Origin of the sequence: Candidatus Clostridium eludens, from assembly GCF_045310515.1 — a bacterium.
Lineage (GTDB): Bacteria > Bacillota > Clostridia > Clostridiales > Clostridiaceae > Clostridium_B > Clostridium_B eludens.
In genome coordinates this window covers 1-57,671 of record NZ_JBJHZX010000007.1, presented here as the reverse complement: position 1 = coordinate 57,671, position 57,671 = coordinate 1, and the positions used below count along the sequence as shown (strand labels likewise).

At 31.9% G+C, this 57,671-nt stretch carries 55 protein-coding genes and 1 pseudogene (1 of these 56 running past the window's edge); 38 read left to right on the top strand and 18 right to left on the bottom strand.

The window, feature by feature from the left end; translation table 11 throughout:
• A protein-coding gene (locus ACJDU8_RS06505) for a multidrug effflux MFS transporter (RefSeq protein WP_406791341.1) crosses the window boundary here: on the bottom strand, positions 1-1,090 show its 5' portion. It extends 137 nt beyond the left edge of the window; only the first 1,090 of its 1,227 coding nucleotides appear in the window; it begins with the start codon at positions 1,088-1,090; the stop codon falls past the left edge of the window.
• A 479-nt stretch (positions 1,091-1,569) separates the two neighbouring features.
• Between ACJDU8_RS06505 and ACJDU8_RS06500 the strand changes: the two genes are divergently transcribed.
• The 5 genes from ACJDU8_RS06500 (at position 1,570) to anfO (ending at position 5,718) form a co-directional block, all read left to right on the top strand.
• Positions 1,570-2,028, top strand: coding sequence for a GNAT family N-acetyltransferase (locus ACJDU8_RS06500; RefSeq protein ID WP_406791340.1), 459 nt, complete (start codon positions 1,570-1,572; stop codon positions 2,026-2,028).
• Between the two features lie 189 nt (positions 2,029-2,217).
• Positions 2,218-3,279, top strand: a complete 1,062-nt coding sequence (locus ACJDU8_RS06495; protein ID WP_406791339.1) for a homocitrate synthase/isopropylmalate synthase family protein — start codon at positions 2,218-2,220, stop codon at positions 3,277-3,279.
• Positions 3,280-3,422: 143 nt separating this feature from the next.
• Positions 3,423-4,232: a beta/alpha barrel domain-containing protein gene (locus ACJDU8_RS06490; RefSeq protein ID WP_406791338.1), complete on the top strand. Its 810-nt coding sequence runs from the start codon at positions 3,423-3,425 to the stop codon at positions 4,230-4,232.
• 130 nt (positions 4,233-4,362) lie between these two features.
• Positions 4,363-5,004, top strand: coding sequence for a NifB/NifX family molybdenum-iron cluster-binding protein (locus tag ACJDU8_RS06485; RefSeq protein WP_406791337.1), 642 nt, complete (start codon positions 4,363-4,365; stop codon positions 5,002-5,004).
• Positions 5,005-5,079: 75 nt separating this feature from the next.
• Positions 5,080-5,718 carry a Fe-only nitrogenase accessory protein AnfO gene (gene anfO, locus ACJDU8_RS06480; protein WP_406791336.1) on the top strand — a complete coding sequence of 213 codons (639 nt, stop codon included), beginning with the start codon at positions 5,080-5,082 and terminating at the stop codon, positions 5,716-5,718.
• A 103-nt stretch (positions 5,719-5,821) separates the two neighbouring features.
• Here the strand turns inward: anfO and ACJDU8_RS06475 are convergent, their stop codons facing one another.
• The 5 genes from ACJDU8_RS06475 to ACJDU8_RS06455 all read right to left on the bottom strand — a co-directional run bounded on the left by ACJDU8_RS06475 (position 5,822) and on the right by ACJDU8_RS06455 (position 8,395).
• Positions 5,822-6,193 (bottom strand): P-II family nitrogen regulator, encoded by a 372-nt coding sequence (locus ACJDU8_RS06475; protein WP_406791335.1) that lies wholly within the window; start codon positions 6,191-6,193, stop codon positions 5,822-5,824.
• A gap of 17 nt (positions 6,194-6,210) precedes the next feature.
• A complete protein-coding gene (locus tag ACJDU8_RS06470; RefSeq protein ID WP_406791334.1) occupies positions 6,211-6,537 on the bottom strand; it encodes a P-II family nitrogen regulator in 327 nt (108 codons plus the stop codon).
• Positions 6,538-6,617: 80 nt separating this feature from the next.
• On the bottom strand, positions 6,618-7,214 hold the full coding sequence (locus ACJDU8_RS06465; protein ID WP_406791333.1) for a hypothetical protein: 597 nt from the start codon (positions 7,212-7,214) through the stop codon (positions 6,618-6,620).
• Complete coding sequence (locus ACJDU8_RS06460) at positions 7,204-8,067, bottom strand: ImmA/IrrE family metallo-endopeptidase (RefSeq protein ID WP_406791332.1); 864 nt, start codon at positions 8,065-8,067, stop codon at positions 7,204-7,206. Before ACJDU8_RS06460 ends, ACJDU8_RS06465 begins: the two co-directional genes overlap by 11 nt.
• A complete protein-coding gene (locus ACJDU8_RS06455; protein ID WP_406791331.1) occupies positions 8,027-8,395 on the bottom strand; it encodes a helix-turn-helix domain-containing protein in 369 nt (122 codons plus the stop codon). The genes ACJDU8_RS06460 and ACJDU8_RS06455 overlap by 41 nt, the downstream gene beginning before the upstream one ends.
• 1,041 nt (positions 8,396-9,436) lie before the next feature.
• Here ACJDU8_RS06455 and nifB point away from each other — a divergent pair.
• From nifB to ACJDU8_RS06420, 7 genes and pseudogenes are all read left to right on the top strand, one after another.
• Positions 9,437-10,714 (top strand): annotated as a pseudogene (gene nifB / locus ACJDU8_RS06450) (nitrogenase cofactor biosynthesis protein NifB); the annotation flags it as partial.
• A 181-nt stretch (positions 10,715-10,895) separates the two neighbouring features.
• Positions 10,896-11,723 carry a nitrogenase iron protein gene (gene nifH, locus ACJDU8_RS06445; protein WP_406791330.1) on the top strand — a complete coding sequence of 276 codons (828 nt, stop codon included), beginning with the start codon at positions 10,896-10,898 and terminating at the stop codon, positions 11,721-11,723.
• Positions 11,724-11,895: 172 nt separating this feature from the next.
• The gene (vnfD, locus tag ACJDU8_RS06440; protein ID WP_406791329.1) at positions 11,896-13,284 is read left to right on the top strand and encodes a nitrogenase vanadium-iron protein, alpha chain; all 1,389 of its coding nucleotides are present in this window, start codon (positions 11,896-11,898) and stop codon (positions 13,282-13,284) included.
• Positions 13,285-13,291: 7 nt separating this feature from the next.
• A complete protein-coding gene (locus ACJDU8_RS06435) occupies positions 13,292-13,630 on the top strand; it encodes a Fe-only/vanadium nitrogenase subunit delta (RefSeq protein WP_406791328.1) in 339 nt (112 codons plus the stop codon).
• 23 nt (positions 13,631-13,653) lie between these two features.
• Positions 13,654-15,039: a nitrogenase component 1 gene (locus ACJDU8_RS06430; protein ID WP_406791327.1), complete on the top strand. Its 1,386-nt coding sequence runs from the start codon at positions 13,654-13,656 to the stop codon at positions 15,037-15,039.
• Between the two features lie 112 nt (positions 15,040-15,151).
• Complete coding sequence (locus ACJDU8_RS06425; protein ID WP_406791326.1) at positions 15,152-16,678, top strand: nitrogenase component 1; 1,527 nt, start codon at positions 15,152-15,154, stop codon at positions 16,676-16,678.
• Positions 16,663-18,003, top strand: coding sequence for a nitrogenase component 1 (locus ACJDU8_RS06420; RefSeq protein WP_406791325.1), 1,341 nt, complete (start codon positions 16,663-16,665; stop codon positions 18,001-18,003). Before ACJDU8_RS06425 ends, ACJDU8_RS06420 begins: the two co-directional genes overlap by 16 nt.
• A 6-nt stretch (positions 18,004-18,009) precedes the next feature.
• Here the strand turns inward: ACJDU8_RS06420 and ACJDU8_RS06415 are convergent, their stop codons facing one another.
• Positions 18,010-18,957: a substrate-binding domain-containing protein gene (locus tag ACJDU8_RS06415; protein WP_406791324.1), complete on the bottom strand. Its 948-nt coding sequence runs from the start codon at positions 18,955-18,957 to the stop codon at positions 18,010-18,012.
• Between the two features lie 298 nt (positions 18,958-19,255).
• On the opposite strand from ACJDU8_RS06415, the gene ACJDU8_RS06410 reads away from it, so the two are divergent.
• Entirely contained in the window at positions 19,256-20,365 is a 1,110-nt protein-coding gene (locus ACJDU8_RS06410; RefSeq protein WP_406791323.1) for a diguanylate cyclase, read from the top strand.
• A gap of 171 nt (positions 20,366-20,536) precedes the next feature.
• On the opposite strand, the gene ACJDU8_RS06405 is transcribed toward ACJDU8_RS06410, so the two are convergent.
• The 7 genes from ACJDU8_RS06405 to ACJDU8_RS06375 form a co-directional block, all read right to left on the bottom strand.
• The gene (locus ACJDU8_RS06405) at positions 20,537-21,619 is read right to left on the bottom strand and encodes an ABC transporter substrate-binding protein (RefSeq protein WP_406791322.1); all 1,083 of its coding nucleotides are present in this window, start codon (positions 21,617-21,619) and stop codon (positions 20,537-20,539) included.
• A 38-nt stretch (positions 21,620-21,657) separates the two neighbouring features.
• Positions 21,658-22,443, bottom strand: coding sequence for an ABC transporter ATP-binding protein (locus tag ACJDU8_RS06400; RefSeq protein ID WP_406791321.1), 786 nt, complete (start codon positions 22,441-22,443; stop codon positions 21,658-21,660).
• Positions 22,440-23,507: a FecCD family ABC transporter permease gene (locus tag ACJDU8_RS06395; RefSeq protein WP_406791320.1), complete on the bottom strand. Its 1,068-nt coding sequence runs from the start codon at positions 23,505-23,507 to the stop codon at positions 22,440-22,442. The genes ACJDU8_RS06400 and ACJDU8_RS06395 overlap by 4 nt, the downstream gene beginning before the upstream one ends.
• An 83-nt stretch (positions 23,508-23,590) precedes the next feature.
• Entirely contained in the window at positions 23,591-24,682 is a 1,092-nt protein-coding gene (locus tag ACJDU8_RS06390; RefSeq protein ID WP_406791319.1) for an ABC transporter substrate-binding protein, read from the bottom strand.
• 65 nt (positions 24,683-24,747) lie between these two features.
• The gene (locus ACJDU8_RS06385) at positions 24,748-25,839 is read right to left on the bottom strand and encodes an ABC transporter substrate-binding protein (protein WP_406791318.1); all 1,092 of its coding nucleotides are present in this window, start codon (positions 25,837-25,839) and stop codon (positions 24,748-24,750) included.
• Between the two features lie 43 nt (positions 25,840-25,882).
• The gene (locus ACJDU8_RS06380) at positions 25,883-26,944 is read right to left on the bottom strand and encodes a radical SAM protein (RefSeq protein WP_406791317.1); all 1,062 of its coding nucleotides are present in this window, start codon (positions 26,942-26,944) and stop codon (positions 25,883-25,885) included.
• Between the two features lie 21 nt (positions 26,945-26,965).
• Entirely contained in the window at positions 26,966-27,451 is a 486-nt protein-coding gene (locus tag ACJDU8_RS06375; RefSeq protein ID WP_406791316.1) for a hypothetical protein, read from the bottom strand.
• 349 nt (positions 27,452-27,800) lie between these two features.
• On the opposite strand from ACJDU8_RS06375, the gene ACJDU8_RS06370 reads away from it, so the two are divergent.
• Genes ACJDU8_RS06370 through ACJDU8_RS06355 form a run of 4 tightly spaced genes read left to right on the top strand, consistent with a single transcriptional unit; the run spans position 27,801 to position 31,829 of the window.
• Entirely contained in the window at positions 27,801-29,297 is a 1,497-nt protein-coding gene (locus ACJDU8_RS06370) for a spore germination protein (RefSeq protein ID WP_406791315.1), read from the top strand.
• A 20-nt stretch (positions 29,298-29,317) separates the two neighbouring features.
• The gene (locus ACJDU8_RS06365; RefSeq protein ID WP_406791314.1) at positions 29,318-30,412 is read left to right on the top strand and encodes a GerAB/ArcD/ProY family transporter; all 1,095 of its coding nucleotides are present in this window, start codon (positions 29,318-29,320) and stop codon (positions 30,410-30,412) included.
• Positions 30,412-31,659: a Ger(x)C family spore germination protein gene (locus tag ACJDU8_RS06360; RefSeq protein ID WP_406791420.1), complete on the top strand. Its 1,248-nt coding sequence runs from the start codon at positions 30,412-30,414 to the stop codon at positions 31,657-31,659. Before ACJDU8_RS06365 ends, ACJDU8_RS06360 begins: the two co-directional genes overlap by 1 nt.
• Positions 31,660-31,661: 2 nt before the next feature.
• Entirely contained in the window at positions 31,662-31,829 is a 168-nt protein-coding gene (locus ACJDU8_RS06355; RefSeq protein ID WP_406791313.1) for a hypothetical protein, read from the top strand.
• Between the two features lie 59 nt (positions 31,830-31,888).
• Here the strand turns inward: ACJDU8_RS06355 and ACJDU8_RS06350 are convergent, their stop codons facing one another.
• A complete protein-coding gene (locus ACJDU8_RS06350) occupies positions 31,889-34,153 on the bottom strand; it encodes a cell wall-binding repeat-containing protein (protein ID WP_406791312.1) in 2,265 nt (754 codons plus the stop codon).
• 234 nt (positions 34,154-34,387) lie between these two features.
• On the opposite strand from ACJDU8_RS06350, the gene ACJDU8_RS06345 reads away from it, so the two are divergent.
• From ACJDU8_RS06345 to ACJDU8_RS06290, 12 genes are all read left to right on the top strand, one after another.
• On the top strand, positions 34,388-35,557 hold the full coding sequence (locus ACJDU8_RS06345; protein ID WP_406791311.1) for a YibE/F family protein: 1,170 nt from the start codon (positions 34,388-34,390) through the stop codon (positions 35,555-35,557).
• An 85-nt stretch (positions 35,558-35,642) separates the two neighbouring features.
• Positions 35,643-36,647 carry a biotin synthase BioB gene (gene bioB, locus ACJDU8_RS06340; protein WP_406791310.1) on the top strand — a complete coding sequence of 335 codons (1,005 nt, stop codon included), beginning with the start codon at positions 35,643-35,645 and terminating at the stop codon, positions 36,645-36,647.
• Between the two features lie 80 nt (positions 36,648-36,727).
• Positions 36,728-37,546, top strand: a complete 819-nt coding sequence (locus tag ACJDU8_RS06335; protein WP_406791309.1) for a methyl-accepting chemotaxis protein — start codon at positions 36,728-36,730, stop codon at positions 37,544-37,546.
• A 118-nt stretch (positions 37,547-37,664) separates the two neighbouring features.
• Entirely contained in the window at positions 37,665-38,351 is a 687-nt protein-coding gene (locus ACJDU8_RS06330; protein ID WP_406791308.1) for a FadR/GntR family transcriptional regulator, read from the top strand.
• Positions 38,341-38,463 carry a hypothetical protein gene (locus ACJDU8_RS06325; RefSeq protein ID WP_406791307.1) on the top strand — a complete coding sequence of 41 codons (123 nt, stop codon included), beginning with the start codon at positions 38,341-38,343 and terminating at the stop codon, positions 38,461-38,463. Before ACJDU8_RS06330 ends, ACJDU8_RS06325 begins: the two co-directional genes overlap by 11 nt.
• Before the next feature lie 37 nt (positions 38,464-38,500).
• The gene (gene ilvD / locus ACJDU8_RS06320; RefSeq protein ID WP_406791306.1) at positions 38,501-40,171 is read left to right on the top strand and encodes a dihydroxy-acid dehydratase; all 1,671 of its coding nucleotides are present in this window, start codon (positions 38,501-38,503) and stop codon (positions 40,169-40,171) included.
• 270 nt (positions 40,172-40,441) lie between these two features.
• A complete protein-coding gene (locus tag ACJDU8_RS06315) occupies positions 40,442-41,932 on the top strand; it encodes a spore germination protein (protein WP_406791305.1) in 1,491 nt (496 codons plus the stop codon).
• Positions 41,916-43,007: a GerAB/ArcD/ProY family transporter gene (locus ACJDU8_RS06310; RefSeq protein ID WP_406791304.1), complete on the top strand. Its 1,092-nt coding sequence runs from the start codon at positions 41,916-41,918 to the stop codon at positions 43,005-43,007. Before ACJDU8_RS06315 ends, ACJDU8_RS06310 begins: the two co-directional genes overlap by 17 nt.
• Positions 43,000-44,130, top strand: a complete 1,131-nt coding sequence (locus ACJDU8_RS06305) for a Ger(x)C family spore germination protein (protein WP_406791303.1) — start codon at positions 43,000-43,002, stop codon at positions 44,128-44,130. Before ACJDU8_RS06310 ends, ACJDU8_RS06305 begins: the two co-directional genes overlap by 8 nt.
• 102 nt (positions 44,131-44,232) lie before the next feature.
• On the top strand, positions 44,233-45,822 hold the full coding sequence (locus ACJDU8_RS06300; RefSeq protein WP_406791302.1) for an ABC-F family ATP-binding cassette domain-containing protein: 1,590 nt from the start codon (positions 44,233-44,235) through the stop codon (positions 45,820-45,822).
• Between the two features lie 183 nt (positions 45,823-46,005).
• Positions 46,006-46,719: a type 1 glutamine amidotransferase gene (locus ACJDU8_RS06295; RefSeq protein WP_406791301.1), complete on the top strand. Its 714-nt coding sequence runs from the start codon at positions 46,006-46,008 to the stop codon at positions 46,717-46,719.
• Positions 46,720-47,001: 282 nt separating this feature from the next.
• Positions 47,002-47,625 (top strand): C40 family peptidase, encoded by a 624-nt coding sequence (locus tag ACJDU8_RS06290; RefSeq protein ID WP_406791300.1) that lies wholly within the window; start codon positions 47,002-47,004, stop codon positions 47,623-47,625.
• 970 nt (positions 47,626-48,595) lie between these two features.
• Here the strand turns inward: ACJDU8_RS06290 and ACJDU8_RS06285 are convergent.
• The 3 genes from ACJDU8_RS06285 to ACJDU8_RS06275 all read right to left on the bottom strand — a co-directional run bounded on the left by ACJDU8_RS06285 (position 48,596) and on the right by ACJDU8_RS06275 (position 51,328).
• Complete coding sequence (locus ACJDU8_RS06285) at positions 48,596-49,207, bottom strand: transglutaminase-like domain-containing protein (protein WP_406791299.1); 612 nt, start codon at positions 49,205-49,207, stop codon at positions 48,596-48,598.
• Positions 49,208-49,615: 408 nt separating this feature from the next.
• Positions 49,616-50,467, bottom strand: coding sequence for a sialate O-acetylesterase (locus ACJDU8_RS06280; protein WP_406791298.1), 852 nt, complete (start codon positions 50,465-50,467; stop codon positions 49,616-49,618).
• A gap of 300 nt (positions 50,468-50,767) precedes the next feature.
• Positions 50,768-51,328 carry a hypothetical protein gene (locus tag ACJDU8_RS06275; RefSeq protein WP_406791297.1) on the bottom strand — a complete coding sequence of 187 codons (561 nt, stop codon included), beginning with the start codon at positions 51,326-51,328 and terminating at the stop codon, positions 50,768-50,770.
• Between the two features lie 401 nt (positions 51,329-51,729).
• Between ACJDU8_RS06275 and ACJDU8_RS06270 the strand changes: the two genes are divergently transcribed.
• The 9 genes from ACJDU8_RS06270 to ACJDU8_RS06230 all read left to right on the top strand — a co-directional run bounded on the left by ACJDU8_RS06270 (position 51,730) and on the right by ACJDU8_RS06230 (position 57,448).
• The gene (locus ACJDU8_RS06270) at positions 51,730-51,852 is read left to right on the top strand and encodes a hypothetical protein (protein WP_406791296.1); all 123 of its coding nucleotides are present in this window, start codon (positions 51,730-51,732) and stop codon (positions 51,850-51,852) included.
• Positions 51,853-52,113: 261 nt separating this feature from the next.
• On the top strand, positions 52,114-52,284 hold the full coding sequence (locus tag ACJDU8_RS06265; protein WP_406791295.1) for a hypothetical protein: 171 nt from the start codon (positions 52,114-52,116) through the stop codon (positions 52,282-52,284).
• Positions 52,271-52,450, top strand: coding sequence for a hypothetical protein (locus tag ACJDU8_RS06260; protein ID WP_406791294.1), 180 nt, complete (start codon positions 52,271-52,273; stop codon positions 52,448-52,450). Before ACJDU8_RS06265 ends, ACJDU8_RS06260 begins: the two co-directional genes overlap by 14 nt.
• A 708-nt stretch (positions 52,451-53,158) precedes the next feature.
• Entirely contained in the window at positions 53,159-54,316 is a 1,158-nt protein-coding gene (locus ACJDU8_RS06255) for a YkvI family membrane protein (protein ID WP_406791293.1), read from the top strand.
• A 210-nt stretch (positions 54,317-54,526) separates the two neighbouring features.
• Positions 54,527-55,174 (top strand): HAD family hydrolase, encoded by a 648-nt coding sequence (locus tag ACJDU8_RS06250; protein WP_406791292.1) that lies wholly within the window; start codon positions 54,527-54,529, stop codon positions 55,172-55,174.
• 350 nt (positions 55,175-55,524) lie between these two features.
• Entirely contained in the window at positions 55,525-55,803 is a 279-nt protein-coding gene (locus tag ACJDU8_RS06245) for a hypothetical protein (protein WP_406791291.1), read from the top strand.
• Positions 55,804-55,831: 28 nt separating this feature from the next.
• Positions 55,832-55,960 (top strand): hypothetical protein, encoded by a 129-nt coding sequence (locus ACJDU8_RS06240; RefSeq protein WP_406791290.1) that lies wholly within the window; start codon positions 55,832-55,834, stop codon positions 55,958-55,960.
• 231 nt (positions 55,961-56,191) lie between these two features.
• Complete coding sequence (locus tag ACJDU8_RS06235; protein ID WP_406791289.1) at positions 56,192-56,389, top strand: alpha/beta-type small acid-soluble spore protein; 198 nt, start codon at positions 56,192-56,194, stop codon at positions 56,387-56,389.
• 216 nt (positions 56,390-56,605) lie between these two features.
• Positions 56,606-57,448, top strand: a complete 843-nt coding sequence (locus tag ACJDU8_RS06230; RefSeq protein ID WP_406791288.1) for a polysaccharide deacetylase family protein — start codon at positions 56,606-56,608, stop codon at positions 57,446-57,448.
• Positions 57,449-57,671: the final 223 nt, after the last annotated feature.

Sequence of the window (57,671 nt, the reverse complement as noted above, 5' to 3'; positions counted from 1 at the left end):
GGGAAAGCAACCCGCCAATTAGGTTCATGCCCAGTCCCAGTATAGCAGAGGCACTTCCAGCCCATTTTTTTTGATTTTGCATTGCTAAAGAAAAAGCAGAGGTATTTACTATGCCTACCATTGACACTATAAAGAAAAGTGGAATAGTTACAGCTAATAAGTGTTTTGGTAGAAACAGACTTATAAATAGGGCTGTGCTTCCCAGGGCTGCAATGGATATACCTATTTGAAGCAATAGCTTTTCACCTAATTTATAGGCTAATCTACCAGCTGCTTGAGACATCAATACTATACCAAGACCATTAATTGCAAATACTAAGCTGAATCCCTGGGCAGATAGATGAAACATATTTTGCAGTACAAAAGAAGAACCAGAAATGTAACAAAACATGGCGCCTATAACTAGTCCTTGTACCAGAGCATAGCTGATAAATATTTTATCGCTGACCAGAGATTTAATTATGGTGAATGTGCGTTTGTCTCGATTTTCTTGTGAATGATGAATTATTAATGTTTCTTTAAAATATAAAAAGGTTACTAAAAGTAAAATTGAACCGATAACTCCAAGAACTATAAAAATACCTTTCCAGTTGGTAAATTTTAATACCATGCCTCCAAAAATAGGAGATAAAATAGGAAAAACGCCATTTACTGCCATCAGTAGTGAAAAAAACTTTGTAAGTTCACTGCCGTCATATAAATCTCTGGCAATTGCCCTGGAGATTACTAACCCTGCCGCACCAGATAATCCTTGAATAAATCTTAAAAAAATCAACAACCCAATTGAAGTGACAAAGGAACATAAAAATGATGCAATTGTAAAAATAATTAATCCGGCCATAAGAGGCTTTTTTCTCCCATGTTTGTCACTATAAGGACCTATTATAAGCTGGCCCAATGCAAGTCCTATTAGACAGGTAGTGATGCTCATTTGTGTCAGGGAGGCACTTGTTTGCATTTGTCTTTCAATTAATGGCAAAGACGGCAAATACATATCCATTGAAAGAGGACCGAAAGCACTTAAAGTTCCAAGTAATATAATAAGTGCTGCAGGTGATTTTTTTTCTTCATTTTTTATTTTGTACGTCAACTAGTTCTCCTCCTTGTTAAAACTATCAGTTAAATTTTATATGGTAGAGTTTATAATATTCTATAGGTATAGTTAAGAACATATTTATTATACACGTATATTTGATACCGTGAAAGGAGAATTTAATTGAGTAAACTTTAGTGGAAGTGTTAGCTACTTGATGCTTTCAAATAAAAAGATATATGTAAAAAAATATCATAAACTGTAGCACTATTCAGGATGTAAATATTATATTATTATATACGGTATTATATTTTTGATAAATTAATAAAAAAATATTTAAAAAACTTGACTTTTGATAAAATAGAAAATATAATAATACGAAACAAAGTAAAACGTAATAGAGTTATTATTTGAATTGAAAAATTTTATCTTAGCATATCAATTGAAAATTCAATCGTTGAGCATTCTGATGTAAGACAGGCCTGTAGTGTTATATATGGATAATAATTCTTATAGGGATAGGAGGAATTTTCACTATGAAAATGGATTTAACCATAAGGAGAGCTGACCAGGGGGATATTGAAATGATGACTCAGTTGTTAAAAGTCCTTTTTTCCATTGAGGAAGATTTTAATTTCGATGAGGAAAAGCAGAGGAGAGGGCTTGAAATCATGCTTGAAGACAGGGAGAATCGGTGTGTATTTATAGCGGAGTATAATAGTCAAATTGTGGGGATGGTTTCAGGGCAAGTTTTGATTTCAACTGCTGAAGGAGGCATATCTGTATTGGTAGAAGATTTAATTGTTAAAGAGGTTTACAGGAAACGGAGTATTGGAAAAGAACTCCTTTTTAAAATAGAGGAATGGGCAGCTTTTAAGAAGGCAAAAAGACTGCAGCTTTTAGCGGAAAATGACAACTCCCCTGCGTTAAATTTTTATAGGCATTTAAACTGGAATGATACAGGTCTTATATGTTTAAATAAAAAGGATATATAGACATGTTCATTTGATGAAAGAATGGAAATATAGGAGTATACCTTTTAGTTTTGTGAAGGAAATGCAAGAAGTATACTCAAAAAATGAATTAGAATATATTAAATTCTAACCCTATAGAATCTATTATGACTATAGAATGTCATTATTACTGTCTATTTTAAATGTTAATTAAATAAAGGAGGATGCATTATGTCAGTTATAGTAAAGAAGAATAAAAAAATTATTATAGATAGAACTTTACCGGAAATTATGAAAAGATCAGAAAAGATTGATGAAAATATGATAAAAAATTTTTTGATATTATTAAAGGAAATAGGTGTAGATTTAATAGAGATAAATAAGAGTGCTTTAGATAAAATTAAAAATTTTCCGAGAGATTTAGATTATATATACTATGTAGATGATATTTGTGATATATATTTTTTAAATAAGTGTGAATTTAGATTTAAATATATAGCTGTGGATTATAAAAAAGCTGTTACATTTAATGAGGATATTTTAAATAGACTAAAAAATAAGAAAATAATACTTGAGGCGGACATTAAAATTTTAGATAAATTGTTTTCAGGTGAAGGCAATGAAATTTTTAATAAGTTAAACATAAGCTGTTTGAGAATAAAGGGTATTATAAAATACAATTTATCAGGATGGAGCGGATTGATAGAAAATATAAAAACTCATTTTTCTACAGATGTGGACTTTTGTCCGGATAATAGGTTTTATATGGCAACGGCAATAGGCATGGAAGCTTGTTCAGATGGTGCCGATTTTATAACAGCAGCTTTTAATGGACAAATTTACGGATTTGCATCTCTAGAAGAAATTGTTTTAGGACTTAAAGTAATAAAAAAAGGTGAGGTATCGGGAAATTTAAAGTTAATAGGCGAACTGTCAAAAGTATATACACAGCTGACAGGGGAAAAAGTCTACTGTATGAAAGCTGTAATTGGAGAAGATATCTTTAAATATGAATCTGGTATTCATGTAGATGGAATAGCAAAAAATCCATATACCTATGAACCTTATAATCCCTATGATATTGGAGAAAAGAGGACTATGTATATAGGAAAACACTCAGGAAAAAAAGCGGTAATGCTGCGGCTTAAAGAGCTAAATATGGACTATGAAGGAATTAATGGAAATAATTTTTTAAATAAAATAAGGGAAGTAAGCATTAAATTAAAGAGGAATATTTTTGATGAGGAATTAATTCAAATTTATAATGATTTTAAAAATACCTGTTTGCAATGAGATAGTTTTGTTGTCACATATATAAATGTAAGTTGTCCACTGAGTAAAACTGGCTGTCATCTAGCTGGAAGTTGCAAATTTGAAAAGACCGTGAATTGCACATTGAAAAAAATTGTGCATTGAAAAAGAGGGGGGGATGTAAGATGAATGTTAATATTGTAGATACCACTTTAAGAGATGGAGAACAAAAGGCTTGTGTAGCATTAGGTATAAAAGAAAAAGTAGAAATTGCTAAAATTATAAATGATATGGGTATTACTCAGATAGAAGCGGGGATTCCATCCATGGGGGGAGACGAAAAGATAAGTATTGAAAAAATTGTAAGTCTCAATTTAAACAGCAAGATATCATCCTGGAATAGGATGAACATAGTTGACATAAACCATTCTATAGATTGTGGCGTAGATATAATTCATATATCCATTCCTTCATCAGATCTTCAGATTAAGTCTAAATTAGGAAAAGATAGGAATTGGGTTGTAAATGCTATAAAAAGGTGCGTTGATTACACTTTGGACAAAGGATATGAGGTATCTGTGGGATTGGAAGATGCCAGCAGGGCAGATATAAGTTTTTTAGTTGAATTATGTGAAACTGTTTTTCAAATGGGAGTAAAAAGAGTCAGATATGCAGATACGGTGGGTATTTTATATCCGGGAAAAATTTTTTATCACATAGATAAATTGAGGCAGGAGGTGCCTGTAGAAGTAGAAGTGCACACACATAATGATTTTGGAATGGCACTTGCCAATTCTTTGGGAGCAGTAGAGGCTGGAGCTGCATTTGTAGATTGTACTGTTACGGGTATAGGAGAACGAGCCGGTAATTGCGACTTTGTAAAGTTTGCTAAAGTTTTATATATGCTGGAAGGTAATAAGGTGTCCTGTAGAGATTTTGATGATTTGATGGAAATGGAACAGCAAATTAAAGATATTATAAAATTGTCAGAGTAATTATTGCAGTAATTGGCTAATGATTTCATATCCTTCAAAGTGGGAGATAAGTATTGCTATGCACCTGGATAAGTTCTTCTAATGAACCTAAGAATCACTTGATTTGTATAGAAATAGGAAGGAGATTACTATGGGGATGTACATGGTAAGTTATGATTTAAGTCATCCAGATTACAATAATGAAAAAGTAAAAGAGACTATACAAAGTTATGAAGATTGGTGCCATTATTTGGATATAACTACCTACGTAATAAAAACTTCTGCATCTTATGAAGATATAAGAAATTCTTTGAGTAAATTTTTAATAGGCACTGACAGGCTGGTCATTTGTGAAATTCCTAATCCTAAAGTGTGGGCCACAAATAAAAAGTTAAATTGGAAAAATAAAACCTATGATGCCAGATATAAAAATATTGATAAAAAAGATAATTATAAATTGGCAATTTCAAGTAACACAGGTGAGAATATAGATAAACATTTTGGACATACTGATAGATTTTATATTTATTCCTATGATCAAAATGGTATTAATTTCATAGAAATAAGAAAAGTCTACAGGTACGGTATAGGAGTTGAGGAATGTAATAACCATGATGAAAAAATTTCCCAAATATTAGAGACTGTAGAAGATTGTGATATTGTACTAACTTTAAAAATAGGACCGGAGGCTATAAAGAAACTAGAACAAAAAGGTATTAAAGTAATTCAGATAAATACAACTGTAGATAAAGGAATTGAGAAAGCTTTAGAAGAGATTATAATAATGAATTAAATTGTCAAAATATTATTGTGAAAGGGGGATAGTATACTAAATTTATAAATATATTACAAATTTAGTATAGAGATTATGAATAAAGAAATTGCAGTATTAGAAAATGATAATGGAGAAATAGCTTCTTTTTTAGAACCAGGTATAGTTAAGATATATACTAAGCAAGATAAGGACTGGAAGATAAAAGACGAAATAATTTTTTCAATATACAAAATAACAGATGTGAATTTAATTCGAGAAAGAATTATAAAGATGGTGGAATCTCTAGGACAATGTAAAATTTTTGTAGGAAGAAAAATTGGAGGAATTCCCTACAGCATTTTAGAAAGATTCGGAGTGAATTCCTGGGAAATAACTGGAAGGCCTGGTGAATTTCTAGATCATGTAATTGAAAAGGAGGAGGATGAAGAGAGCAAATCGTTAAAGTCTTCTTCACAATCTAAAGATAAGTGTGTATGTGAACCTGTTAAAATTGGACAAGAAGGACATTATTTTTTAGATCTTATTAAGGTACAACAACAGAATCCAAATATTACTACCAAACAAATATTAGTTCCATTCTTTAAAAAGCAAACCTTTTCTGAATTGGTAATAAACTGCAGTCATGTCCCAAAGTGGTTTGAAAAAGAATTGCATAATTTTAATTTAAAAACGGATGTTCAAATAGAAGAAAAGGGTCGGCTTAAAGTGACTGTCAAATATAAGACGTGTTGAGTCAGGTCTATTTTACATAAGATAATAATTCAATAGAAAAAGGATTTATTAGGTGGTAAAACAACATAATAAATCCTTTTTTTCTTAACAGATAATCTTTATATTATAAAGCCAGTACGCCTGTTTCTGAAGTTCTTATTCTTATAACTTCATTAACGCCTTTTACAAATATTTTTCCATCTCCTGGATTATGGGTTTGGTTTGTGCTGATAATTGTATCTACTACCTCTTGTACATCCTGGTCATCTACTATAATTGTAAACAATCTTTTGGATATGAGTCTGTGTTGTTCAGACAAATTTTCTGCTTCCTGTTTATTTATAGATATTTCACCATTAGACATCTTAAGGTCTACCATTTTTTTACCACGTCCAAGAACTTTTCTACAGGTAAAACAAGGGAAGCCTGCTTTTTTCAAATTAGCTGCAGTTTTATTCACCATATTCATTCTAATAATAGCATTAATTTCTTTCATAGTACCATCTCCTTTATTTACAGTTCTTTAGAGCCTGTACTTATTGTGTAAGCTTCGTCTACAGGTGCTGTGAAAATTTTACCATCTCCAAATGCTCCTTCTTCTCCAGTTTTTGCGGTGTGTATTATAATATCTATTACCTCATTTTTGTCATTGTCATCTATAACAATCATGAGCATTTCTTTAGGAATTTCATCATAATGTATGGAACCAACTTGAAGCCCCTGCTGTTTGCCTCTTCCTACAACATCATATTTTGTAACAGCCGGGAAACCTGCACTTGAAAGTGCTGATAAAACTGCCTCTACTTTTTCTGGTCTTATAATAGCTTTAATCATTAACATAAAATTTCCTCCTAACAAAAGTTATTTATTTTATGAACGTTCTTAATTTGAACGTTATTATCTTTAATATTTAAGAATATCTAAATCTTCCATATGTCATCAAAGCATCTTTTTCTGTTTTTAATATTTCCTTTACTGCAGGTATAACAAAAAATTTTTTTGGCCTCCCGTCTTGTAATATCACACTCTGGGTTATGTCTTACCCAGTGAATAATATTTTTTAATCTAAACATATTGATGTCATTTATTCCTGTATTTAAAAGTCTTTTAATTATTGGTTTAAGTCCGCCTTCGTCAGACATAAATATAGTTATACTTAATGCTTTTGCAATGGCTAGTGAATATACTTCACCTAAATGGCCGTGTCTTTTACAGAGATTTTCAAGTCCTATATACTCCTCACATAAAATTTTAAATGAATCCTTATATACGCTATATCCAATTTTATCAAGTATATTCTTTGGATATAATATCTCTAATTTTTTCATAGCTATTAATTGTTCTAGCTGCTCTCGTTTTGTGAGAATTTCTTCTTTATAAACATATTCATGTATGTAAGCTTTATCTGTTATATTATCAATGATTTTTACGAAAGCATTTATATCTTCAAATTGTACTAACTTATAATAAATATCAGCATCTAAAATTAAACAGCTATATTTTCCGTTATAAGTCATAAGGTATCTCTTCTTCTAACTCATCTTCTGAAAGATATTTAGGTGATTTTTTTTTCACACCAAGTTTTTCAGGTGTCAAATCAAATAATTTTAATACATACTTTAATTTATCATAAGTTCTTACGGTCATCTCATAAGAATTAATTGCTAAATCTATGAAGTTAGAGAAGCTTTTAATTCTTGTCATTTCATTGTTTCTAGAACACAAACCAAGCCTATTTTGTAATTGAAATATGGAATTATTACAACTAATATTAATTAGCTCTTTATATTTTTCATAGGATATTTTACCTATACAATATAATTTTAGTACCATAGGTTTATAAGGAAATAAAAATATATCCATTAACCTTATAATATCTTCTACAGTTATAGAATCTAGTTTAGTTACTTTCATTTTTAGGAGTTGTGATTCTAAAATAGTATCCTTTACTAATAACTCAGATGCAAAATAATTTGCTAGTACTTCATTTTTATTTGTGTATTCTATACTATCAAAAATATAATTAAATATTTTGTCCTCTGCAAGAAGCTCTTCCTGATCTCCGGCAATACCAATAATATGTGCAAATTCATGAGCTGCTGCAAATATTTGTTTTTCATAGGGCATGCAGGTATTTATGAAGATAATATTTTCTTTGAAATGATTGTTGTCTATATTAATATAAAAAGCACACACATTATCCTTGATGGGATAATAAAGTACCTTACCTACTGATTCTAATAGCTTAAACATATCATCTTTTATTATAGGATTAATGACGTGATTTTCTTTTTCTAATATATTAATTTTGGATTTGATACTTTTGATGTCATTTTCCAGAAGTGCTTTTTTTAGATAATCTGAATTCATGTAAATCTTCCTCCATATTTATATATTCTTCAATTATAAAATATATAAGTTTAAAATTATCTTTATTATAAAAGCTGTTAATGAAATTTTCAGACAAATTATCTTCGCAGTAAATTTTTTTCTCTTCCCTTAAAAGCCTTTCTGGATCTACATCTAAATTACTGGCAATTTTAGCTATTTCAACAGCATTTAGTGCCTTTTTACCTTGTACAATTTGTTTAAATACTTCATCTGAAACTCCAATCTTATGGGCAAACATAGATTGAGTCCAATTTTTTTTGTTAAGTTCAATTAAAATGCTATTTCCGATTACTTGAAAGAAATTCATTGCTAGCACCTCACCATTATTTTTGACTTTCAGATGATATATTTTCTATATTAAATATTAGTTTTTGATTAAACATAATAATTTGGTATTAAAAATAATATTAAATATTATAAATAGCTATTTACAATATATTTTATATTGTTTCGTATTATTATATTTTTTATTTTCATAAAAGTCAAGTTATTGGAATGGATTTTCATTTAATTGAGATGAGCTTTTATTATAGAATTCTCAAATAATATACTAAATCGTTTGCAAATGTAATAAATAATTAACTATTTATCAATAAATTATAGATTTTTTGATAAATAATCAAAATGCTATTGCAATTTATGAAACATTACATTACAATATTAACAATATAATAATATAATGTTTTATACAAATTCAAATAAATTCGTATAAGAATATTATGCGGTATTATTATTACTAAAAACTAAAAGAGGGGATGTATAAATAAAAAGAATAGAATTTCAGATAATTATCAAAATATCAATTTTGATACCGTGATTTTAACATATCATTATTATTTGTATATTTATTTTAATAAAACGCCAATAAAACTATTGCCTTTTTATAAAATATGTGGTATATTTTCATATAAATTACTATACTAAACCGTACTAAAATTTTTTATAAAAATATAAGGAACTTGATGTTAAATCAATATCTTATTAATTGGATAGTTATATTGGTAATTAATTTAGAAACACGAGAAAATAATTGCAATGAGTTGTGAATAACTTAGATAGGTTAACATTAATAATAGGAGTATACCTCTTAGTTTTGTGAAGGAAATGCCAAGAGATATACTTAAAAAATGAGTTAGAATATGCCAAATTCTAACCATATATAATGCGATTATACCATAAAAGAGCACCAGGTTCAATATAGTTTTTAAACTACAATTGGTAATTTGAAGCAAATGTAAAAAATTTTAAACGAAAAGCTAATAAGGAGATGATTGAGTTGAAAAATAAAAATTTAAGGGCTATAGATTATAATCCATGTGAAATCTATGTTCCAATTGACAGGGCTATGAAATCAAATGTACATCCCTGTTTTGGAGATAACGCTCATAAATTTGCCAGAATGCATATACCTGTGGCTCCCAAATGTAATATAAGCTGTAATTACTGCAGTAGGAAATATGATTGTGCAAATGAAAGTAGACCTGGAGTTACAAGTGAAATTTTAAGTCCCGAAGAAGCTCTTGAAAAATTTAAAATAGTTAAAAATAATATGAAAAATCTGACTGTTGTAGGCATAGCAGGGCCTGGAGATGCACTGGCAAATTTTCAAGAGGTAAGAAGATCTTTAATGCTTATAAGGGAAGAGTCCCCTGAAACTATATTTTGTTTATCAACCAATGGTCTTATGCTTCCACTTTATGCAAATGAGCTCATAAAACTTGGAGTATCTCATGTTACAGTAACTATAAATGCTGTAGATAAAAAAATAGGAGCTAAAATATATAAAGAAGTTAACTATCTAGGTCATAAATATGTAGGGGAAGAAGGGGCGGAAATACTTTTAGATAATCAGCTTAAAGGCCTTAGATATTTGTCTTCCAATGGAGTGATATGTAAAGTAAATATAGTTATGCTTAAAGGAATAAATGATAAGCATATAAAAGAAGTTGTTAAAGAAGTTAAAGAATGCGGGGCATATATGACAAACATAATGCAGATGATACCAGTTCCAGGAAGTGGATTTGAACATTTGCCTCTGGTTTCAAATATAGAGTTAAATGAAATGAGAAGAGAATGTGAAGTTGATATAAAGCAAATGTACCACTGCAGACAGTGCAGGGCAGATGCAATAGGTACCTTATCCCAAGATCGTTCTATAGATTTCAGAAATGCGGGATGTGGCATCTGTGAAAGTAAGTACTCTGTTAAAGCAGAAAGACATAACGTTGAAAGAAGCATATCTAGAGGCAAAAAGTATAAATTTGCAATTTCCTCCAAATCAGGCATCAATATAGATCAACATTTCGGACATGCTACTGAATTCTATATTTACTCATATGATTCGGGTACTATAAAATTTTTGGAGAAAAGAGATGTAAATAAATATTGTACGGGGATTGAAGCCTGTGATGAACATGATGATAAAATTTCAAGAATAATTAAAACCATAAGAGACTGTGATGCAGTACTTATACTCAGAATTGGACTTGATCCAAAAGAGAAATTGGAAATAGAGGGAATTAAAGTTATAGAGATGTATGATCCTATAAATGAAGGTATTCTCCGAGCTGTTAAGGAGTTTGAGCAAGAAATTGACTGTCAGTTATCTTCTGTTATTGGCAAATAACAGATGTAACTATAAATTATTACCCATTTAATTAAATAAAGGAGGTGATGCTTGTAGCTGGAAGTGAAAATCAATATAAAGCTTAGTTATTTTAATTTGTTTATTTTATTAAAAAATAATCAATTATAGATATTATTTTTTAATATTTTAATATTTTTATAATTTAAAGGGGGAAGAAAAAATGACAAGAAAAATAGCATTTTATGGTAAAGGTGGAATAGGTAAATCAACTACACAACAAAATACAGCTGCAGCACTGGCTCATTTCTACGATAAAAAAGTTTTCATTCATGGGTGTGATCCAAAGGCAGACTGTACACGTCTTATACTTGGAGAAATGACTCAGAGTACAATAATGGATACGCTTAGAGAAGAAGGGGAAGATTCCATAACAGAAGATAATGTTATTAAAACAGGATTTAAAGGCATTCGCTGTGTTGAATCTGGAGGACCTGAACCTGGTGTAGGCTGTGCAGGAAGAGGTGTTATAACCTCAATTAATTTGATGGAGGAGCTTGGAGCCTATACTCCTGATCTTGACTTTGTGCATTTTGATGTTTTAGGTGACGTTGTATGCGGGGGATTCGCAATGCCTATTCGTGAAGGAAAAGCACAGGAAGTATATATTGTTGCATCTGGAGAAATGATGGCAATATATGCTGCAAATAACATCTGTCGAGGCATACTGAAATATGCTGATCAAGGTGGGGTTAGATTAGGCGGCATTATATGTAACAGCCGTATGGTTGATAATGAATTACAACTTATGGAGGAATTTACCAGTGCCATAGGCACTCAACTGATTCATTTTATGCCTAGGGATAATATAGTTCAAAAAGCAGAGTTTAATAAACAGACAGTAGTTGAATATGATCCTGATTGCAATCAAGCAAAGGAATATGGAGAATTAGCACGTAAAATTATAGAAAATAAAAATTTTGTTGTACCTAAGCCTTTAAAGATTCCTGATTTAGAACAAATGGTTATTAAATATGGTTTATTAGATTAATTTAAAATTCTATGTATGCTCAAAACTTGTTAGATGTGTAAATGTGTCTAATTGTGGTAAACGCCTCCTCTTTTGTTGATTGTTTTGGCATACATCAATTAAAGATGTGGACAGAGTGGAGGTAGGTTACTTCAAAAATTGTAATTTTTAGAAATTAAGGAGGTATATAAAAATGCCATTAAAGTTATTTAAATGTGATGAAACTATTCCAGAGCGAAAAAAACATTGTTATGTAAAACAGCCTGGAGAAGATACCACAATGTTTTTACCTGATGCAAATGTAAATACTATTCCAGGAACGCTTTCTGAAAGAGGCTGCAGCTTTTGTGGAGCAAAGCTTGTTATAGGTGGTGTTCTCAAAGATACAATTCAGATAATTCACGGTCCTGTGGGATGTGCATATAATACGTGGCATACAAAGCGCTATCCAAGTGACAATGATAATTTTCAGCTTAAACATGCATGGTCAACAGATGTTAAAGAAAGGCATGTTGTATTTGGTGGTGAAAAAGTACTAAAGCAAAGTATGCTGGAGGCTTTTGCTGAATTTCCAGATATAAAAAGAATGATAGTTTACACTACCTGTGCTACCGCATTAATTGGGGATGACCCGAAAGCAGTTGCAAGAGAAGTACAAAAAGAATTAGGGGATGTAGATATATTTTGTTCCGAATGTGCGGGATTTGCAGGAGTTAGCCAGTCTAAAGGACATCATGTATTCAATATTAGCTGGATGAATGAAAAGGTGGGGACTGTTGAACCTGAAATCAAAAGTCCATATACCATAAATCTTATTGGAGATTATAATATTCAGGGAGACAGCTTCGTTTTAAGCAGATATCTTGACAGGATGGGCATCCAGGTGATAGCTCATTTTACGGGTAATGGTACCTATGATTCCCTAAGGGCCATGCACAAAGCCAAACTAAATGTAGTAAACTGTGCCAGGTCTGCAGGATATATAGCTAATGAATTAAAAAAGACATATAATATTCCACGTGTTGATATTGATTCATGGGGCTTTGATTATACTGCAGAAGGACTGAGGAAAATAGGCACATTCTTTGGAATAGAGGATAAAGTAGAAGAGTTAATTTCTGAAGAATATGCAAAATGGAAGCCAAAACTTGACTGGTACAAAGAAAAATTAAAAGGTAAAAAAGCTTGCATATGGACAGGTGGACCAAGATTATGGCACTGGACAAAATCTCTTGAAGATGACTTAGGTGTTGAAGTTGTGGCAATGTCTTCAAAATTTGGACATCAGGAAGATTTTGAAAAAGTAATTGCAAGGGGAAGGACAGGGGCAATTTATTTAGATGATGCTAATGAATTGGAATTCTTTGAGGTTTTGGATGAAGTTAAGCCGGACTTAATATTTACTGGTCCTAGAGTTGGTGACTTGGTTAAAAAACTGCATATACCATATATTAATGGACACGCATATCACAATGGACCTTACATGGGATTTGAAGGTTTTGTAAATTTGGCAAGAGATGTATATAATGCTACCAGGTCTCCACTTTGGAATCTTGCTGGAGAAGATATAAGAGAGGTGTAGGATATTTATGAAAAATAGAGTGGAAGAATTATTTTCATTTATTCAAGAACGCTATTTGTGGCAATTTTATTCTCGTTCCTGGGATAGAGAACAGAATATAAAAGGGATCTTAGATGCTACATTTGAAATTTTAACAGGCAAACAAGTAAAAAATGACACATTAATGGATAAGTATTTCTATACTGAGGCAAAGGCATTTTCGGAAGTTATAAAAAAGAAGTTTCCATGGTTTTTAGAACTTGACGAAGCACAAAAAAAATCTGTAATTAATGACCTCCAGGCAAAATTGTTAGATGTAGTTGTAACAAAGTCATTAAATGCCGAATTAAAAAATCCAAATTACTAATAAATTAGAATAGAGGTGATAGTATGTCCTTAAAGATAAAAGAAAAAGAACGTGCGGGAATAGTAAATCCAATATATAATTGTCAGCCTTGTGGTGCAGAGTTTGCATCTATCGGATTAAAGGATTGTATACCTTTAGTACATGGTGGACAAGGCTGCTCGATGTTTGTCAGGTTGTTATTTGCACAACATTTTAAAGAAAATTTTGAAATGGCGTCATCTTCCATACATGAACATGCAGCTGTTTTCGGTGGAAAGAAAAATGCTGAAGAAGGAATTCAGGTGCTTGTAGACAGGTATCCAGATTTAAGAATAATTCCTGTTGTTACTACTTGTTCAACTGAGACCATAGGTGATGATATTGAAGGCATAGTAGAAATTATGAATAGGAAACTTAAAAAATCACATCCTGACAGAAAAGTTACCCTTGTTCCAGTTCATACTCCAAGTTATAGTGGAAGCCATGTTCAAGGTTATAATGTAGCTGTAAAGGCATTTGTTAATGTTCTGGCAAAAAAAGGGGAACCCAATGACAAATTGAATATTATAACCGGTTGGTTAAATCCCGGTGATGTAGCTGAAATTAAGCATATATTAAAAGAAATGGATGTGAAAGGAAACATACTTATAGATACAGAAACATTTATGGCACCAATTATGCCGGATAAATCCAGTTTTGCATATGGAAATACAACAGTAGAGGATATAGAAGATTCTGCTAACTCTATTGGCACTATAGCTTTATGTAAATACGAAGGTGGTGCTGCAGCCCAGCTGCTTGAAAGAAAATTTAAAGTTCCTGCAGTAATTGAAGATATACCTATAGGAATAAAAAATACAGATAAGTTTTTGAAAAATATCAGTAAACTAACAGGGAAACCAATACCGGAATCATTAGTTAAAGAACGTGGGCTGGCCATTGATACTATGGTAAATCTTGCACATATGTTCTTTGCAAATAAAAAAGTTGCGATTTATGGTGATCCTGATTTAGTTATAGGACTTGCACAATTTTGCTTAGAGTGTGAATTAGAGCCTGTACTTCTTTTGCTGGGGGATGATAACAAGGCTTATCAAAAGGATCCTAGATTAACTGAAATAGAGGAAAATGCAAATTGTGATATAGAAGTGATATGGAATTCCGATTTGTGGGAATTAGAGCGCAGATTGAAGGATAAATCAATAGAGGTAGATTTGATTATGGGACATTCTAAAGGCAGGTTTATGGCAATAGATTATAAAATTCCTATGGTTAGAGTGGGATTCCCAACTTTTGATAGGTCGGGTTTATGGAGACAGCCTGTTATTGGATACAAAGGTGCTATGCTGCTGGCTGACATGATTGCTAACACCATGTTTGCTGATATGGAAAACAAGCATGATAGGGAATGGATTTTAAATACATGGTAGTTCATAATCAATAAACTAATAATTTTAAGTATATTGCCCATTTGACTAACAATCAATTAGTTATTAATGGGCAATATGCTCAATTAATTCAGTTTTCAGGGGGTGCATTTTATTGAATAGTATAAATGATAGTATTGTTTTTCATGGTAAATTGAGTAGATTATACCGTCTAGCTAAAGAAGGCAAAATTAAAACTAATCTGCAGGGCAGTCATACCCGTCCGTGTAAATTTTGGACAGCTACAAAAATTTTAAGTGGTATAAGAAATTCCATTGTTATTGCCCATGGCCCCAGCGGATGTGCCTATGGAGTTAAGCAATCATATAAGTTAACCAACAGTAGAAATAGTGGTGCCCCTTATGAGGCAGTAGTTAGTACCAATATGGATGAAAAATATGTAATATACGGAGGAGAGAGAGGGTTAAAAGGGGCCATTAAAGAAGTAGATGACAAATATCATCCAGATGTAATTTTTATTGCTACTAGTTGTGCAACTGGAATTATCGGGGATAATGTGGATGCTGTGGCAGATAAAATAAAGAATGAGATAAATGCCAAAATAATGCCTATACATTGTGAAGGATTTGCAGGAGAATACAGGAGTGGATTTGATCTGGTATTTAAACAAATTGTAAGATTTATGGACCCTCCTACTGAAGAAGAAAAAGCTAGGTTAGCACATTCTGTAAATATTGTAGGGGGTAAAATGGGACCTGAAAGAACAGAAGTGGATACAGATGTAAAGGAACTGGTAAGATTGATAAAGGGAATGGGTGCAGAAGTTAATTCAGTTATTGCAGGTAATTGTACTTTAGAGGAAATTAAAAGGGCACCTAGTGTTGCTGTAAATTGTACTCTTTGTCTGGATTTAGGCTATGCCATAGGAAATGCTATGTTAGAAGAATATGGAACTCCATTGAATTCTACAATATTGCCTTATGGTATTAGTGCCACTAAAAAATGGTTAAAAGGTGCAGCTAAAAAATTAGGAATGGAAAAAGAAGCTGAAGATTTAATAGAAAGAGAATATAATGAAATAAAAGATGAATTTGAGGAAGCTAAAAAATTTCTTCAAGGGAAACTGGCTATTGTTGAGGGACATGATGCTATTAAATCATTATCCATTGCACATATGCTTGAACGTGATCTTGGAATGCGTCCAGTTATATTTAATTTTCATCCCTGGAGTACAGAAGCAAGGGAAACCAGTATAGATTATTTATTAGAAACTGGATTGGATCCTGAGGTCTTAATTACAAAAGGTACTATTGCTTTTGGTAAATATGAATCCATGAAGCAGACGGAAGAGGAATTGCTGGCTTTTCTTGGGGGACTCAGTGAGGATTCAGCTGTTTATTTTGGCTCTTCTCTCAGCTTTCCAACCATACCTTTGGTGGATTTAAATGCTATACTAAATCGTCCGAGATTTGGATTTAGAGGGGCACTTAAGGTAGCTAAATGCGTTAAAACGGCACTGGAATATTCTTTTAGGCCAAGGAGTTCATTATCTAAAAGAATGGTTTTTCCTGAAAAGTCAGGTCTTGCATCTATCCAATCATTAACACCTAAGCTAGGTCAAGATATGCCTGATTGTACAGTATATGCACATAGGAGGAGAGGCAAATGTATGATGAGTTAAAATTCCGTAATTGTGAGCACAGCAAGGATCCGGTTTTAGGATGTGCTCTTGAAGGTGTTGCCAGCGTAATAGCAGGAATAGAGGATGTGAGTATTGTTATTCATTCACCACAAGGTTGTGCAGCAACAGTGGCAAATGCATATGATTTACATGAGATAGATTTTACCAGGAGAAAAATAGGCTGCACCCGTTTATTTGAAACAGATGTTATTATGGGAGCTTCGGAGAAACTTAAGCAGCTTATAAAAGATGCGGATAATACCTTTAATACTAAAACTATGTTTGTGGTGGGTACTTGTGCTGCGGATATAATAGGTGAAGATATAGAAGGGATATGTAAAAGTATGCAGTCTAAGGTAAAGGCAAGACTTATACCTATAGTTGCAGGGGGATTTAGAGGCAACAGTTATGATGGACAGGATATAGCGCTAAATGCCATTATACCTCTTATAAAGAAAAGTGAAAAGAAATACAGAAATAGTGTAAATATTATATCACCGCAGGCAAATTTAAATCCTACATGGTGGGAAGATCTAAATTGGGTAATTAAAACTTTAAATTCATTAGGGATAAATGTTCAGGCAGTTCTTCCACATAATACTTCCATGGAAGAAATTGAAAATTCAGCTTCAGCTTCAGCTAATATACTTTTAAGCCATGATGCAGGTTATCAGTTTGCAAAAAAAATGGAGAAGATACATCATATACCTTTAATTCTTTCTGATATTCCACTGCCTATTGGCACAGAAAATACTGCTAGGTGGCTTAGAGCAATAGGTATGTACTTTGGAGTTGAAGACAAAGTGGAACAAATAATTAAAGAAGGAGAAGAAAAAGTAATAAGTTTACTGAGAAAGAGGGCACTTATGATAATCCCACGTTATCGTAACTGCAGGATTGCCATATGTGCAGATGCTACTATGGGAATTGGTCTTGTGAGAATGTTATTTAAGGAATTAGAAATGATTCCTGAAGTTATAATGATAAAATCTCATAGGGAAGAAGCAAAAAAAGTACTCAACTGGGAGCTAAGCACCCTGGGTATTTCACCCAAGGTAGCATTTTCTGTGGATGGATATCAGATTAAAAAAGGTTTAAGTGACTTTCATGTTGATACAGTTATTGGCTCTGCCTGGGAAAAATATATGGCAGAAGAAATAGGAATAAAAGTTGCCTTTGATGTTTTAAATCCCACAAATAGAGATATATATGTGGATAGGGCATATTTTGGATATGATGGTATGCTTAATATACTGGAGATCATGGGCAATGATTGGGAAAGGGCATACCGTTCAAAGGAAATTAGCTGGGCACAATATGGATAATTTTTACTAGCTTTCTCCTATGATTTTTCCTGTTTCACTTGTATCATATACGTCAATACCTTGAATTTCCATTTTAAATTCCTGGGAATTTAGAACGGAAAGTATTGCTTGAATAATTGGAGAATCAAAGTCTTCTTTCTTTATAACTAGATCACACTTTTGTTTCTGTATTGGTATAAATTCTATATTTTCTACTTGGGAAGCAGTTTTCTGCGTTCCCACAGCAATGTCTGCCTCACCCCTGGATACAGCACTGGCTGCAGCAAAATGAGAAAAAACTTCCACATTATAGCCATTGATAAGTTTTCCGGATATTCCAAGCTTTCTAAATTGTTCGTCCATAAGTATACGTACACCAGAACCTTTTTCTCTATTTACCATGACAATGCCAGGCTTTGTTAAATCATCCCATGATGATATATTTTTAGGATTTCCTTTTGAGACATAAAAACCCTGCATATGACAGGCGAGACGGACAATTACACAGGGAATACCAGGTAATAATCTGCGGACATAAGGTGTATTGTAGATATTATTGTCTGAATCCCATAGATTGCAAGAAGTAGCAGAAGCACTGCCTTTATAGAGGTTTATTAACCCATCATAACCTCCTATATATCTCCTTAGTACTTGGAATTCATTTGGATAATGTCCCAGGTGCTGTGTCAATACATCAAGAAGCAGTTCCTGGCCGCATATAATAAAATTTTTGTCTTCAGTTAACGGTTGTTGGGGTACTTGAGTTTTATGTTCAATAACAGGATTAATAATCTTAATATTATTAGTTCTGCTTTTATTTTTATAATATTCAACATCTTCAATATCAACACGTACCTTTCGGCCAATGCGATAAGAAGGCAACTCACCTTTTTTAATCAAATCATACACTGTATTTTTTGATATATCTAAAAGTTCCGCTACTTCTTGTGCGGATAATGATGTTTTATCTTTCATAGAAATAATCCACCTTTTTAATAAAATAATATGAATTGAACTACTTTAAATTGAAGTAGTAATCGTTAAGCATATTATCTACTATTTCATAACATTTTGCAAGGACGATATTATTATTCTAGATAGGTTTAAGAGTAATTTCAATAATAATTTCTCTATTAATGACATGTTTAGACAAAAAAATAGTAAATTCGCGTGTTTTCCTAAATATTATATAAAGCTCATATAATATTATACGAATATCAGAATATCATATGAGCTTTATAACTACCTGGGTTATTTTGGAAAGGTGTATATTATGATTATTGAATTTTTTGTTAATTCCTGTGTTTTGATAACTGCTATAAGTGTTCTTTGTATTTTTTTAAAAGATAAAATATTAATTGTAAAGTCATCAATAAACATACGGGAAAAACTTTTTATCGGCATGGCTGGTGGATTATTAGAAATGCTTTTAATGTTGTTTCCTGTAAATGTTGCCCCTGGTTTATCAGTTAATTTTCATGCTTTACCAATTATTTTATCATCTCTTTATGGAGGAGCTTTATCTGCAATTATAACGGCTGGCATAATTAATCTTTTAGGCTATTTAATATTTAGAATTCCTATAGTTTCTATAGTATATGGAGTAACTGATTTGTTTCTAGTAACTGGAATTATTTTTATATCAAATATTAAAACAACAAGAAAAAATAAATGGATGTATTCTATTTTATATTCGCTTATATTGAGTTCTATTGGAAATATAATTCTTATTGAAGATTCAAGGTCGCTAGGTGAATTTTTAATAATTTACTATTTTAATAATGTGCTTCTAACATATTTTATATATGAATTTACAGAATGTTTAACAAGAGCTTTTGAAGTATATAAAAAATTTAAAACTGAAGCTACCATAGATTTTTTAACTGGACTGAATAATGTAAGGCAGTTTAATAAGAAGTTAAACCGTATTAGCGTTTCAGTGCAAACAAAGTCAGAATTTGAATATATATCAATAATATTTTTAGATATTGATTATTTCAAGGAAATAAATGACAGATACGGCCATGGCTCAGGGGATATTATACTTAAAAATTTGGCTGCTATTTTAAATAACACCTGCCGGACCTTCGATATTATATCCCGTAATGGTGGTGAGGAGTTTTCTGTACTATTATTAAACTGTCCAGCTGTAGACGCAGTCCAGATTGCTGAAAGAATAAGACGAAATGTTGAAGTTTATAAATTTCATATTTCTAGTAAGATTAGTATTCATATAACAATTTCAGTGGGAGTTTCAACTTATCCTAGTGTAACTGATAATATAGATAATCTGGTCAATAACGCAGATATTGCATTATATGAAGCTAAAAATACAGGTAGAAATAAAGTAGTTTTATATAATAATAGTAAAGAGAAAAATTAAGACTATAGAAATTTACATATTTTTAATCTTATCGTACATTGTAATACCCTTTATAGGGTTTATTTTTTTCTCTACTATTCATCATGTAATACTACTTTATATAATTCAAAATTTTGTTGTGGCGGTTAAGAATATAAAATTATTCTTAAAATTTGTAATTTGAATTTTACTTTATTGTGGAGGCTGTCCGTTTAAAATTCTTTGAACTTCACTATCTGAAAGTGAGTAATTAAAAAATGTTTTATAAAACCATTTAGTTTCCTTACCAACGTCTAAAGATTGGAATTTTTCAGGATATAAGGTCTTTGCCACCCATTGGATTTGAAGGGCTTCCTCTGCGCTATACCTATCCCAGGAAAAAGCTCCATCTGGATTTACATATACTCTTCCTTTTTGAACAGCATTTGTTTTTTTCCAGGTTTCATCATTTAGAATTTCTGTAAGACTTTTTTTCCTGTCTGCGTTGCCTACAGTACTGCTTACTATAATAACATCAGGATTCCACGTTAATATTTGCTCCATGGATACTTCTTTGGCGTTTCCACTGACATCTCCAGCTGCATTTATCCCACCTGATACTTTTATCCAGGAATCAATTATTGTATCTTTTCCATCTACTTTTAGTGGAGAAAAGTCTGCTATATGAAGTACTTTGAGTTTTTGGTCTTCAGGTATTTTAGAGGTCACACTGGATATCATATTTATTTTATTATCTAGATAAGAGACATATTGTTGGGCTCTTTTTTTACCTTCTTCTCCAAGAATATCTCCTGTAAGCTTTACGCATTTTTTCATACTATCAAAATCTTTAAAACTAACTTGAACAACTGGAATTTTTAAGTCTGACATCTTACTAATATTTTTATTTCCTGTAGACATGAATAAAATATCTGGTTTAGTTTTAATAAGCTCTTCCATATTTATGTTGGTTGCATCTACATTGAATGTAGTAACTGCATTATTCATTTTAGGAGTTACTTTAAAAAGCCAGGGTTTTAACTTAGCATTAAGAGTAGTTGCCACTATCTTATCTCCTGAACCAAGCATTGCCACTACTGCATTGTGGGCTCCCCAGGCGTCGGCAATACGAGAAATATTTGTAGGCACTTCTACTTTGGCTCCACTTGAATCTGTAACTGTTATTTTGTCAGATTTAGGTGAAGTCTGAGTTTCAGATACTTGTTTGCTGCATCCAAGTAGTGTAAGAGTTGCTATTATAATACTAAATAATATTAAAGCTAATTTTTTTTTCATATTGTCATCACTCCCAATTATCAATTTTTTAATAATACCTAGTTAGCTAATAACGGTATGCACGCTTTTATAGGTTGACCTTGATTATTTACTGTACTTGTAATTCTCACATCAACTCCATAAGCCGATCTTAAATTTTCTTCAGTAACTACATCATCCACATTGCCTACAGTAAATACATTATTCTTCTGCATTAATGCTACTTTACTGGGACAAAGAAAAGTATGATCTGGAAAATGTGTAGTCATGATAACTCCCAGACCATTTTTTACAAGGGAATTAATCTGTTCAAGTACTCTGATTTGGTTACCAAAATCTAAATTAGAGGTGGGTTCATCCATAACAAGAATACTTGGCTGCTGAGTTAATGCTCTTGCTATTAGAACCATCTGTCGTTCTCCTCCGCTGATTTCTGTATAAATTTTATTCTTTAAAAATGATATTCCTAAAGTTTCTAGAGACTCCTCTGCAATAGCTACATCATTTTTTGAAGGTGATGCAAAAGTTCCTAAGTGGGCAGTACGTCCCATAGTAACAACATCAAGTACAGAAAAAGGAAAGGGAGGAGTATGGGCTTGAGGTACATATCCCATAGCTTTAGCCAGCCTTTTCTTAGACCAAGTGTTAATATTTTCTCCATCTAAAATAATTTCTCCACCTTGTAATTTTAAAAAGCCTAAAATAGTTTTAAAAAATGTAGTTTTGCCTACGCCATTGGGTCCAAGCAAGCATAATATTTCTCCCGACTTTACTTTTACGGATATACCTTTAATCACAGTTTTAGAGCCATAACCACAAATGGCATTTTTGATTTCTAACTTCATACCCACCCTCTCCTTCCTTTTAAAAGTAGATAAATAAATATAGGTGCACCTATAATGGCTGTAAGTATTCCAAGGGGAATTTCTACAGTAAATGCACTACGTGCTACATCGTCTACTAGAAGTAGAAAAGTACTTCCTATAAGAATAGATGCTGGCAATAAAACTTTATAGTTAGGTCCTACCAGAAGTCTGGCAATATGTGGAATGATAAGTCCCACCCAACCTATCATTCCACTAACTGATACAGAAGCTGCTGTAAGTAAAGTTGAACAAATGATAACTACTATACGAATTTTACGGGTATCTATTCCCATAGCCTGGGCTTCCTCTTCTCCAAATGATAGAACATTAAGTTTCCATCTTAAAAGCAGTATAGGAATAATTCCTAAAACCAGTGGAATAATTAATATCATTACATCTCTTGTACTGACAGAGGAAAGGCCTCCCATAAGCCAGAAAGTAATAGCTGGTAATTTACTTTCTGGATCAGCCACATATTTAGTAATAGAAACAAATGATGAAAACAAAGTTGAAATAACCATTCCCGTAAGTACCAGTACTAAAATGGCATTATTTCCTCTGCCTATAATACTGGCGATTGTATATGTAAGAATTACAGCTGTCAGTCCTACCAAAAAAGCAGAAAATTGTATACCTACAACATTAAAAGACATCAAAATAGCAACAGCGGCTCCAAAACCTGCACCGGCAGAAGCACCTAAGATATCCGGAGAGACCATGGGATTTTTAAATAACCCTTGATAAGTAGCTCCTGCTGTAGCTAAGGCAGCGCCTATCATCATGGCAGCAATAATTCTAGGAATACGGACTTGAAATAAAACCGTTTCTACAGTTTGAGGCCAGGTTACAGGAAGATCGAAAAGTTTGCCTGTAAAAATATCAAATAATTGGGAAAGTGGAATGGCATATCTTCCAAGAGTAAGAGACAATATGAAGGCAATTACAGGCATTAAAGACAGAATAATTATAATATTATTTTTTTGGCTTTTTTCTTTTTTTATTGAATTAGGTATATATGCTGATATTTCACTTACACTTTTCATTTAAATCACCCTTTTTGATTTATATTACTTTAAATGGGCAAAACCATTTGTAAATATACAGAATGAAATTTGCCCATTTGAAGTTATTTGGTAATCTCTTCATGTATTTGTGCATCTGTTATATTGTCATACAAATACACTTTTGAATAAAAAGTCTTAACTTCTTTATTGATATCTAAGTTTACTTTATCAGGATAAAGAGTATTTGCTGTCCATACTAGGCCCATTAATGACTGAATTCTATCTAACATTTCGTATTTTAAAGATGCATAAACGCGTTTGTTTTTTACAGCATTTATGCTTTCCCACTGGGGATTTGAAAGTATTTCATCACGTGCCCCGGATGTTTTTGCTATAATCACATCTGGATCAAATTTAAGAATTTGCTCCATAGAAGCAGTTATACTTTCATTTTGTTCGTCTGCTTTTGATATTGAAATAGTATCGTAAAGGTTTATTCCTCCTGCATCACGTATAATTGAGGCCATGATGCTTTTTGTTCCCACTGTTTTATTAATGTCTGACTGGGCATAATATACTTTCAATTTTTCATTTTCAGGAATTTTGCTTGTATTATCTGTAACTTTGGCAATAGTCTTATGCCAGTAATCTGCCAGTTCATTTCCCTCTTTTTCATTTCCTACTAGTTTACCTATAAGCCTCCAAGACTCTTCATAATCTGAAAGACTATCCTTTGAAGCTGCAACTACTGGAGCAGAATAATCTTTTTGTTCCTTGTCAAGATTTGTATCTTTTTTTAAAGATATAATAATATCTGGTTTTATGGTAAGCATTTGTTCTCTACTCATATCTCCAGTGTTAAAGGTTCCTGTTATAGGAAGACTGGTGAGCCTTTTAACTTCTTCATCCTTCATAAAAAATAGTCGATCCTTAAATTGATTATCAATACTGGCCAATTTTTTTGGTGCCAACCTCCAGACCATATGTGAAGGAATAGGATGTATGCAGCTGATCTTATTAATTTCAGATGGTATATTAACTTTGCGTCCAGCCATATCAGTAATGCTAATGGTTTTATTACTAGATGATATTTCTGTTTCGGTAGCTGCCTGATTGTTTCCGTTTTTTCCACCGCATGCCGAAAGTGACAATGATAATATTAGTAATAATGCTGATGCAGTATATATAATAATATTTGAATTTCTTTTTTTCAAACCAATCGTCTCCCTTGATTTAACTTTCTTAGTTATTAGGCATCCTTATATAATGTAATATATTTTTATTGTGCAGTAGCATTTTTTAATAAATTTTGTACTTCTTGGTCTGTAAGTTCATAATTATAGAAGGTATGGTAAAAATTTTTTATTTCCTTATGCATGTCTAATTTAACATATTCTGGATATAACAAATTTGCAAGCCATTCTACCCCTAACACTCTCGCAGCTGAAGGAGGTCTATCAAACCAGTTAAAAGGCAGTGATGGTGTTATGTATATCTTTTTATCCTGTACTGCTTTAATATTTGCCCATTTAGCATCACTATACACTTTAGAATAAAAATCTCCTTTCATTCCAGTGGCACCTACTAAAATAACATCTGGATTCCAGGACATTACCTGTTCCATAGATACATCTGCCATAGAACCAACCTTAGTCTCGGAAATATTGGCTACATTTTTACCCCCTGAAGCATCCAGTACTTCAGTGTGTACATTTCCGGAAATGTCAGTCTGAAGCCAGGCAGTTCCCTCTGCATAATATACTTTTAATTGTTTGTCTGCAGGTATTTTTTTAACCATTGCCTCTGTGTTATCAAGAACTTTTCTGGAATAATCAGCAAGTTCCTTAGCTCTTTTTTGTTCACCAAGACACTGGCCTAAGAAGGTATAAACTTTGTCAGTGGAATCCACAGCTGTATCTACCATTACTACTGGGATTTTAAGCTGTTTTTGAATATCATCAGCAGAGTAAACCTCATCTTCATTTGAGGCAATAATTAAATCTGGTTTTAACTTCATTATATTTTCATAATTGCTGCTTTTTTGTTCACTTGATCCAAGCAAAGGAAGGTTGAAATATTTTTCCCCAATATATTTTTTAGCATCAGGTTTTGGAGTAAAACTCCAGCCTAATAGTTTGTCCGGTGCTAGTGTATATACATCAACAGTGGTATTATTGCTGAGAGAAATTACTTTATTTACTTTAACAGGAATAGTTACTTTTCTTCCAGTCATGTCAGTAACTTCTTTAGTAGTTTTTTTAGTTTCTGATGTTGTTTGATTAGCAGTAGTGTTACTACCACAGGCAGTAGCACTAACAGTAACTATAATAAGAGTTAATCCAAGTATAATTGTTCTTATTTTTTTAATCATTTTTAATCCCCCTTATGCATTTGTGATCTTATAATGTTATTTTTTAATAGACTTCTAAAATTTGTTTTCTAGTTTCTGGACCTTCATAACAAAAGGACAACTTATCATAATAAATGCATTTTCCGCGGCAGTGTATTTTGTTTTTACAATGGCTAACACATGTATTCTTTAGTATTTCTTTTCTGTAATTCTCGTATTTCTGCTGCCATATGGTTTCCATAGTATATTCTTTTAAATTGTATGAAAATCTCCGGTTATTAGCAAAGGAACAGGGTGTTACATTTAGTTCCTCATCAATGTAAACTGAAAAAAAACCACATTCGCAGGAATCAATGTAGTCCACATTAACATCTGTGTATTTCATTAAAACCGGCACAAAACAGGCATCAAAACCTATCCTGGCAGTACATATATTATTTTCAGTTAACGCGGTAAATTCCTTAAACTTTTCATCCATATTTAAACATTCATCTATAGAAGCTCTGCCTTTGGGTTTATAAGTCAAAAAAATTATACCGTTAATATTTTTAAATAAGTCATTATAGTTGCCTTTTAAAATATCTATGGCCTCATATATTGATGTATTGTCTAAGATAAAATGTATATTTGCCTTTATGCCTTCATCTGTAAGAAGTTTTATTTTATCTAGCTTTAATTCATTTACTGTACCTATTGATATTGCAGCGGCACCTACTTTATCTTTAATATATTTAGCTGTAGTTTTATCAAGATGAATTCCGTTAGTTGTAAAATTTGCTACAATACCTTTTTCATTTGTTCTTTTAATTATTTCTATAAAAGATGGATGTTCCAAAGGTTCACCACCGCCTAAAGCAACTTGAAATACATTTCCCCACCTTTCACTATTTAGAGAGGACAAAACATAATCATATTCATCCAGCGGCATAAAAGAATTATTTTCTGTACTTTCCTTATAACAAAACTCACATCCTTTTGTACAATGATTGCTAATTGAAATATCCGCTAGCTCAGGCCAGGGTGCATATTCTGGGTTAGTATTAATGGAGTTTCCCCAGCGCATAGTTAATCCCGTTTCCGTATCTCCGTAGAAGTTATAATTTTTACTATGTCTTCTTATCTTCATTTATTCTACCTCCAGCAAATGTCATTTTGCTTTATGACATTTATCAGTATCCTTTTTTTCACAAGTATCACAAGCTGTATTTTCATGGCTTTTTTCTATAGGGGGATCAGTATCTTTTATCACCTGAACAGACCCAAAACCTTTAAATTCACTGGAAAGCCTTCCATTTACAAAATATTCGCCATATATATAAGACCATAGTTCTTCCTCACTTAAAGTTGAAAAGTCTATATCCTCTATAGGTTTATCAAATGAAATGTCATACTTACAGTCTCTCTTTTTAATAAGTGCATATCTTTTAGAGTATACTTCTCTGTCAAGTAATTTCACCTTTGTACCAGTATTAACTAAATCTTCTCGTACTGCATTATAGATTCTGCTTCTCTTTGCATTGTTAGTATAAAATTCAGGTTTTTTCTTCTTCATAAACTCAATAAAGTCTACATTCATTGTAATTATATAACTCACGGAACTACTATTTGTTACATAATCAGTTCTTATTTTCACAATCTTTTCACCTCTTTGTGTTTCTTTGATGTTTTAATATATTTTAGTATTAAAAGTTATGTGATTTCTCAAAACAGGTAATTTAATAATGTTTTGTATTGTTTCGTATTATTATATTTTTTATTTTATTAAAAGTCAAGTTTTGTAGGTGATTTTTTATTTATTTATTAAAAAAATAGCATATAAATTATCAATATATAAATTTGTATATAATTCCTGAACGTAAAATTACTGCAGTATTTAAGGATTCGTTGCAATTTTTTATATTTTATTAAAAATTGCACATAATATCTTAAATGGATTATTCAGCAGCAAGGTTGCGGCAATCATAGAATGGGGGTGACTATATTTGAAAGCTTCTACTGTGGGTGACAATATAATAAAAGAATCTATATCAACAAACTTAAAGCAAAATGTGGAAAAAATGAATGAACTTTTTTCTTATCCCATAAATAAAGACTATTTTATTAAAGATATTTACATACAGTGCCTAGATAAAAAGGGAAGCATTTTATGTCTGGATACAATTGTAGATAAAGAGAGAGTAGAAAGTCATATTATTTCGCCGCTGATGTATACTAGGCTGGAGAATCTATGTGGAGATATAGGAACAATTTTAATGGAACAGGTTTTAACTATGAAAATTGTTTCAAAAGTAAGTATATATAAAGATGTAGTTAAAGGAATTTTAAATGGAGACACCATATTATTTGTTGATGGGTACAATGAGGCCTTACTTATTCATACTTCAAAATTTCAGCATAGAAATATAGAAAAGCCAATAGTTGAAAATACATTGAAAGGCCCCCAAGAAGCATTTACTGAATGGAATGAAGGTAACCGTTCTTTAATAAGAAAATCATTAAAGAATCCACAGTTAATTACAGAAGTTATGACTTTTGGCAAAGGCAATCATAATGAGGTATTTATTATGTATATAAAAAATATTGTAAATGCTGAACTGCTTAAAGAGGTTAAAGTGAGAATAAGTAAAATTACCGATGAAAGCATTGAAAATGCATCTATTCTTGAACAATGGATAGAAGACCGACCATATTCAATTCTTCCATCTACCTTCGAGACAGAACGACCAGACAGAGTTTCTTCTTTTTTAAAGGAGGGACATATAGCACTTTTAATTGGAGCTGCGCCTAATGTTATTATTGTACCAGTAACCTTTTGGAGCTTTTTTCATACCTCTGAAGATATGTATCAAAGATGGATGTATGGCAATTTCTTACGTTTTATAAGAATAGTTGCATTTTTTATTTCCTTGTTTCTTCCAGGAATATACATAGCGGTGTCTACTTATCATGTAGATATGATTCCTACTGATTTAGTTATTGCTATCGCTGCCTCAAGGGAAAAGTTACCTCTACCTGTGATATTTGAGATTATATTAATGGAAATATCCTTTGAACTTATGAGGGAAGCAGGGGTAAGAATGCCTTCAAGTATGGGATCTACCATAGGAATTGTTGGAGCACTAATTTTAGGTCAGGCAGCAGTAGAAGCTACTATTGTTAGTCCTATGCTAGTAATAGTTGTAGCTCTTACAGGGTTATCTTCCTTTGCTATTCCAGAGATGAACTTAAGTTTTTTGGTGAGAATAGGGAGGTTTGCATTTTTGATAGTTGGAGCCATTGGCGGACTCTACGGAGTTGGATTATTGGCCACAGCTTTTTTAGCTTATGCCTGTGCTTTTGAATCCTTTGGAATTCCATTTTTTTCGCCTAAGGCACCCTATTATCCTTCTTCTAAGGACTTTATTACAAGAAAGTTGATATTTAAGCAAAAACAAAGACCTACTAACATGAATCCACAGGATGAATGCAGGCAAAAATAAAGTAAGGTGGTGGATTTTAAATGCTCCAAAATTCTCACAGCAAAATTGGTGCTAGAGAATGTGCGGCTTTAATAATTATTATATTTTTTGAAAAAATTACCAATAATACAGCTAGTGTTTTGTTTAAAACTGCCCAGAATGCGGGATGGATGATTCCTATATTTTCTGCAGCAATATTAATTTTACCAATATTAAGCACATTATGTCTTTTAAAGAGGTACAAAAATAAAGGGCTTATAGACATAATTTATTGTTTGACTGGAAAGTATATTGGCTTTGTAATAAGTTATGTGCTTTTAATAACAAATGTAACAATTATTTCGTCGAATTTAGCTGATGACTGCAATGTTGTTAATACACTTTTTTTCCCTAACACTAATGTATATTATTTAATAATTGCACTAATAGGAACTGGTTGTTTTATAGCTATGTTAGGATTAAAAGCCATTGCAAGAACATCATTGATGCTAATATTCTATATTATAGGTATTTTTATTGCTCTTATTTTATTTTCCATACCCCTCATAACAACCCAATTTTTATTTCCTATTGCAGGAAAAGGTGTGAAACATATTATAATAGGAGGTATACGTAATAGTTTTATTTATCAGGGGATAATAACATTATCTGTTTGTTATCCTATGTTTAGAAATTATAAAAGCTTTAAACATGCCAGTTTAATTGCACTGGCAGTATCTGCTTTTATTCTGAGTGTTTCTTTTGCATTCTTTCAGATGACTTTTGATTATCCATCTATTATAGTTATGAGTTATCCTTTCCATACCCTTACCAGGATGCTTCATTTAACTAGGTTCATTACAAATTTGCAAGTTATATTTTTTCCATGTGTGGTTGTAGTAATTACCATTTATTATGCCGTAGCGCTGTATTTAGTTTCTGCCATCTTTACCTATACATTAAAATTGGCGAAAATTGAATCTCTAATTCCACCTATAGCCGCACTTATAGTTATAGTAAGCATAATGCCTGAGAGTTCACGTGATTTTTCTGATTTTTTTAACAGTAGGGCAGTACCTATAATAGCCATTGTTAGTATAATATTACCCCTAGTGCTTTTGGCAATTTCACAATGGAAGGGGGATTATAAAAAGTGATGAGGAAGATAATCTGTTACCTGATTACTGCTATTTTAGTGATGATTTTATGCAGCGGATGCTATAGAGATGTTGTGGAACTGGAGGAGCAGGGATATGTATCTGCTGTAGGTATTGATAAAGGAAAAAATAATAATTTGAGTATTACATATCAGATTGCTAATGTAAAATATGGCATGGGTTCTAAAAATGGAGGTGGGTCTGCTAATCAACAAAAAAATGAGAATATTACCTTCGAATCACCAGATCTAATTACAGCCAGGGATATGGCAAATGTAGTTGTGGCCAGAAGGGTTACTCTAGCACATGCTAGAATTCTCATTGTAGGTGAAAGCTTTGCAAAGACTCCAGAATTTTTCCATGTTCTAGAGGCCGCACTTAGAGATAAGGAATTTAGGAGGTCTATGAGTATATTTGTATGTCGTGAAAAAGCATCTGAATTTTTAAATAAAAATGATCCAAAACTGGAAGATAGAACAAACAAGTATTTTGATTTTGTCATAAATAGGTGGAAAGATACGGGATTTATAACTATATCTGATTTAAATAGATTTTCGCAGAGAACAGAAGAAAATGCAAGCTTGTTTCTAGGAGTTTATACCACAACAAAGCGATATTCTTCTAATGATGATGGGAATGAAGCTGATTATCTTCCGGGACAGGTAGATTTTAAAGGTGGTAATCCAACCCAAATGATAGGTGCAGCAGTATTTAAAAAAGGAAAAATGATAGGAACTCTTACAGGTAATGAAAATAGGTTTGTGGTACTTTTAAGGCCTAAAAATGAAGTAAAGAGTATGCTTTTTACCTTTGAAGATCCACTTGATAGAACATATAAAATATCTGCAAGGCTGATAAAGAGTAAAGATACTAAAATCAAAGTTGATGTTAGTTCAAATAAACCAAGGATCAATGTTGTTGTACCTGTAAAAGTAGAAATTTTAGCTATACCCAGCTTTGTAAAATATGTTCAAGTCAAAGATAATGAGCAACTGCTAAAAAATGCAATAAAGAGTCAGCTTGAGGAAAAAGCAGGTAATCTCGTAAAGAAGACACAAGAAGTGTTTGGTGGAGAGCCTTTTTTATGGGAATTGGAGGTTAGAAAAAAATTTTGGACTTTTGAAGAATATAAAAAGTACAACTGGATGGATAAGTATACAAAAGCAGAGGTTTCTATAAATTTTGATGTAACAATAAAGAGTTTTGGAAAACAGCTTAATCCACCACAAAAATTACAGGAGGATTAACCATGGGATGGATGATAATGCTACTTTATATTCTTATTTTTTTCTATACAGTTAAAATAGGGATAAAAGTTTGGAAGGAAGGAAAAAAATTTGCCAGTATCAATATAATGATACTGGCACTTGCTATATTACTTCTATCGATATGGGCAAAAATTAATAATAGATTATAAGGATATAATGTTGTTTGCTAAAAGCAGTATTAAGTAGTGTCCTTGGAGAAAATAATTTTTTATTGTAAAATTTGATTAACAATATCTTGAGATATTACCCCTTCTCCTCCTATAATGTTAATTTGATTGCCATTTGCTGTTTTTGATTTAATATAATTTTTTATATCACTAGAATTATTTTTATCAACTAATACAACTGGTGCGTTTTCTTCGCCGGCTGCAGCAGAAGCACAGAGGGCGTCTGCAAATTCACTTCCTGAGGCAAGATAAATGTTGGATAAATTATATTTATCATCAAATCTATTTAATATGGCAAGATTTGTAGCATATCTATCTGGGCCGGATATCCTTTCAGCTCCTAAATTTTTCACTATGCTGTCATTTACAACTCCAGTTCCACCAATTATGTATGATGCACTTTTGCTGTCTTTTATATATTGTAAAGAAGCATCACTTAACTGGCTGCCATCTGTCAAAAGTATAGGATCTCCTGATAAGGCTGCATAAGATGATATGGATATGCCGTCTGCAAACCCTTTTCCAGAAGCTATAAATACCTGTACGGGGCTATCTATTTGTTTTGCAACTGCAAGTGAGGTAGCATACCTATCTGAACCGGATATTCTCTCTATATTTACTCCCATAGTTTTTAAGGCATTTTCTACTAAACTTGATACAACTCCAGTACCTCCAATTATATATACTTTCTTCACCTTCAATCTTGAAAGTTCTGCTGCTGTGTTTTTATCAAGTGAATTATTTGAAGTTAACAGTATAGGGGCATTTATCTGTTTTGCAAAAGGTGCTGCACTAATTGCATCGGCAAAAGCTTCCCCGGAAATTAATACTGCTGAATCTGCATTAGTCCATTTATCCTGTGATATTTTTACTGAAGTTTCATATCTATTTGAGCCGCCTAATCTTACTTGTTTAAAAGCTTGTTTATTTATAGTATAAGTATCAATAGCTTCCATGGTATCAGTCCTGTAAGTTGTAATTGTAAAGCTGTTATTTTTTATACTTATATCTGAAAATGTTGGAACATGATCCTGTTCTTTTTTAGCTTCATAATAGTTATTCACATCAGGTTGTTGTAACTCATAGTATTTACTGCCGCTAGCTGAGTTTGCAGTTATATATAAAACTCCGTTTGGATTTGTAACTTTACCATCTTTTGCATCCTCAACATCAACTGCTTTTCCTCCTAGCATTTGATAAGTTCTTGTATAGCTGTGATCATGTCCATCTAAAACCACATCTATGCCAAGATCCTCAAAAACTTCTGGATGGGTAACTCTCCTTGCTGCTATATCTTCATCTGTCTCATGGTTTGCTGAACTGTAAATGGAGTGATGCATTGCTACTATCTTCCATTTTACATTTGGATTCGCAGCTATTGCCTCCTGCATAAATGCCTTATGATCCTGGGCATTTATATCATTGCTGTTAAGCATCATAAATAGTGTATTTCCATATACATAATAGTAGTCATTACCTGTAGTGCCGCTGCTTTTATCTGATTCATAGCCGTTGTTGGTAAAAATACCATATTTATCAGACATATTAGGTGGGTTAAAATGGGTAATATGTCCTACTCCATAGCTTTCATGGTTTCCAGGAATTACAGTAACAGGGATATTTTTCAGCTGATCTGGTTTAAAAAACTCATCATATTCCAATTCATTACTTTGTCCATTAAGTTCTGATCCATTGTTTACCTGGTCTCCTACAGACATTATAAAACTGAAATTAGAAAATTTATTTGTGGCTTTATTTAGTGTATCTAACCACCCGGCACCATCTTTGGCTAAATCACCGCCAGCACCAATTTGTGGGTCTCCTGCAAGTAAAAAGTTGAATCCATTTGATATATCCTGGGTAGTGTAGCTGTTAATCAGGCTCCAATTAGTTCCGTCACCTACACGATATACATATTCTACAGCCTGTTTTAATCCTGTTACTGTGACCTTATTAGAAGTAAATCCATCATTTCCATTAGATTTTTCTCCTTTAAATGTCTCAGCCTTATCTACAGGAAATTCACTTCCACTCATGTCAGACTTTAGGGCAACCTGTACCTGTGGTTCTGAAGTACTTTTAGAATACCATGTGAAATTTAATTGGGACTGATCCTTTCCTGGTGCAAAAGTTACATCTTTAATGGTATCATCTGTAGAAACTGGCAGTGAAGATGCTGATTGATATACACTGGCACTTTGAGTTGTTGTAGCTTCTGTACTAATAGGCATGATTATTAGCAAACTTGAAAGTATGATGGAAAAACATAGAAAAAATAATGCTATTTTTTCTGCATACTGTTTCATAAAATTTCCTCCTTAAAATAATTTTCATCTACAGCTACTTTATATCTTAATGATATTTATGTATTTTATCTGTCTCATTTATGTAAAATTTATGTAAAATAACAATAACATTCTATATTTAACCTAAACTTTACAGAAGCTTTATCAGTACATTCCATTAATACTATATATTTTAAAATATATAGTATAATTTTTTAGATAACATCTAAGTTAAGGCTAGAGGGAGGAGTGTTTATGGTTAAAACTTCAAAGATATTTCAAGTATTAATTTTTTTAATAATGATATTATTATTTGGTATTTTTTTATATCATTTTAACGTAAGTAATCCTGTAACATATAATAGGCAAAATGTAAAATCCTATGTAAGGTATGAAAAAGCGCAGGTATTATCAGTAAAGAACAATTCTTTAAAGCAGTTTAAGCAATCTAAAAACATATATTTCGGCACTCAGGAAGCCCAAATCAAAATTCTTTCGGGAGAACATAAAAATCAGGTTAAAAATGTGACAAATTATTTAAGTGACACTCATAATATATATCTAAAGCCTAATATGAAAATAATAGTAGATATTTCTACAGCCGGTGGCGCATACAGTGTGACAGTATATAATTATTACAGAGCTAATACTGAATATATATTTATATTTGTTTTTTTTGCTGCCATTTGCATAATAGGCGGAAAAAAGGGATTTAGATCTGTATTAGGTCTTATATTTACATTAACCTGTATTATATTTTTATTTATACCACTGTTATATAGGGGCTATTCTCCAATTTTAGCTTCAATTATAGTAATAATTATAACAACCTGTGTTACACTATTTTTATTAAATAGCTGGAGTGCAAAAACTTTATCGGCTATATTAGGTACCATATCCGGTGTTATAATTGCAGGGATAATTGAACTTATATTTGGCTACTTTGCCCATTTGACAGGTCTTAATCTAACTGGTGTTGAAAGTCTCAATATGATTTCTAACGTATCTGGTATGAAAGTATATCAATTGTTAACTGCAGGAATTTTAATAGCATCTCTAGGAGCTGTAATGGACCTCAGCATATCAATAGCTTCTTCTATACAGGAAATATACATATCTAATCCTAATATAAATAAAAAAGAACTATTTAAGTCAGGAATGAATGTAGGGAAAGATATGATGGGTACTATGGCCAATACTTTAATTTTAGCTTTTACAGGGGCATCACTTACTATGCTTATAATAATTTATTCTTATAATGTAAGCTATAATCAACTTATTAACATGGATATGGTAAGTTTAGAAATAATCCAGGGGTTAACTGGATGCATGGCAATAATCTTTACAGTTCCCTTAGTTTCATTTATTTCAGCAGAAATTATTACAAAATTCTCAGGTAAAATTAATGAAAAAGATATATTGTAAACCTATATTTTTTTTAGGTTTACAATATAGAAATATTATATTAATATATAGTATATACTAAGGGATTATGAAAGGAGAGTTTAACTTGAAGGAATTTATTAAATATTTAGAGGAAAAAGTTCTAAAAGGACAATCTATAAATTTTGAAGAAGCTATGCAGTTAACCAGTATTGAAGTGGAAACAGATATAAAACAATTATGCCATAGTGCAGATAATATACGGGAGTGTTTTTGCGGTGTGGAAGTAGATCTATGTACCATAATGAATGCCAAGTCAGGAAGGTGTACTGAAGATTGCAAGTTTTGTGCCCAGTCTGGCCACTACAAAACTAATGTGGAAAATTATGAACTGGTTTCAAAAGAAGAAGCTTTAAAATTGGCAAAAGAAAATGAAAGTGAAGGAGTAAATAGATTTTCTCTAGTTACAAGTGGCAAAGGAATTTATGGAAAAGACTTTGAAAAGGTATTAGATATATATGGAGAACTAAACAAAGAGAATAAAATGGATTTGTGTGCTTCACTTGGTATATTGGGATATGAAGATTTGATTAGATTGAAACAATGCGGAGTAACAATGTATCATCATAACTTAGAGACCAGCAGAGAATATTATAAAGAGATATGTACAACTCACAGCTATGATGAAAGAATAGATACTATAAATGCAGTGAAAAAGGCAGGATTAGAGGTGTGTTCAGGAGGAATTATTGGACTTGGGGAGAGCATGGAAGATAGGGTTAAATTAGCTTTTCAGTTGAAGGAGCTTGAGGCTAAGTCTATTCCCATAAATGTATTAAATCCAGTTAAAGGAACACCGCTGGAAAATACTCCTAATTTAAGCCAAAATGAGATATTAAAGACTGTAGCAATTTTCAGATTTGTAAATCCTGAGGCTTTCATAAGACTTGCGGGAGGAAGGAATCTTATAGATGATTATGGTAAAAATTGTTTTTATGCAGGAGCAAACGCTACAATTACAGGAAATTATCTCACCACATCAGGTAATAAAATATGTGATGATAAAGAAATGATAAGTAAATTGAATCTGGAAGTTAGAAAGAATGTGTATAAGCAGAGGAATATGTCCTAATAGGTGCGGAAATATTAAAGTATTTGTGAAATAAATCGAATAAAGCTACTAAATAAGATATTTTTGGAGGCATAATAAGCATGGAAAAAATACTTGAATCATTTTTAGAAGTTGTACCTGTATTAAAAGATATTTTGCAGGAGGATCTATTAGTAGCTGTAGCAGATACTAATGAATTTTTGTATTACCGTAAGGGTGACACTCTTGATCTACATATTAAAATTGGACAGAAGTTATCTATTGACGAACCATTATATAAAACAATTCATGATGGTAAAATATATGTTGTCACGGTAGCAGAAGAAGTATATGGAGTGCCATTTAAGTCTGTTTCATATCCAATTAAAAATTCACAAGGAAAAGTTATTGGAGGGGTTGGCATAGGGAAGAGTCTAACTGAACATTTAAAAGTGGAACAAGCAACGGAAAGTATTTTTAGTTCATTACAACAGACTAATGCGAGCATAGAAGAAATTGCTGCTAATTCACAAAAACTTTTATGTTCAATGAATAATATGGTGGATTCTACTAAGTCAACAGGAGAAAAGATAAAAGAGACAGATGTAATATTGAATATTATCACAGGAATATCTTCCCGATCCAATTTGCTAGCTTTAAATGCAGCTATTGAAGCTGCAAGGGCAGGAGAGGCGGGAAGAGGTTTTTCAGTTGTTGCAGATGAAATGCGAAAGCTTTCCCAAATAAGTGGGGAATCGGCAAAAAAAATAGCACAACTACTTTTAGAAATGAGAGGAGCTATAGACGAAGTTATTAAAGAGATAAATAATACAAAAGTTATGGCTGAATCACAGGCTGCATCTACAGAAGAAATAACTTCAACATTACAGGAAATTATTTCAAATTCAGAAGTGCTGGTAGACATGACTAAAAATGTATAAGGTTTCATTATAATATTAATACTATGTCATATGTTTAGACGAACATATGACATCTCTCTTGAAGGGTATAATGTTTTATTATATTATAGAAACACAGGGCTAAAAAAGGAGGGTGTTTATGGCAAAAAGAGAAAAAAGTTTATCTCAAAGTGTTGCAGATGATATCTTTGCAATGATTACTATAGATAAAAAGTTTGTAGTTGGAGATAAGCTCCCAAATGAAAATGAACTCTCTGCCCGGATGCATGTAAGTAGAACTACATTACGGGAAGCAATTCGTATTTTAGTTGCCCGTAATGTTCTTGAAATTAGGAGAGGTAAAGGTACATTTGTGGTAAAACATGAAGGTTCTGACGAAAATTTTGGTCTAGAAGAACTTTCTACAATGAAGTTAAATGCAAAAGATCTATATGAGATGAGATTAATTTTTGAACCTCAGACTGCTTATTATGCTGCAAAACGTGCTACTGACAAGGAACTTAAGAGAATAGTTTATTATGGTAAACTAGAGGAACAAAAAATTTTAAGCAAGGAAGATAGAACTGAAACTGAAAGAGCTTTTCATAAATCTATTGCAAAAGCAACTCATAATGAATTTATGAATAAATTAATGCCCATACTTTATAAAGCTATTGATAAAGGCGTTATTTTATCAGATGATAATGAAACCGTAATACAGGATACATTAAATGACCATCGTATGATAATGGATTTTTTAGTTAGTCGAGATGCAGAGGGAGCCAAAACTGCAATGAAACTTCATATTATACATGCTATGAGGGGGCTTGGCATATATGAAGAGTAAAAACTTATTTCAGGATTACCAATGTATAGTTGACAACAGACATCATACAACTTACAATGAAACTATATCAAGTGATTCTAAGGTTCAAATGAAGTTTGCTCATGAGGAATGATTTTCTCCATCTGAACCTTTAAAGGGAGGTTATATTATTGAGAAGTGATGTAATAACAAAAGGAACCAAAAGTGCACCACAGCGTGCCCTGCTTAATGCACTTGGTTTAACAAAGGAAGAAATAGAAAGGCCGCTTATAGGTATTGTAAGTTCAAAGAATGATATAGTACCAGGTCATATGAATTTAGATAAAGTAGTAGAGGCTGTAAAGACAGGTGTATCAATGGCCGGAGGTACTCCAATTGTTTTTCCTGCCATTGCTGTCTGTGATGGAATTGCAATGGGACACCAAGGCATGAAATATTCCCTTGTTACAAGAGATTTAATTGCAGATTCTACAGAAGCAATGGCTATGGCACATGCTTTTGATGCCCTGGTAATGGTACCTAACTGTGATAAAAATGTACCAGGACTTTTAATGGCTGCAGCTAGACTTAACATTCCAGCTATATTTGTAAGTGGAGGTCCTATGCTTGCAGGAAAGGTTGATGGATGTAAAGTAAGCTTTAGCAGTATATCTGAAGCAGTAGGTGCTTTTAATGGGGGAAAAATAACTGAGGAAAAGTTAGAAGAGTTTGAGAATAAGGTATGTCCTACTTGCGGCTCCTGTTCAGGCATGTATACTGCAAATAGTATGAATTGTTTAACAGAGGTTCTTGGAATGGCCCTTGGAGGCAACGGAACTATACCTGCTGTTTATTCCGACAGGATAAAACTTGCCAAGCATGCTGGTATGAAAATAATGGAGCTTCTAGAAAAGAATATAAGACCTAGAGATATTATGACAGAAGGCGCTTTTAAAAATGCTTTAACTATGGACATGGCTCTTGGATGTAGTACAAACAGTATGCTTCATTTACCGGCTATTGCCCATGAAGCTGGCATTGAATTAGATGTTGATATGGCAAATGAAATCAGTGCAAAGACTCCTAACCTTTGTCATCTTGCACCGGCAGGACATAATTATGTAGAAGAATTAAATGAAGCAGGCGGTATTTATGCTGTTATGAATGAGATAGATAAACTAAATCTATTAAATACAGATTTGATTACATGTACGGGAAAAACTGTGGCAGAAAATATTAAAGGCTGTGTAAATAAAAATAAAGAGGTAATAAGAACTGTTGAGAATCCTTACAGCGAGACTGGTGGAATTGCAATTCTTAAGGGTAATCTAGCTCCAGATTCATGTGTTGTAAAGCGCTCTGCAGTGGCACCGGAGATGTTAAAGCATGAAGGACCTGCAAGGGTATTTGACTGTGAAGAAGATGCTCTAGATGCTATAAACACAGGAAAAATTGTAGCTGGAGATGTAGTTATTATCAGATATGAAGGCCCTAAAGGCGGACCTGGCATGAGAGAAATGCTTAATCCAACTTCGGCAATTATGGGACGAGGACTTGGGGGCAGCGTAGCATTAATAACAGATGGACGTTTTAGCGGTGCTACAAGAGGTGCGGCAATTGGTCATGTTTCTCCAGAAGCAGCAGTAGGAGGTAATATTGCCCTGGTTGAAGAAGGAGATATAATAAAGATAGATATTGAGGCCAATTCTATTAATTTTGAAATCAGTGAAGAGGAACTGGAGAGAAGAAGAGTAAACTGGAAACCTAGACAACCTAAAATTACCACAGGTTATCTTGCAAGATATGCCGCGCTAGTAACTTCAGGAAACAGAGGAGCTATTTTAGAAATTCCTAAATTTTAGTTCTAGATTTTTATTACATTATTTATAGTTTTTAGAATCAAGGCAAGATGTTTAAATGAATTTTGCTTTGGTTCTTTTTCTTTTGAATAAGAATGCCTGGTTCCACTGTTTTTCAAGTACCAGGAAGCTGTAAAAATACCTATTCATGCGCCTAGCAGTGCTCATTTCCCACTTTGAAGAAGATGGGGGGAGGGTTAGCTAATTAACGCGTTAGGATAAAAGTATAAATAGTTTGCCCAATCTCGGTTATACTAAGATTGGTGATTGATTGTGAATGAAAATAATAATGCTTTTCAGGAGAAATTAACAGAAAACTACGAGGAAAACCTTTTGAAAGTAGAGCGAATATTAACTGATTGTCCAGATATAGTAAGAACAAAGGTTTCATTACATGCTGGTAAAAAAGGTTGTTTTTTCTATGTTCAAGGACTTGTAGATATTAACCTAATTCAGAGAGATTTTATTAATCCTATAATCAATTTAAAAGATTTAAATTCTAACGAAGTTAAATCCATTCAGAATATAATCCCTGTAGGTGGAATAAGTTATCCTATAAATATTAATGATATAGTAAATGAAATAGTGCTAGGGAACACAGTTTTCATAGGTGAAGGACTTAAATTTAGCATATCTTGTGCACTGAAAAAGTTTGACAAGAGAAACATTATTGAACCTACTACAGAAAAAAATGTAAGAGGTTCTCATGATGGCTTAGTTGAAGATATAAATACGAATATTGCTATATTGAGAATGAGAATGAAGAACCCAAATCTTAAATTTAAAATATTTAAAGTTGGTACCTCCACAAACCAAACCCTAGCAATAGCTTATCTACAGAATATAGCAAATGATGTCCTACTGAACACATTATGTAAGAAAATAAGCACCATTGATTATGATGGTCTGATTGACTCAGGGTTTATTGAGCAAATGATTACAGATCATCCTTATTCGCTTTTTCCTCAATACAATGCTACTGAGAGGCCAGACAGAATAACTGCAAGTTTATTAGAAGGGAAATTTGCAATAATTTTAGAAAGTACACCAGTAGTACTTATAACACCAGTGAATTTTTACTCCTTTATACAGGCACCTGATGATTATAATATAAACTGGTTAGCTGGTTCTTTTCTCAGACTTTTAAGGATGGTTTGTTTAGTTCTAGCTATATTTCTTCCAAGTACTTATATAGCTGTAATTTCATATAACTACTATGTAATGCCAATAGGTTTTTTGGTGAACGTTGCAGAGGCTAGAAGTAGGGTTCCTTTCCCACCTATAGTTGAAGCACTCTTTATGGAATTATTTATTGAAATGTTAAGAGAGGCAACTATTAGACTCCCAACTTATATAAGTACAACGGTTGGAGTAGTTGGTGGATTAATCATCGGGCAGTCCGCAGTACAGGCAGGAGTTGTAAGTAATCAGATGGTGATCGTTGTAGCCGTAACTGCTATAGCAACATTTACAATACCAATGTATGATATGGGTATTGCACTTAGGATTACCAGGTTCTTAGTGATGATAGCAGCAGCTGTATTTGGAATGGTAGGTATAGTAATATCAGTACTGCTTCTAATAGCTCATCTTATAGTGCTGGAATCATTGGGGCAGCCCTATCTTCAACCTATAGAGCCATTAAAACTACGAGAGATTAAGGATGCTAACATAAGAGCTCAAATAAAACATTTAAAAAGAAGACCTGATGTAGCAAAACCAAAGGATAAATGGAGGGGAACTGGAAATGAAGAAGCAGAATAGCAATAATATAACCTCCAGACAGCTTATGAATTTTTTACTATCTGCACAGGTAGGTGTAGAACTGCTTGAAACACCAAATATTCTTGCTGAAAAAACCGGCCATGATGGATGGATACCTATAATTATAGTAGGAATACTTATTGCTATTGCTATGATATTTATTATTCTACTGCTTGAAAGATACAACAATAGCTCAATATATGATATTAATAAACATCTTTATGGTAAATATCTAGGGGGCTTTTTAAATATTATTGTTAGTTTGTATTTATGGGCTATTACTTGTTTACAATTAAGATTATTTACTGAATTACTTAAAATAACTTACCTAAGGTTTACTCCACCTATTGTATTAGATATTTTTATAATATTACCTACTATTTATTTATCCTGGTATGGACTTAAGGCCATAGCGAGATTTTCCTTTATTATGTGGTTTTTCATATTAATTACTTACATATTATTACTGCTGTCTATCAGGTTCTGTGATGTAAAACTATTAATGCCTGTAGGACAAAGTGGCTTTTTAGGGGTTTTGAAGGGGCTTGAAGATTGTTACTATGCATATCTAGGTTTTGAACTCATAGTAATTCTCTATCCCTCCATTACTGATAAAGAAAAAACTATGAAATATTCTTTAATAGCTCACGGTATTGGGAGTATATTTTTTTTATCAGTAACTCTTGTATGTACAGCTTTTTTTGGTGAAAAGCATCTAGCAAGAATTGTTTTTCCTTTAATAAGATTATCAAGAGCCTATGATGATCCTATTGTTCAAAGAATTGATTTATTATACATTGCAGCATGGATTCCTGTTATGACTATGTCTGTTAGTTCATATTTTTTCCCTGCTTACTGTAGGGTACAAAAACTTTTTAAAAGAGAAAAGAAAACGGTTTCTTTGATAATCTTCACAGCTATAACCATATTAATCAGTAGAATTCCGAGAAATCATCATGAGATTTATAGGTATACTCAAATCATGACAATATGGGGAGTTGTATTTGTAGTATTTATTATGTTGTGTTATATTTTTTCTTTTGTAAGTAAGAAGGGAGTTAAAACAAGTGAATAAGCTAATTCATAAATTAAGAATTATTGTAATATTTATAATAATTCCTATGACATTTTGTGGGTGCTGGGATGAGCATCCTTTCGAAAGAATAGGTTTTAGCACAGTATATGGGATAGAAGTATCTGAAGATGATTCTAAAATGAAAATTACTATAGTAAATCCTGTAACAGATCCTGGATCAAAAGCCCGGAGTGAAATACTCACTACTACAGCCAGTCTGCTCAGATCATCAAGGGAGGCGTTAAGGAGAAAATCTTCTAAATCTATGGAAGCAGGTAAGACTCAACTTTTGATTTATTCTAAGGATATTGCTGAAAGAGGAGAAATATCTAAAATAAATGAAATTCTTGAAAGGGATCCTACGGATCCTATAATAGCATGGCTAATAGTGGTGGATGGGAGTGCTGAGAAGTTTTTAAGAGGGGTAGAAAAATTATCGGATAAACAGAGATCCTATACATATTTGACAGAACTTCTTAAAAGAAATAGTAAAAGTGGATATAATCCAGAAACTAGAATATATAGCTTCGATATCACTAGCTTTGAAGAAGGTATTGATAATATTGCACCACTTGTAAAACTTGAGAAAGATGGAGCTGTTATTAAAGGAACAGCACTATTTTCAGGAGATAAAATGGTTGGTAGTTTAACTTCCAGGAATACCTCATTATTAATGGCAATGATGGGAAAATTAAAATTCACAGAATATCAATTTAATTCTGTAAATTTACCGAAGAATAAGATGCAGATAAAGCAGGGACTTTCTGCAGTACTTAATTCGTGTAAAAGAAAAATAGAAGTAAAAATAGTTGATAATAGGCCTGTGGTTAATATAGACTTAAGCTTATCAGGGAATATCGATGAGTATAAAATCTATGATTTTAACGAAGATGAAAATTTAGAAAGGCTAAATTTAAAATTGCAAAGAGAGCTAAATAAAGACTGCATAAATGTAATCAATTATTTGAAGGACATAAATAGTGATCCAATTGGTATTGGTAACATAGTAAGGGCAAAATATAATAGCTATTGGAAAAAGGTTGATTGGACAAAGGCATACAAGAATGCTGTAATAAATGTGAATGTAAAGCTTAAAATTACTCAATATGGTGTAAGCCAATAAAGAAGCTGTATCTAATGGAGAAAAAATTTTGGTGATTATTTAGTTGAATTATGATATAATACCTCCCGTAATGACAAAAATACAGTAGAGGATGGTTATAAGTTGATTAATGTAAATAATGTTAGTTTAAGATATAAGGGAAGAAAGCTTTTTGAAGATGTAAATTTAAAATTTACTGAAGGTAACTGCTATGGGGTTATAGGAGCAAATGGTGCAGGAAAGACTACATTTTTAAAAATATTATCAGGAGAAATAGAACCTAATACAGGGGAAGTAAGTATTTCAAAGCACATAAGAATGTCTGTATTAAAACAGGATCATTTTGAATATGATGAATATGAGATTTTAGAAACAGTAATTATGGGTAATTTAAGGCTTTATGAGATAATGAAAGAAAAAGATGCCCTTTATGATAAAGCTGATTTTACAGATGAGGATGGCATAAAGGCATCGGAATTGGAGGGTGAATTTGCAGAATTAAACGGATGGGAAGCAGAATCTGAGGCTTCTTCACTTCTTCAAGGTCTTGGAATAGATATAAATCTTCATAATAAAAGAATGTTTGAGCTTACAGGTCCTGAAAAAGTAAAAGTACTTCTGGCACAGGCGTTGTTTGGAAATCCCGGTATACTTATCTTAGACGAGCCTACCAACCATTTAGATGTTAAATCCATACAGTGGCTAGAGGAATTTATTATTAATTTTCAGGGCACCGTTATAGTTGTATCCCATGATAGATATTTTTTAAATAAAGTGTGTACATATATGGCAGATGTGGATTATGGCAAAATAAAGATATATGCAGGAAACTATGACTTTTGGTATGAATCAAGCCAGCTTGCACTTAGGATGGCAAAGGAGCAAAATAGGAAGAAAGAAGAAAAGATTAAGGATCTGCAAAGATTTATAGAGCGTTTCAGTGCCAATGCCTCAAAGTCTAATCAGGCTACATCCCGTAAAAAACTACTGGATAAAATAACTCTAGAAGATATTAAACCCTCCAGCAGAAAATATCCTTTTATGGGCTTTAAACCTGAGAGAGAAGTGGGGAATGATATATTAATAGTTGATGGCATTACAAAAATTATAGATGGAAAAAAAGTTTTGAATAATGTCAGTTTTACAGTATCCAAAGGTGATAAAATTGCTTTTATAGCAGAAAATGAAATTCAAGAGACTATATTGTTTAAAATTCTTATGGGAGAGATGGAACCGGATAGTGGAAAATACAAATGGGGGGTTACAACTTCAAGGGCATATTTTCCAAAGGATAACTCTAAGTATTTTAATGATGAACAATTGAATTTAGTGGATTGGCTGAGACAATTTTCAGATGAAAAGTCTGAAAGTTATATTAGAGGATTTTTAGGAAGGATATTATTTTCAGGGGAAGAGGCTTTAAAGCAGGTAAGTATTCTGTCAGGAGGGGAAAAAGTACGATGCATGCTGGCAAAGATGATGATGGAAAATGCCAATGTACTTATTTTAGATCAGCCTACCAATCATCTTGATTTAGAATCTATTACGGCATTGAATAACGGACTTATAGATTACAAAAGTATTATATTGTTTTCATCCTATGATCATCAATTTATCCAGACTACAGCAAATAGGATTATACAGCTTACTGATAATGGATTTATAGATAAAAGATCAACCTATGATGAATATTTAGAGAGTATTCAAGGTTAAATCACGGCCACCAAGCTAGTATGTAATATCAAATTACAATTAGTTTGATGGCTTTTTTAATGCTAATTTAAAATAAAAATATCATATTTGAAAAAATATTAAAAAATATTTTTTAAAAATTATATAATAATTATTAAATTAATAAAAACATATAAAATAGAAAGTACAATTTGGAGGGTTAATTTGAAAATAATTGAGTTGATACATGATAAGGATCATCCAAAAGCAACAAATGTTGACTTTTGGTTAAAGGAAAATAAAAATAATAGTTCTCAAAAATTCAAAGCTTTTAATCCGGAAGATTATCCTGAATTAAAAGGTATTGATTTGATTATTATCCATGGAGGTTCTCAGCATCTTTGGAATAAAAATGATGACGCGTGGTTAATTAATGAAATTGAATATGTAAAGGAAGCACTAAAGAACAATATTCCTGTAATTGGCTTTTGTTTGGGAGCACAAATAATAGCAGAAGCTTTAGGGGGGAAAGTTTATAAAGCAAAAGAAAAAGAAGTAGGCTGGCTAAATATTAAAATTACCATGGAAGGTAAAAAACACAAAATATTGGAAGGGTTAAAACAGGGTTTTAAAACTTTTTTATGGCATAGTGATCATTATAGCTTGCCACAAAATTGTATGGTTTTAGGATATACAGAAGCCGCTCCAAATCAGATCTTTATAAGTAATACTTATAAAGCAATAGGATTCCAATTTCATCCTGAGTATACCAAGGAAAATGTAAAAATATATGCCGATGAATATGAGGATGATGTATGGTCTGGAGGAAGATTTGCCTCTGGAAAATCTAACATTCTAAAAGAAACTGAGAAGATTGAAGGCAATTATGAACTATTTAAAAAAATATTTACAAATTCTATTGATTGGTTTTTAAAGTGAATATTATGAAAATGCAAGAGTCAGGTTAATATTATACGTACCTGGCCAGGATTTCTTGATGAAACTGTAGATATGGTTGTGACAGTGAAAAAAATAGTTTCCATTGGAGGTACATATAGGTAAAACCCGTAAGTCTATAAATAGTTTATTACACTATCCGATAATTAAACAAAGAGTAGAAAAGGAAATCCAAAGTTCAACGAAGATTCTTATTATAAAATGAAAAGAGGTGATTATTTGGTGGGTTTGGTATTACATACACTTTCCTCACTAAAATAAATTATGAAAAAAATATTAAGTATTATTCTCGTAATTTTTTTTATGTTCTTGCTTCCTACAATGGTACAAGCTGAAACCTTACGTTTGGGTTCCAGAGGTGCAGGGGTGGTGCAGTTGCAGACAAAATTAAATAATGTAGGATTTAATGTTGGGAAAGTGGATGGCATTTTTGGGAGTATGACTCAAAAAAGTGTAATAAGATTTCAAGCTTCACGTAGCTTGGCAATGGATGGAATAGTAGGAACCCTAACTGCTCAATTGTTAACTGCTGATTCTGTTGTTGCCACAGCAAAAAAATACATTGGAGTTAGATATCTGTGGGGTGGCAATACGCCAAGTGGCTTTGATTGTTCTGGATTAACTTCCTATGTATTTACAAGGAATGGTATTATGTTGCCGAGAGTTTCTCGTGATCAATTCAACATAGGCACAAGCGTAAGATTTGAAAATCTTCAAGTAGGTGATTTAGTTTTCTTTTCATTTACAGGAGATGGGATGGTAAGCCATGTTGGAATTTATATTGGTGGTGGGCAATTCATAAACGCCTCATCTAGCAGAGGTGTTGTGATTTCACCATTTACGAACTATTGGAAATCAGCTTATGTAGGGTCAAGACGGGTATTTTAACAGAATGCCATAATAAAAATATAAAAATTTTAACTTTAGAGGACTGTATTTTGGATATGACCTCTTATTTTTTTATTCAGAATGTGAATATTTTATCCCAGCGTGGTAATTAGATAATACTCCTATGTTTTTCTAAGGATTACTTGATAAATCCACCTTCAAAATCAACCGAAAGGTTGATTTTATTTTTGTCTTTGAAATTTATAATTATTATTAAGGAGATGATTTAAAATGGAGGAAATAATTAGTGATTAATGGAATAAAAGGTGACACTGATGAAATAGGTTATAAGATGACTGAAAAGTGGATAAAAGTTTATAGGGATGGTTTAGACAAGATTTTTTCATTAAGGAAATAATGTTACAGGGCTTACACAAAAATTTCTATTTAAATCACATCAATACTTTTATTCTGGCGCAATAATTAAGCCCTAAATTTTAGCTGCGATGTGGTTCAAGAAGCATTAGAAGCAGAAAAAAATAAAACTAGAGTATTTTTCACTCTAGTTTAGTAATAAAATTAGAATTTTGTTCGACAATCGAAAAGGTAGTAATATATTTCTACGCTATTTACCTTTTTTTGTATCATGTTAGGCTCTAGATTCAGATTCGTTACTAAACTACCTAATCTGCCTCGGCATCCTTTATCTGTAATAAGCATATTGTTTAATCCAAAGCTACCTAGTCCAGCAATAAAAGCAACATGTCTAAGAGACCATTCACTAATTAATTTTTTATTATTAAAATTATTTGCTGTACCAATAATAGGTGCATTAAATCCTAATCTTTCTAACTCAACATTAATGAAAGTATTTAAGTCAAATATAAGTTGATTAGTTTTTATATAAGCTATTGCCCAAAGCTTTGAGCGTTCTTTACCTTCAATGTTACTTTTAATTACATTATCTCTTCACTTTAATACAATTCGTATTTATTTAATATTTCAATTTAAAATATTTATATTATTAAAATCAGCTTAATGCAGTAGGTAAATTATATTTAATCATTTCAATACAATTTGTATTGTTTTCTAATGTTTCAATTGTTATTTTAATAGGATCGATAAATATTGTTGGATAATCAACTTCATCATATTTTACACGAACCTGAAATGCAAGTTGCTCTTTATCTATAAAAAATTGAGCATTCTTGCCATTTGTATTTCCTCGAGTGTCTATACGTATCCATCTACCTATTGATGGAATGAAAACTGCATTCAAAGCATGTATACAGTATCCTGTTTGGGGAGTATCTCCTAATGTTAATCTTTGATAGCAAAAACCAGTTGGAATGCCTTGATGCCTTAATAATGCAGCCAATAACATGGATTTTGCATAGCACATACCTTCTTTATATTGTAATACTTCTGAAGCAGTTCTTGTTATCTTCTTACTTTGAATATCCCAAGAATGAGAAATATCATCTCTAACATACTCAAATGCAATTCTAATTTTTTTAATTTCATCTAAATTTTCATGAAATAGTTCCTTTGCTTTATCCTGTATAATTTTTTTGTTAAAATCAACATATTTATTTACGAGTAAATAGTTTGATAAATTTCCATTTTCTAATATTAAATTCATATATTTACCTCCTCTTGTATTTATAATTATACTATATTATACATGAATATGAAATAATAAATAGAATAATGAATATTTACCATTTTACTGATGCTTATTATTTTGGATAGAATCACTTTAATGATATAGTGTGAATATTTATGCGTATAGGAGTAATATCAGCAGCCTCATCATGTACTGAAAAAGCATGTACTATAAATTAACATATATTTAATACAAATTGATAATCTGGTATTACCCCTATAGAAAACGAACTAGATATTACAATTCTAATGTCTAATTTATTGTACATACTAAAAAATAAAACTAGAATGTTTTTCACTCTAGTTATTGGAACAAAATAAGAAAGATATGACATAACTGAAGCTAAAATTATATTACTTCAGCTCTATAAATTGAAAATTTATACTATTCTTTATCATTTATTTTAGATAACTGTTCCTCATACTCCTCCAAAGATATATTTCCTTTTCCAAATTCGTTACCTATTAGTGCTGTTTTTTCTACTTTAGACAAAGGTTTATTATTCAATTCGTTAATTTTTGAAATTTCCTCTTTCATTGATTCTAATATATTAATTCTTTTGTCATACGCTTCAAAATATCGAAGGCCAAAAATTCTTTGTGACATTGCGTTGAAATGGATATTGTCTGGATTTGCTTTCAAATCAGAAGCCGTAACAAAATAACAATTATCCTGTGTATTCGCAAATTCAAGCAGAATTTTGTTTATCAAAGAATAATCACGAAAATAACGCCCATATTTACCAGCATTTAAATAATCACCTAACCCACCAACAATCACTGGAATATCAGGAACATTTAATCTTCTACGGAGAGTTTCTACTATAACTAAAAATTTCTCATAGTAATGATTAACACCTTCTGGATTACAGTCGTTTTCTCCCTGATGCCACAAAACTCCGTCTAATTTACTTGTTCGTTGTGCCAATTCAGATTGAAATACAGCATTTTCAAACAACACTCCACCAACAGTCCAATCATCTAAACTAGTAGCGCCTTCTGCACAAGGAATTAATCCAATTTCTTCAGTTTCATTTTTGTTGCACCATGCGGAAGCAAACGATGCCCCTGGTCCTATTCCAGTAAAGGGTCTATCACAATGAATAGGCTCTATCATCATTTGCCAGAGTCCATTTCTCAACATCTTAATGCGTTCATTACATATTATTGGTACATCTTTGATATATCCACGCCCTGCCATATTAGATTGTCCTATCATCAAAAAAGAATGTATCATTTACTACTACCTCCCAAATTCTAACTTATCTATTAGTTCAATTAAGATGACTGCTTCGCATAAATTTACTTATCTTCTTTTACGAATTTTACAAAGGTTCAACTTTTCGTTTATACTTTTCACTTTTCCCCTAACCACTTTCTTCTATCCTTTATATGAGCCTTTTTTGACAAATTTAAAAAGCTTACCCCATAACTAAATAATAACTTAAAAGCCAGTTTAAATCCTTATTGTTAATTAGAACACCATAATTCCTTCATTTATCCACCATCTGACGAACCCATCTGCTCGAATCTTTTCTCATTTCTTTTTATTTTTTTCTAACATACTATACCCCCCTTGTGCCTTTAACCATTCTTTAGCTTTTAATTTTATTTGTTTTTCTAATTCTAAATCACGACCTGCATCACTCATAGCTTCCTTGGCATATTTACGTGGAAACATTTTTTTTATAGATGCTTCACATTCAGTTCCGTCCTTGGGTTGTTGAAATTTAACAACATTAAATTTACCCTTATCTTTCTTTAACACAATGAACGCTGGATTTGTTCCAGAAGATGAAGAGCTAAATTTTCCATTAGAAAATATATACCCTTCAAATAAGGTATAAATATAAACATTTGCTAATCCATCTTTCTGTTCAATTGCGTATACCTTATGTGCTTCAAAGACCTTGGCAGCGTTAGTTAATATATGAGAATAGTAGTTACTAATATAATTTGATATTACTTCATTTATCACCTTTTTAGATGCAACATCCATATCTTTATTATTAGTTACTTTTGAATTGCTACATCCAACGCTAATAGTAAGTATTAAAGAAAAAGTTATTACAATAAGCTTCTTAAAATGCTTTTTCAATTTTATCCCATCCCTCAATTCTATGTATAAGCAAATTATAATACAAATTATCTCTATAATTTAACTATATATATAAATAATACCGCAAATAAATTATTATTTGGACAAAAAATTTATATGTTTATATAAATTAAAGTCTGTAATATGTTTAAATAATTAGCTTTTTTATCACTTTTAGGACGAATTTAGGAATATGTGTAGAAATATCTAGTGCAAAAGTTTATTAAAGGAAGATAAGGGGGACAAATTAGAATGAAAAAACTTTTTAATAAACTTCCTTTTTTACTTGCAGTTTTTATACTTTTAATTTTAGGAATATGGTACTTTTTAAGTAATAATAACAGAACTGCATTACAGAGGAGGCTAAGGTAGTAGTAAAGGTCTTTGGGAAATAAACCCTAATGGAGCTACAAAAGGGGATAAGTTATAACAGTATAGATAGTAGTAGAGTAGCCGTAAAAGTAGTAGCTCTTAGAAATATGAAAGCAGACAATGCTGTTATTGAGGCAATATTAAAGATCTAAGGATTGATGATCAGGAATTTTTGGAATACAAGTATAAGTACAGGAAAACGGATTTGAAGGTTGGGGTAAAATTTAATATGTCTCCTGGAGGAGCTATAAAGCGAAGACATAGGTTGATTGAGAATATTGCTAATTGGAAGAATTGGGTTAGCATAATGAAATAATTTATATTATATGTTACCGATGTTACCGAATTTATTAACATGAAATGTTATAATATCCATACAACTTAACTTTAATATGATATTGGAGGTGGTTTTTTTGAAATTAATAATAATAAAAACACATATGGTTAACTGGATAAAGAATATAGCACACGGTTCCAAACCAACCGCCAGTGGATATACAACTGCCGGCCACTGTCCTAATTTTGCCACTCGCTGCTGTTTAACGTGTGATAAATGCTGGAAAAATTATCATGGAACAAAATAATTCTAAGTTATGGAAAATACCTATATATGAGGAATTATTCAGGAATCAAATTGGAATCAAAATGTTGCCAAAATGTGGTGTAATAGTTATAGTGAAAACATCAGGGACTACACTGGTAGTAATTCATGGCGAATCTTTCAACATATACCTGTGGCTCCAAGGTTAAATGGGGCTTCAACACGGGAAATCGTAAATAAAATTTAATACTATATGTGTATATATGACAAAATAAGCAAGTGTAGCATTTAATTTACTTACTGAAGTTGATACCATATTATCCTAAAAATATTAAATTTTTCTTATTCTCAGGAGAACTAAAATACGAAAAATTGTTACAAGGCAATATACAATCTATCAGCAATAAAGAATGAGCTATTTATAAGTCAAGATAGGGGGCGTTTTATAAAACTAACTTAGAAGATTTTCTGAAAAGTATGAAGATAGATACCCTGATATTTATTTGGATGTAATTTCCTAAATTGTCCACGAACAAGTATTTATGAAGCTAGTGAACGAGACTTTAAAATTATAGTAGTAGAAGATGCTATATCTGATGCATATAATAAAACATTGCAAGAAATTAAAAATATGAATTGAAAAAGTATTATAGTATATTTTACCAATGTATTGACTTTTAATAATGAAGGTTTATAATAAACACAGCTATTATACATCTTACAAAAGTAATACAAGATAAGATAGGGTTAATTTCTGTTTGGAATTTGAAAGGTATGTAAAGAATATTGACAAAAAAGAGAAAATTTTATTTGGTAGTTTATGTGATGTTTCTTTGTAAAATGTTATTTATGGAAGTAGTAGAAAAATGATATAATACATCACAATCTTTTTATAGTTGTGATGGAACAGTAATTAAGTGCGAAATAAAGACTATTTACATAATTCATGGTTAAAGGAAGTGATTTATTTGTATATAAAAAATATATCATCCCGGCAGATTGCAATGGCCTTTACAGGAAGTTTTTTAGGAGCTGGCTTTATGTCAGGACAGGAACTCATGCAGTTTTTCGGAGTATTTGGAAGCTTTGGGTTGGTAGGAATGGTTTTTTCTGTCCTGTTATTCTGTATGCTTGGTTGCTTCGCTATGAAAATTGCAAAGCATACAGGAGTCGTAGAGTTTGACAAAATTATTGTGGAAAAAGAAAAGCCATGGCTTCGGGTAATCTTCGGCGGGATATTTATTTTTTTCCTGTTTGGTGTTGTAATTGTTATGATAGCAGGAGCTGGGGCACTGTTAGATCAGGTGTTTGGTATGCCCATAATTATTGGAAGTGCACTCATGGCGGTTTGTTTGGCGGTAGTAGCATTGTGGGGGGCTAAAGGCGTACTAAATGCATTTAGTATTACAGTTCCTCTCTTGATTGTGGTTGCAATGATTACTGGTATTTTATCATTTTTCTGTTTTCACAGAAGTAATATAATTGCCAGGCCATTTTCTGGGACAAATCCTTTGCTTGGAAACTGGCTATTTTCTATGCTTTCGTTTGTATCTTATAACATGATGGCAGCTATCTCCATACTGGTACCGATTGCACCGAATGTAAAAGAAGAAAAAACTATTTATAAAGGAATTTTCCAGGGGACGGTGCAACTAATAATTGTATTTGTTTGTACTTTACTTCCTTTGATTTTGAATCAGGCTATGCTGTCAGGTGCAAAGCTCCCAATGCTTATACTTGCTGAAAGAATACATCCATTTTTGGGAAAAGCCTACGCGATTCTCCTACTTTGCGGAATGTTCGGAAGTGCATTATCCTGTCTTTTTGGGGTGACTGTTCGTATAAAGAATATCAGAAATATTCAGGGAAATACCCTGATACTGGGGGCGGTTGTGTCGGCTTTCATTGGAAGTATTGTAGGCTTTAAAGAACTTATTGCAACTTTGTTCCCTATATGCGGCTATATTGGTTTCTTTGCTATGTTAGGTATTTGTCTACATTTTTTATCTTTACAGAGGAAAATTAGCATTGATGTAAGAGAGCGTAAGTTCAACTATAATCAACATACAGGATAATAAATGTTTTTCTATCTTCACGAAAAATTCATTATTCTCAACTTGCGCAACAAATGTAAATTGTTGTTTACCAAGAGGTTTTATTTATAATGGACTATCTTTTGATCGTTACTTTGAACAAGCAATGTGGGAAATATATTTGATATTATTTTTAAAAGTATTGACAATGTGTATAATAGTGAATAAATGTAGGATGGGCGGGAATGAGTAATGAAATATGAATGCATATTATTTGACCTTGATGGTACACTTACGGACTCTGCAACAGGCATAACAAATTCAGTTATATATGCTCTTGAAAAATACGATATAAAGGTAGATAACAGAAACGAATTAAATAAATTCATTGGACCTCCTTTGCGTGATTCTTTTGAAAGTTATTGCGGATTTTCAAAAGAACAAGCAAAGACTGCTGTAGAATACTATCGTGAGTATTATAGAAAAAAGGGCATATTTGAAAATTTGGTTTATAATGGAATTGAGGATTTACTTAAAACATTAAAATACAATAACAAGACACTCGTTGTTGCAACATCTAAACCTCAAGTATTTGCACAACAAGTATTAGAGAGGTTTGATATTGCTGAATATTTCACGTATATTGCTGGAAGTAATCTTGATGGAACAAGAATTAAAAAAGATGAGGTTATTCAATATGCGTTAGAAAGTTGTAGTATTATCAATTTATCAAAAGTAATAATGATAGGGGACAGGGAACATGACATTAACGGCGCAAAAAAGGTAGGAATAGATTCAATTGGTGTTCTGTACGGATATGGTGATAGAGATGAACTTGAGAAGGCAGGCGCAGATTTCATTGTTAATACTGTATTAGATATTGAGAAATTGTTAATCTAGTAGTGTAGACAAGATTTACTATAAAGTTAATTTAAAATCTTACTATATTGTAAAATAAGTATATATTCATTGTGTACAAATTATTAAATTTTCCTCCTTCTTGGGAGGATTTATTTATTTCCTTTTTTTATGGTGCCAATCATTATATCGAATTAGACCACATATATACATAATTTGAAACAAATATAATATTCATGCAAGAACATATGAATACTTAGTGCATACATTGTATAGTACGAATCACCATTAGATTATTCATTGAAAAATCCTAATATAATAGTGAAATAGATTAATGTTTGTTCGATAAATGGGGCCGCGAATTTATAGCATAGTAAGGGGGGAGCGATTATATGTCATTTCTTGATAACTTAAGTAAAACAGTCGGAAGTGCAGCATCAACGGCTGCTAAAAAATCAGGGGAACTCGTCGAAATAACTAAAATCAATATGAGCATCAACAAAGAGGAAGAAAGTATCAATAGGGTTTATGCAGAAATCGGAAAGAAGTTCTATGAAATCAATGCGGATTCAATAGGAAATGATGGATATAATAAGTTTTTTGAACAGATAAAAAAACATCAACAAACAATTAATGAACTAAAGAAAAAGCTGAACCAGATAGGAGGATAAACTCCTATCACTTTTGGGGGCATGCTCAGTGGGAGAGCATAGTGTTTGCAACGAGGGGGCAAGGGTTCAAATTCTTCTGCCTCGAGATTACAAATATGGAAGTGAGGAAGAATCGGCATCTAATAATTTATCAGGATATAGACCGTCAAAGAAATAGTAAAAAGCTCTGGAATTAACCAGGGCTTTTTGTGATTCATGGTAAAAACATAATGAGTAAGATATTAAAGTATTAATATGGAGATTGATACAAATATTAACATTATATCCAATTCAGCGTATTTTTATATTTATGTGCTAAATATTTATTCAATTATCTAGCGTATTTTTTATAGAAATGCACAAACTTTAAGTGTAGCATTAAAAATTGCTCTAGAAAGAGGTGTTGATTATGCCAGGTAACAGTAATAAATTACTAGTACCAGAGGCTAGAGAATCTTTAAATAAGCTTAAGATGGAATCAGCCCGAGAAGTTGGAGTAGATTTAAAAGAAGGCTACAATGGGGATTTAACTACTAGAGAAGTTGGCTCCGTAGGCGGAAATATGGTTAAGAAAATGGTTAAAGCCTATGAGCAGGACTTAAAATAACAATATAATGAAAAGCTTAGGGCAGATTTATTGCTCTAAGCTATATTTTTTTTATTTTTGTAAAATCAAGCAGGAATATAAAAATTTATGGAGAAATAGTATCTTAGTATAAGAAATAAAAATGTAAAATTAACAGTTAATTAGTAAAAGTTTAGTAGATTGTATAGATTTGAAACTATATAATATATATTAGTAAGAGTGGAAAGGAAGCTATATATGGTACAGTATAGAATATATAGAAGTTCTAAAAAAAAGAAGAAAAATATATTAATAATTGTATCAGCATTTTTGTTTTTATTTTTGGTGGGACTTATTGCATTAGAGAAACCATTTAGCGCAAAGTCATATAAGATAAAACCTAATACTGTAAAGGCCACTAAAATAGGAGCCATCAAGAATGGACAAATTAAATTACAAGCAAATACTAATACAAATAATACAAATTTAAGTGAATTCAATCCATATAAATCAGATGGAAGAAAAGTGGTGTATTTAACTTTTGATGATGGACCTTCTGCAAATAATACTCCAAAAATACTGAGTATATTGAAACAGTATAATGTGAAAGCTACATTTTTTTTAATTGGTAAAAATGCAGAGAAGAATAGAGAACTTGTAAAGGAAGAAGTTACAGAAGGTAATGTGGTAGGGAATCACACTTATTCCCATAATATGAATTATATATATTCAGATCCAAAGGTATTTATGAGTGATGTGGATAAGTGTCAAGAAATATTAAAATCTATTTTAGGAAACAATTATAATTTAAAGCTTGTAAGATTTCCAGGAGGTTCTTTTGGTAAGAAACTAGAACCATTTAGAGAGGAAGCAAAGAGAAATGGATATCAATATGTTGATTGGAATGATTTAACTGGCGATGCCGAATATAACAGAGTACCTGTATCACATCTAATAGAGGAAGTCGAAAGGTATTCTAATCATGATCATCTGGTAGTATTAATGCATGATGCTGCTGAAAAAGTTACTACGGTGCAAGCACTTCCTCAGGTCATAGAATACTTTAAGGCTCAGGGATATTCATTTGATACACTAAAGTAACAAAATACATATAATTTTAGGTTATTACTAAAGATAATTATAGATAATTAAAATAATGTAGAAACGTCAGCTTAATAAGTTGGCGTTATTTTTTATAGGTAAAAAGACCTGTACCTCTTAAAGATACAGGTTTATTTTTTATTTTATTATGTTTTAACAAGTTGAAGGTACTTTAGTGCCTGAAACTAAAAACCGCCTGCTATGCGGGTGAGATTAAATGCTT

Coding starts and splice junctions, on each gene's coding strand:
- ACJDU8_RS06500 (WP_406791340.1), top strand. CDS start 1,570: ATGAAAATGGATTTAACCATAAGGAGAGCTGACCAGGGGGATATTGAA.
- ACJDU8_RS06385 (WP_406791318.1), bottom strand. CDS start 25,839: ATGATTAAAAAAATAAGAACAATTATACTTGGATTAACTCTTATTATA.
- vnfD (WP_406791329.1), top strand. CDS start 11,896: ATGCCATTAAAGTTATTTAAATGTGATGAAACTATTCCAGAGCGAAAA.
- ACJDU8_RS06285 (WP_406791299.1), bottom strand. CDS start 49,207: ATGAATTTAATATTAGAAAATGGAAATTTATCAAACTATTTACTCGTA.
- ACJDU8_RS06270 (WP_406791296.1), top strand. CDS start 51,730: ATGGAGCTACAAAAGGGGATAAGTTATAACAGTATAGATAGTAGTAGA.
- nifH (WP_406791330.1), top strand. CDS start 10,896: ATGACAAGAAAAATAGCATTTTATGGTAAAGGTGGAATAGGTAAATCA.
- ACJDU8_RS06335 (WP_406791309.1), top strand. CDS start 36,728: ATGGAAAAAATACTTGAATCATTTTTAGAAGTTGTACCTGTATTAAAA.
- ACJDU8_RS06435 (WP_406791328.1), top strand. CDS start 13,292: ATGAAAAATAGAGTGGAAGAATTATTTTCATTTATTCAAGAACGCTAT.
- ACJDU8_RS06365 (WP_406791314.1), top strand. CDS start 29,318: ATGCTCCAAAATTCTCACAGCAAAATTGGTGCTAGAGAATGTGCGGCT.
- ACJDU8_RS06455 (WP_406791331.1), bottom strand. CDS start 8,395: ATGAATTTCTTTCAAGTAATCGGAAATAGCATTTTAATTGAACTTAAC.
- ACJDU8_RS06420 (WP_406791325.1), top strand. CDS start 16,663: ATGTATGATGAGTTAAAATTCCGTAATTGTGAGCACAGCAAGGATCCG.
- ACJDU8_RS06430 (WP_406791327.1), top strand. CDS start 13,654: ATGTCCTTAAAGATAAAAGAAAAAGAACGTGCGGGAATAGTAAATCCA.
- ACJDU8_RS06325 (WP_406791307.1), top strand. CDS start 38,341: ATGAAGAGTAAAAACTTATTTCAGGATTACCAATGTATAGTTGACAAC.
- ACJDU8_RS06475 (WP_406791335.1), bottom strand. CDS start 6,193: ATGAAAGAAATTAATGCTATTATTAGAATGAATATGGTGAATAAAACT.
- ACJDU8_RS06400 (WP_406791321.1), bottom strand. CDS start 22,443: ATGAAGTTAGAAATCAAAAATGCCATTTGTGGTTATGGCTCTAAAACT.
- ACJDU8_RS06415 (WP_406791324.1), bottom strand. CDS start 18,957: ATGAAAGATAAAACATCATTATCCGCACAAGAAGTAGCGGAACTTTTA.
- ACJDU8_RS06485 (WP_406791337.1), top strand. CDS start 4,363: ATGGGGATGTACATGGTAAGTTATGATTTAAGTCATCCAGATTACAAT.
- ACJDU8_RS06310 (WP_406791304.1), top strand. CDS start 41,916: ATGAAGAAGCAGAATAGCAATAATATAACCTCCAGACAGCTTATGAAT.
- ACJDU8_RS06350 (WP_406791312.1), bottom strand. CDS start 34,153: ATGAAACAGTATGCAGAAAAAATAGCATTATTTTTTCTATGTTTTTCC.
- ACJDU8_RS06235 (WP_406791289.1), top strand. CDS start 56,192: ATGCCAGGTAACAGTAATAAATTACTAGTACCAGAGGCTAGAGAATCT.
- ACJDU8_RS06405 (WP_406791322.1), bottom strand. CDS start 21,619: ATGAAAAAAAAATTAGCTTTAATATTATTTAGTATTATAATAGCAACT.
- ACJDU8_RS06380 (WP_406791317.1), bottom strand. CDS start 26,944: ATGAAGATAAGAAGACATAGTAAAAATTATAACTTCTACGGAGATACG.
- ACJDU8_RS06260 (WP_406791294.1), top strand. CDS start 52,271: ATGGAACAAAATAATTCTAAGTTATGGAAAATACCTATATATGAGGAA.
- ACJDU8_RS06470 (WP_406791334.1), bottom strand. CDS start 6,537: ATGTTAATGATTAAAGCTATTATAAGACCAGAAAAAGTAGAGGCAGTT.
- ACJDU8_RS06490 (WP_406791338.1), top strand. CDS start 3,423: ATGAATGTTAATATTGTAGATACCACTTTAAGAGATGGAGAACAAAAG.
- ACJDU8_RS06460 (WP_406791332.1), bottom strand. CDS start 8,067: ATGAATTCAGATTATCTAAAAAAAGCACTTCTGGAAAATGACATCAAA.
- ACJDU8_RS06355 (WP_406791313.1), top strand. CDS start 31,662: ATGGGATGGATGATAATGCTACTTTATATTCTTATTTTTTTCTATACA.
- anfO (WP_406791336.1), top strand. CDS start 5,080: ATGAATAAAGAAATTGCAGTATTAGAAAATGATAATGGAGAAATAGCT.
- ACJDU8_RS06395 (WP_406791320.1), bottom strand. CDS start 23,507: ATGAAAAGTGTAAGTGAAATATCAGCATATATACCTAATTCAATAAAA.
- ACJDU8_RS06245 (WP_406791291.1), top strand. CDS start 55,525: ATGTCATTTCTTGATAACTTAAGTAAAACAGTCGGAAGTGCAGCATCA.
- ACJDU8_RS06410 (WP_406791323.1), top strand. CDS start 19,256: ATGATTATTGAATTTTTTGTTAATTCCTGTGTTTTGATAACTGCTATA.
- ACJDU8_RS06290 (WP_406791300.1), top strand. CDS start 47,002: ATGAAAAAAATATTAAGTATTATTCTCGTAATTTTTTTTATGTTCTTG.
- ACJDU8_RS06230 (WP_406791288.1), top strand. CDS start 56,606: ATGGTACAGTATAGAATATATAGAAGTTCTAAAAAAAAGAAGAAAAAT.
- ACJDU8_RS06360 (WP_406791420.1), top strand. CDS start 30,412: ATGAGGAAGATAATCTGTTACCTGATTACTGCTATTTTAGTGATGATT.
- ACJDU8_RS06250 (WP_406791292.1), top strand. CDS start 54,527: ATGAAATATGAATGCATATTATTTGACCTTGATGGTACACTTACGGAC.
- ACJDU8_RS06495 (WP_406791339.1), top strand. CDS start 2,218: ATGTCAGTTATAGTAAAGAAGAATAAAAAAATTATTATAGATAGAACT.
- ACJDU8_RS06330 (WP_406791308.1), top strand. CDS start 37,665: ATGGCAAAAAGAGAAAAAAGTTTATCTCAAAGTGTTGCAGATGATATC.
- ACJDU8_RS06345 (WP_406791311.1), top strand. CDS start 34,388: ATGGTTAAAACTTCAAAGATATTTCAAGTATTAATTTTTTTAATAATG.
- ACJDU8_RS06465 (WP_406791333.1), bottom strand. CDS start 7,214: ATGACTTATAACGGAAAATATAGCTGTTTAATTTTAGATGCTGATATT.
- ACJDU8_RS06280 (WP_406791298.1), bottom strand. CDS start 50,467: ATGATACATTCTTTTTTGATGATAGGACAATCTAATATGGCAGGGCGT.